Genomic DNA, 55432 nt, shown 5'->3' on the forward strand with positions numbered 1-55432 from the left:
CCGCGACGCTGCGCCCACCAGGTATAGGTCAGCTTGGCGCCGAGATCGGACGCAACGATTTCTGCGATCCTGTTCTCGAAGCCCTGACCTGCCGCGTTGGAGAACGGCAGGTTGTTCGGATCGGCGCAGACCCTCAGCTCACGTGCGTCGGCTGTGGCCGTCAAGAACACGAAGGCAATCGCGGCCATGCCGATCGCCAGCCGTTGACACCCCTTTCGCGCCGGACCTACGGTCAAGTACAATCCATCAAGGCAGCCGGAACACATAAAGCGTGCCTCCCGAGGTTGTCGCGTTCTTCAGATCCTTCATGGCATTGACGAAACCGAGCGCGGCGGTGGCGTCACGCGGGTCAAGATCGCCCGATACAATGGCGCCGGCCCAGCCGCCGACGCCTGAGAGGATGGCGACATATTGGTGCCCGTCGGGACCGCGATAGGTGATGGGCTGGCCGATGATCCCGGACGAGGTCTTGAACTGCCAAAGCAGGTCTCCGGTCTTGGCGCTGACCGCCTTGAACCAGCCTTCCATCGTGCCATAGAAGACAACGTCGCCGGCGGTCACCACCGCGCCGCTCCACACCGGGAAATTCTCCTTGAGGCTCCAGGCGGGTTTCTCCGCGGCGATGTCCCAGGCGGTGAAGGCGCCGCGATTACCGCCGGGCCCTGGTATCATGCGGACGTTCATGCCCACATAGGGCGTGCCGGCAATGTAGTTCACCTCGACGCCTTCTTCATCCATGCACAGATTGTTGTGCGGGATGTAGAGCAGGCCGGTCTTCGGCGAGAACGCGGAAGGCTGCCAGTCCTTGAGGCCCGACGCCGTCGGACAGATATCGCGAACGACCTTGCCGGTGCCGGTCTTCTTGTCCGGGTTTACGATCAGCCGACCGGTTTTCAGATCCACACCTTTGCTGGAGTTGACCGGACCAAACGGTTTTGCCGACAGCACCTCGCCGGTTGTCCGGTCGAGGATGTAGAGATAGCCGTTGCGCTCCGGCCGGATCAGCACCTTGCGCGGCTTGCCCTGCCAGGACATGTCGAGCAGGATCTGCTCGTTGATGCCGTCATAATCGTGGAGGTCATGCGGGCTCCATTGATAAAACCATTTCGCCGCGCCGGTGTCGGGATCGCGCGCGAAAATGCCAGACGTCCACTTGTTGTCGCCCGGCCGCAAATCCGGATTCCATGGTCCGGGATTGCCGGTGCCGTGGAAGATCAGGTTCAGATCGGGATCATAGGAAATCCAGCCCCACATGTTGCCGCCGCCGATCTTCCAGGCTTCCGGCGGCCACGTCGTGACGCCAAGATCCTTGCCTTTGTCCATGTCGTAGTGCGGCTTGAAGTCCGATCCGATCAGCACGTCCTTGTCCGGCCCGGTGCTATAGGCGATCCAGACGACATGACCGTCGCCGGCGTCGAGCGCCTTTACCCAGCCGCGAACGCCCATCTCGCCGCCGGAATTGCCGACCAGCACTTTGCCCTTCACCACAAGCGGCGCCATGGTGATGGTCTCGCCGATGTTGATGTTGCCGACATGAGTGTTCCAGATCGGCTTGCCCGTGTTCGCATCAAGGGCAATCGTGTGGCCGTCCAGCGTATTGAAAAAAATGCGCCCGTCGGCGAATGCCACCCCGCGGTTGACGACGTCGCAGCAGGCCACTCCCTGTGCCGCCGGCTCGGGATTGGGTTCGTACTTCCACTTCATCGGGGCGCCGGGCTTGGAGAGATCGAGCGCATAGACGAAGTTGGGAAAGGGCGTCACGATATACATGGTGTTGCCGACGACCAGCGGCGCTGCTTCCTGGCCCTTGTTCACGCCTGTCGAGAACGTGAACGCGACCTGCAGGTTCTTGACGTTGCCTTCATTGATCTCGGAGAGTTCGCTGAAGCGCGTCGACGCGTAGTTCTTGGCCGGCATCGTCCATTGGCCGTCATCGGGTGGCGAGGCTGCGGCTGGCGGTACGATCGCTGGTGTTTTAGGAGGCTCGGACGCAGCGCCCAGAAGCAGCACGCAGGCGAGCAGCGTCACCAGAAGGATAGCGCCAAAGGAATTCCCGGCTGCCAATTTGCGGGTACGTCGTTCTACGTCAACGCGCGTTAATGCCAACTGCGGCATAGCTTTCATTTATTGATCGAGCCTCCCACGCCGGCGCCGAGTTCGGCCGCGATGTCGGCCTCCGTTCCGGCACAAAGCGGATGGCCCCAGCCCGAAGCGCTTTTGCCGCCGGGGTCCAGATCGTAGACAATGGCATCCTTGCGATTTGGATTGACGCCTGCCGGGACCTTGTCGAAGCCGAGCGCCGCGCGGATACGCCAGGCGACATTGTGATCGGCGCATGAGGAGTCGCCTGAAACGCCGAGGCCGCCGACAATGCTCTTGCCGTCGTAGAGGGCAAGCCCGCCGCCAAACACCACGACGCCTCCGATCGGCTTGCCGACGAGCGGGTCGCCGGCGCTTCCGAACGTTTTGGGATCGCCCGTATAGGCCGCGGCCTGGTTGACGGGATTGGTCTCCTGCAGGCCAAATAGCGGTCCGCCGGGCTGCACCCCCGCATAGAGATTGGCCGTCGAGAGGGCCATCTGAGCCAGGCTGAGACCGTTGGCCGTGTTGGCTTTCTCCGCTGCTATGAGCCGACTTCCCGGCCATTGCGAGTCGGGGGTGGGGCCGCTGAACGCAATCGCGCAGACAGTGCCGTCACGGGCAACGATGGCTGCCCATTCGTTGGTTTCAAAGCCGCCATTGGCTGGTCCGCCGCTTGCCTTCACGTTGGCTTTGAGGGCTGCAAGCAGCTTATCGTGATCGGCCGGACAGGGTTCCTGCGCCATGGCCTCGTGCCCGTGGAACAGGCCACCCATCAGCAACAGCAGGCCAAAAAGAGGTACGAAAAGCTGCGAGCGATACATTGTCCTGGCATTCGTTTACAAAACAAGGACCACCCAGGCAGACCGCAGAATGCGAGGATACGTCCAATGGGTCAGTGCCTAACTCGCGTAATGCTTCTATGTTCCTGCTTTGCATAAAATTCGTGCAGTTGGATTTGGGTGCAGGTGTTCAATCAAAGCATGGGACCTGGATACCCGTGGCCACAGGCCAAGCGGTGAGGCAACGCGGCTGATCCAGGAAAATGCGATCGGGACAGCGCAGACGTACCCGCCCTGACAAACGCTGTTGCATGTCACGGCGTTCGACGATGGATGATCTCTTCAATAAGTTTAGCGTCGGCTTCGTATTCCGCGGCGCGCGCAGCCATTTGACTGGCCAGGCTGTGTCTTTCCCGCGCGGCTTCGCGTTTTGCCGTACGTTTCGCCAACTCAGCCCGCTGCTGGTGCGCTCTTAGAAGGCTCCAAAGAGCCTGTTCCGCATCGTCAGCCTGGGCCTGCATCAAAACGTCTGCCCCGAACGCATGTCCGGTGTGGCAGCGGTAACGGGTAATCGGCCCGTCTTCGATCTCCCATAGGGGGCCATGACATTCGGGGCAGACAAATGTCGAGGGGGCGCCAAGCTGGCCTTCGGTCAATTCCATTGTGCTGTGCTCCTGAGCTGCAATCGCTGCCTCAAGGCGGATGCCGGACGGGATTTCTGGTGTCGGTCCTGCGATTTCGGAAGCAAGCCTGTGCAACAGGCCAGCCATTTCGGACAGAGGGACGCAATGGTCGATTTCCACATTCTGCAAGGCGCTCAGCGGCATGTCGGGTACTGCAGCGTCGCCGGGGTCCTGGACTACGCTGACGCCTCCGCACATCTTGATTGCGTGCAGGCCGGCGGTGCCGTCGGAGAGGCTGCCTGTGAGCACGACGCCGATCACGCTGCCGCCAAAGCTGCAGGCCGCCGATCGAAACAGGGGGTCGATGGCGGGGCGCGCCAGGTTCTCGCGCGGCCCGCGCCGCAGCAGCATATGATCGTGGTGTAACAGAAGGTGAGCTCCCGGCGGTGCAACGAAGATGTGCCCGTTTTTAACCTTCATGCCGTTGGAGGCATTTGCAACGGGCATGTTGGCAGCGCGACCGAGAATGTCGCCGAGGTAACTCGTGGGACCAACGTGCTGTACGACGAGGAGAGCCGCCGGGATGTCCGGCGAAAGATCGCGGACAAGTCTCTTCAGCGCGTCGACGCCGCCGGCCGATGCTCCGATTGTCACGATGCACCGGTTCTCGCAACCGTCGGGACGGACCTTATCCGGCTGGTCCGCACGCTCCGAATCTGGTCGTGGTGCGGCGGTGGCCATGGTTGCTTCACCCACATTCAGCACAGATGTCGATGCGAGCGCTCCGGCCAGTCCGTTGCTGGTCGGATGCCCTGCCTTCGTCGGTGTTAGCTTCCGGCCGCATCGCGGAACATAGATGCCCGCGTCGGCTCTGTGCTAACGCCTACGTGCGCGTTTGACGGCAGCCTCTGCCACGGCCGGGGCCTCCTGAATGCTTGCCGCGCCGCCGAAATCGGCGTTCTTGGTACGGCCAGCTCCCGGGCCTGCTCCTAGATCAGCGCCTGTTGTCGGATCGGAAGCCGGATCGGAAAGCGTACGGTCGGCCATCCTGGCCACCACCTTCATGTCTTTGGCCCCCAGCTTGACAGTTGCCAGGCCGTCTCCGCCGTCGACGGGCATCACCTCTTCAAGGTCATCGATCCGATCCCACTCTTCGCCGGAATTCCATGGGCCAGCGACATCGCCGTCGCCTTGAGAGGTGTTGACATACATGCTGGCGTACTTCTCTACGCCTGGGAGCTTGCCGGAAGGGAAATTGTTTTCGATCGCGTAGAGTGCTTTCTCAAACGACTTCTGGTGCGCGATCTCGCGGGTCATCAGGAAGCCGAGCGCGTCCTTGATTCCCGGGTCGTCGGTGATGTTGATGAGGCGTTCGTAAACGATCTTGGCGCGGGCTTCGGCGGCGATATTCGACCGCAAATCCACCGTAGGTTCACCGCGCGAGTCGACATAGGCCGCGGTCCAGGGAACGCCGGCTGAGTCGCACAGCGCGGGAGCGCCGCCGAACAGAATTGATTCCTTGGCTGTTGTGCCGCTGGCGCCGATCATCAGGTAAAGGTCGGCTTCCTTCATTTGGCCCTCGGCCAGCTGTGCCTTGAGCCCCTTGTTGAGCATGGTGACGATTGATCCCACCACTTCGAGATGGCTGAGTTCTTCGGTCGCAATATCGAGCAACATGTCGCGACGGCCAAGATCGTCCTCGCCAAGCCCTTGCGTGAAATAGCGCATGGCCGCTGCAAGCTCGCCATCGGCGCCGCCGAACTGTTCCATGATCATGCAGGCCAGGCGAGGATTCGGCTCCGAGACGCGAACGGTGTATTGCAGGCGCTTGTTGTGCATGAACATGGACATCTCTCCGGTTAGATCATCCGAACATCCCGGCAAGTTGATTGTTCCATCCGGCCATCGGCCAGCGAGCATTTTTACGGCAGCTTCAGTGTTGAGCATCTCAGGGAGCCAGAGGCGGCATTTATTTCTCCGACCGGTGACCGGCGGCAACGAGATTTCGATCGTGCTGCGCCATCACGGCAATGAGCAAGGCCGCGGATGGGCAAGAGGTAGACAAAATCTGGAGGGATACTGGCTCGGAAAAGTGAAGCCGGGCCATATTAATACGATGTCGGTGTCGACACCTTCGGCCCGTTTCGCTGCACACCTAGCGGCAAACGCCGGGTTCGGTCACACGGCGAGCGTCGCGGGCTGTTGCCCGTTCACTTTCGATCCAGCACCTTCCGGACTTTCTCTGCCAATTCGTCGATCGTGTAGGGCTTGGTCAAAAGTTCGGTTCCGAAATCGAGCGTGCCGTTGTGGACAATCGCATTTCGTGTGTAGCCGGTGGTGTAGAGCACTTTTAACGACGGGTGCATTGTCTTGACCTGATCCACCAGCTCCCGGCCCGACATCTCCGGCATCACCACGTCGGTGAACAGAAGCGACGGCACTTGCCCGCTTTCGACGGCCACCAGCGCGTCGCGTGGGCCTTGCATTTCCAGCACGGAGTAGCCCAGTTCCCGCAGCGCTTCCGCGGCCATCAGCCGGACGCGATCTTCATCCTCGACAACCATGATGATCTCGTCTGCACAGCCGGGGTGCTCGCCTGCCACGACGTCGATTTGGCTGTCGAGCACGCCGTGGTGCGAGCGCGGCAGATATATTTTCAAGGTGGTTCCGATGCCTTGCTCGGAATAGATCTTCACACTGCCGCCGGACTGGCGAACAAACCCATAGACTTGGCTGAGTCCCAGCCCGGTGCCTTTGCCGACCCCCTTGGTGGTGAAGAACGGATCGAAGGCTCTTGCGACAACATCAGCAGTCATGCCCGTTCCTGTATCGGTGACCGCTATCATCACATACTGGCCGGAGGGGATCGCGTTCTCCCTGGCATAGCGCTCGTCGACGTGGGCGTTTGATGTCTCGATCGTCAGCTTGCCGCCAGCAGGCATGGCATCCCTTGCGTTGACGCAAAGGTTGAGCAGCGCGCTTTCCAATTGCCCTGCGTCGGCCTCGACATGCCATAGCCCCGCGGCGAGCACGGTCTCGATCTGGATGGTCTCGCCAAGCGTCCGGTTCAGCAATTCGCTCATACCGGAGACGAGGCGATTTGGATTCAGCCGCTTCGGCGCCAGTGGTTGCTGGCGGGAAAAGGCGAGCAGTCGCCTGGTAAGTTCTGCGGCACGTTGTGCTCCATCGATCGCGCCGGTTACGAATTGGTGGACGTTGGTATCGCCGTTTCTGAGCTTGCGCTGCACAAGGTTCAGGCCGCCGATGATGACGGCCAGCATATTGTTGAAGTCGTGCGCGATGCCACCGGTGAGCTGTCCGACAGCTTCCATCTTCTGGGCTTGGCGCAGGTGCTCTTCTGCTCTGGCGCGTTCCGCAACTTCATCTTTGACACGTTGTTCGAGCGTGCCGTTGAGTGCCTGCAGCGCCTTGAACAGCCGGGAGTTGTCGATGGCCGTCGCGGCATGGCCGGCAAGCCCCAGCAAGGCCGCTTCTTGCTGTTCGGCGAACACGCCGGTCTCTGAATGACCAAGGAAGAGGCCGCCCAGGACCTCGCCCGAACGCGAGACGACCGGCACGGCGAGATAGGAACGCACCGGCAGATGGCCCTCCGGCATTCCCTTGCGGGGCCAGTTCTTTCCGTAACGCGGATCGGTGAGGATATCGTCGGAACGCACCACGCTTGTGCCGCGGAAAGTGGGCTCGAACACCGCGGTGTTGCGCGGCATGGGAAAGTTTTCGAAAGCAGAACGAGGTGCCCCCGAAAGGGCGTAGAGCACATAGCTGTCGCCCTTGTCGTCGATCACATTGTAGAAGAAAGCTCCAAATTGTGCGCCCGACAGCACGACGCCGGCATCGGTTACCGTCTGGACAATTCGCTCCACGTCAAGCTCGGCCGCCACGGCTGCCGCAGTAGCGTTCATCAACTGAAGCTGATGCTCCACCCGCTTTCGCGCGGTGACATCAACCACGGTGCCGATGAAGCGGATCGCACGGCCGGACTGGAAAAGTGCTTCCCCGGTTGCGGCAATCCAGCGCTCCTTGCCATCCCGAAGGCCGATCGTCCGGTATTCGATGTCGTAGCGGGAGGGGGTGCCCGGCGCGAGCGACTGGCGTACGGCCTCGTCGGCCCGTGCGCGATCTTCCGGGTGGAGGCCCGCCAGGAAGGCGCTTTCATATGTCACCTCCGCGTCCGGCGGCAAACCAAAAAGGGCTTTGCACCGGTCGTCCCAACGCAGCACTCCGCTGATGGGATCGTAATCCCAGGTGCCAATAGCGGCCGCGTCGGTGGCAAGCCTCAGCCGCTCCTCGCTCGCCCGTGCCGCCTGTTCCGAGCGAACGCGCTCGATGTGAGCCCAGGACCGCTCCGTCACCTCGGTCAGCAAGGACAATTCGCGTTGCGACCAGACGCGGCGCTGCTTGTCGTGGATGGCCATCAGGGCAGTCAGTCGGCCTTGTTTGACCAAAGGCATACAGATGGTTGCCGTTATCCCGATATCCTGAAAGGTCTTCGCTTCCTCGGGAGCGATTTCCTCAAGGTTGTTGTTGATGATAAGCGGCTTGTTGGCGCTGAGGTTGGTGACAGCCAGGCGACCGAAATCGGCAAGACTGTAATATCCCCTGATGCTGGGCGAGCCAGGTGCGCTCCAATCGCCGCGGATGGTGAAATGGTCTTGGTCCTGCTCCATGTCGGCATAGGCGCAAATCGAGACGCCAAGATGTTCGCCGAGGAGCCGAGTGGTGATCTGCATGACAGCATCGGCGTCGGCCGCGAGGGCTATCTCCCTGCCGAGGCGGTCGAGAAAAGCAAGGCGTTCGGCGTTCTCACGCAGGGCCAGTTCGGCGCGAAGGCGTTCTATCGCCGTACGCGTCCGGTCCGCGACTGCCGAAATGAGGGCTACTTCCTCCGTCGCCCAGCGTCTGGGCGCGGAGTGGTTCAGGTATAACAGCGCCACCAGCCCGCCATGCTCGGTAACGGGCATGTTGATGACGGATTGGGCGCTGATGGCTTTGAGTGCCTCCGCATGGCTGCTGGTTCGCGGATCTGTCTCGGCGTTTTCAAAGACAACGGTTTCGCCTCGCTTCAAATCCTCGATATACGAGCCGTAGTTCCTGAAATTCAGCGTCCCAGCCAGGCTTTTGATGCCTGGCGCGTTCCAGTCCCTGTCAATGGTGATCGTTTCTTTCTCTAGATCGATCGTGCCGTATCCGGCTCGGCTGATGCCAAAATGGTTCCCCAGCAGTTCCGCGGCTGCGTAGGCCAGTTCTGCGGGATCCGTAATCTCGCGAATACGATCGCCCAGCGCTGCCAAAAGCTCGAAGCGCTGCAGTTCAGATCGCGGATTGCTTGAAGTGGCCCCCATTTCGCCCCCGTTTTGCCCGGACTTAAATGCAGTCTGCGGCCAAGAGTTCCCCGCAGGACGGCAGTTTGTTTGGCGGGCCGGTCAGCCGAACACGCCGCACCGCGGTCATAGGTTAATGACAGCTTGGCGCGCTGTGGCGGATAAAGGGGAAACCAGCGGGCACTTGACGAGCTCCCGCTGGCTGGGTGCCCGAACCGCACTTCACTCGTTTGGAGACGTTTTGATGCTTGACCGACCCATTCTTACGAATACGGACGCTCTCTATCCAGACGACCTGAAAACGCTTCGGTCGGTTTTCGACGCGCTGTGTGAGGAATTTGAGATTTCGTCGGACACTACCGCGGCAGAATCCATCGCGAGAGAGCTGGTCAGACTTTTCCAGACCGGGATGACGGAAGCGGCCATGCTGATGATTGCCGTGCGCGCACGTTGGCAGGGTGATTGGAAACTGGGAGGCAGCAGCGCTGCCCAGGCTTAACGGTCCCAACTCCATGGGCCTACTTTCCAAGACGCTTGAGCCGGTTGTACAGCGTGTCTTGTCTGGCGGAACAAGCTTTCGCCCCGAGAGTTGGGTTCGGCAGATGGTTTCCAACAGGCACGGGCATGGCGTTCGACAGAGATGGACCGAAACTCGCGACCGGGTTGCTCGCGGCCTCATTGGCGGCGCTGGCGGCATACAACGCCATCCGCGCCAAACGTGCGATTGCCGGCCGGGCATGCGGACGTGTGATGGAGATCGATGGTCTGCGCCTGCATTTTATCGAAGCCGGAACCGGCATGCCGCTGCTTCTCCTGCATGGCAATGGATCCATGGCGGAGGATTTCAAGTCGAGCGGCATCTTCGATGAGGCGGCAAAGACCTATCGGGTGCTTGCATTTGATCGTCCCGGTTTTGGGCGAAGCTCACGGCCGCGCGGCCGGCGTTGGTCCGCTCGCGACCAAGCCGACCTTATACATGCCGCCGCCTGCGGGCTGGGTATAGAGAAATACCTCGTGCTTGGACATTCCTGGGGAGCTTGGATCGCCCTCGAATTGGCGCGCAGGCATTCTCCATCGGTCGCCGGCATCGTGCTGGTCTCGGGTTACTACTATCCGCCACCGCGGCTGGATCTTGCACTGGCCGCACTCCCTGCACTGCCTGTGATCGGCACCGCGTTTCGTCACACCTTGCTGCCGCCGCTTGTAAGGCTTGCTTGGCATTGGGCAATGGAGAAGATCTTTAAACCCGCCGTCGTCGCCGGCGACTTCGCCGCACTGGCCAAAGATGTCGCCAGCCGCCCTTCCCAACTGCGGGCGGTTTCTCTGGAGACAGCATCGATGCTGGCCGCGTCCCTCTTGGGAAAAGCCAACTATAGGGACATTGCCGTGCCCACCGGCATCATGGCGGGATCCGGGGACCGGTTGTTCGACGCGCAACGCGATGCACGACGCTTGCACGCGGAAGTCGGTGGGTCTCTCCTTGAGGTGGTTCCGGGCGCCGGCCATATGGTTCATCAGAGCGCCCCGCAGGCAGTGGTCGGCATGGTGCACACTATTGCAGGACGGCACGCCTTGTTCCAAGCGGGCCGTCGGCAGCGACCCAAGTCGTGTGCCGACGAGTTCAAGGCAGATCCGGCCTCGCGGGAGCCACCGGCGATAAGCGACGCCGCTTGCACGGAATGATCTCCAAACGGGGCTTTCAAATGAGCGACCAACGTCCAGCCGACATGCAGTCGGTGCTCCACCAGAACATACAGGCCCTGGTCGAGCACAGGCGGCAGCAAGAGGAGCACCAAGGCGTTCAAGCGTGGGTCGCCGGCGCTGTTTCGCGCTTCGCGGGAAGCATGACTTTCGTCTATCTGCACCTTGCAATTCTTGTCGTCTGGGTCCTCGCGAACCTTGGCGCGATACCAGCCGTCCCAGCCTGGGACCCGACTTTCGTGATCCTGGCCATGGTCGCCTCGGTTGAGGCAATCTTCCTGTCTACTTTCGTGCTGATCAATCAGAACAGAATGGCCGCCCACAGCGAGCGCCGAGCCGAACTGGATTTGCAGATCAGCCTTCTAAACGAACATGAAACCACGCGGCTGATCGAGATGGTGGCTGCCTTGACGGCGCGTCTGAATATCTCGACCCCGGCCGACAAAGAGCTGCCGGAACTCGCCGAGAATGTGGATCCCCAAAAGGTGATGACGCAGATCCAGCAAGCTTCTGGAGATCAGGAGAACGCTTGATCAAAGCGACCTCGTCGGCAACGGTTAAGCGTCGGCTACAACCTGTAATTCAGCCTCATTGTCCAAGGCTGTCGAAGCAGCTAAGCCGGTGTCGGCCTTTTCCAGGGTGGCTCCCCGACGTCACAAGTCCGCCGCGCAATCGAGGCAGCGTAGAGCTTCGATAACCAACAGGCTGCTGCGCGTCAGATGGAACCAAGTTGACGCCGAACTCGTATTAGCGGTGGCGGCTTGGGGAGATTCCGGATGAGCGAAGGTGCTGTTCTGATCGTCGAAGATGAGACAATGATCCTGCTCGACCTCGAGTCAGCTTTGGAGGAGGCCGGCTTCCAGGTCGTCGGCACTCGGAGTGCCGCCGAGGCGCTGGCGGCTTTCGACCCCGATCCGACCAAGTTCAAGGCCGTGCTCACGGACATCCGTCTGGGAGCAGGACAGTCGGGGTGGGAGGTCGCTCGGCACTTGCGAAGGTCCAACTCGACCATCCCGGTTGTCTATATCAGTGGCGACAGCGCGGTACTCTGGGGAGCGGAAGGCGTGCCCAACAGCATAATGATCACCAAGCCCTTTTTTCTGCCGCAGATCATAACTGCCGTTTCTCAACTTTTAAACGCGCAGCAAGGTGCAGAAACTCACCTATAGGAATCCGACCGCGGCTCCACGAAACCACCGAACATTCTTTCTTCGGCCAATCGGCGCCGTCCGGCGTAAAGCGTTCGCGTCTGCTTGGGTCAAATGCCGGCGGCCTCAACCAGATGTCGACCTCAGCTCCTTTCCCTCGCCACCGGCTCGCATCCACTCGGAAGCCCTGCCGAAAGCAGGGGCGCTCATTGGTTGAGCTTTCGGTCGAGTTCGTCAAGCAATGACCGATGCTCGCTGGGCATGTCCGCATCTGTCGGCAGATCCAGCAACTGGCGAAGCTGGCGACGATTGGCGTCCGATGAAATCCACTCCCGTATGAGGCGGGCTATGACCTTTTGTTGTGCCTTGCCGATTTCTTCCATGTTAGATTCCGGGCTTGTCCGTTGGACGAACTCGGCGGCTCTTTGATGGTTCCCTGTCCTGTACACAAATCGAGGCACAATCTATGGGTTAATGCATGTCGCTCAAAAGTGGCCTGGTTTTGAGACACGACATGCCAGTGGATGTTTGCAGTCCCAGTCCGCTCGCCTAACGCTGCGCGTAGAGTGCAAATTTATACGTTCGATTTTACCCGAAGCGAGAGGCTCAGCCGCAAAATCTTGGCGCCGTTTTCATCACGCACTTCGATAAACAATTGCTGCCCGTCGACGCTCTTCAGTGACTCTCTCGTGAGGTCGACAAGGCCCTCGAATCCCGCGCGGCGGACCTCTTCGAGGCCAGCGCATTCGACACCTATTTCGTCCTCGAAGATGAGATCGCCATCGCCGCTGTCGAAGAAAAATCGTGCCATCGGAGAGCTTCCGTCACTGCTAATCTGCGGGGTTCCTTTGGTGCAGGTAGGTCGTGTCGAAATCTCCTGCGTGAGTGAGGCCAGCCCAGTCCAGTGCGTGAACTTTTGATCCCGAGGTGGCAATGAGGCCTCTGCGTCGTAGTTCCTGGAGCATCCGGTTGACGTGGACCGTGGACAAACCCAGCGCATCGCCAAGGGCCGCCTGTGTAATGGGGATATCCGCCACGTGATCCTCAATGCGCCCCATGGAGCGCAAGCGAAAAATCAGTTCGCACAGGATGTGAGCCATGCGGGTGTATGCCTCGCGTCTTCCCACATTGATGACCCACTCCCTATAAATCGCGGCATCTATCAACGTCGACCGCCAAAAAGCGGTGGCGATGCGAGGGTGCTGGTCGCAAACGGCACGCAGGGTGTCATGCCGCATGAAACCTATTCGCGCCGGCGTAAGGGTCGAGAAGTTACAATCCATGACCGACAGATGCAGCCCATGCAGATCAGGAATGTCGCCGGCGACGAAGAATGATGTGATTTGTCGCTTTCCTTCGCCCGTATGTTTGGTGGAACCGACCAAGCCATCAAGAACGACAAACGAGTAAACAGGACGGTCGCCCTCACGCACCAGATCGTGGTTGGCCAAATATTCCTTCTCCTGGATCGGAATGCCTTTCAGAACGCCGATGTCGGCCTCTCGAAGATCCGAGATGGTCTGAAGCTTGCGAATGAGTACATCCGAGGATGAGGTGGGGAACAAATTGACTACCTGGCTGATGTTGGTGATCGAACTATTATCCGCGCCAAAAGTTCCGACTGGCATGGGGACATATGCGCGGCGGCAGAAGGCGCCGCCGTGCGGCATGGTCCCATGCCTGGAGCGTTTTGCCAGCGTCGAGCGTGGTTGAAGATCCCGGAATGATCGAAGCACCAGTTTTTTAGGACAGCCATAGGTGAGCAAGGCAGCAATGCATTAACCTATGACATAGGCTCGGTTAGAAATTTTCCCGCTGGGCAGCCAGCCCCAGGAGTTCGCCGATCACGGCGCAGCTTTGACCCTGTCGCTCCGCCCATTCAAGGGCTGCACCCGCAGCCCGTCCTGGAACTCTTTGATGCGCCGCCAGGAACGGGGTGGCTCCGCTGACGTTGTCTCAGTGGCAAGGTGAGATTTCAGTGAACAGGCATATTTCGCGGACGGATGTCGAACAAATCGATCACACGGATGACAGCGGGTTTGCGATAGAGCACGGCGGACCGCCATCCTCAGCAATCGCGGTAGCGCTGGCCCGTGGGCTGGAGACCAGTCGGGATAAGCACATCGTCCATATAGCTCCCTCGGAACGCAGTGCCGAGGAGATCGCCGGCGCCTTGCGTCAGTTCCTGCCTGACGCGGATATCATCTTGCTGCCGTCCTGGGATTGCCTGCCCTACGACAGGGTGTGGCCCACACGTGCCAATATGGGGCGAAGGCTTCGTGCGTTGCGTGAGATCGCAACGAAGCCGGATCGCCCGCGCATCGCTGTAATGTCGCTCGAAGCCATTCTGCAGCGGGTGCCGCCTGCTCCCGTCATCGCTGGCGGTTTCACAATTCTGGAGGTAGGCCAAAAGCTCGACCGTGACGATTTCAGAACCAGGTCCGAAGCCATTGGCTATGTCGTCGACGAGAGGGTCGACGAACCGGGTGAGATAGCCTTTCGGGGCGATCTCATCGATATTTTCCCTGCTGGCGCGGATGGCCCCGTTCGCATCATCGTTGGTCCCGATGCCTGCATCGGCCAGCTCAAGACCTACGACCCGCTCAGTCAGCTCAGCGATCAGGTTCGAGACTCGGTTACTGTCGGACCGGCATCCGAGCTGATCTTTAAAGCTGGTGAGCATCCTGAGCTGACAGCGATGCGCGCGACGTCGATGGAAGAGCGCCTGGTCGCATCGTATGGCGCTATGCCATCCGTCTTCGATGCGGCTTCCAGCGCCTCGATCTCCTTCCTTGAAGGGACCGACGGGCAGCCGCTCGGCAGAATTCTGGATCTGGTCGAGGATGCACGTCGTGCCAGGCAGGAGGCAGCCGGAACGAAAAAACCTTTGCCGGGACGATTTTACCTATCCCGTGAAGAGTGGGACGCTGCTCTGCTTAACCGCTGCTGCGTGAGACTTGCCGTTTCTGCCGTGGGAGTTCCCAAATTCTTCCGCCAGGCCCGACCCGGGCATGATTTCGCGGAATTCGTCACAAGGCAGACGAGCGCCGGAGTCAGAGTAGTGTTCACCGGCGATGCCTCTGAATTGCAGCGAGCAGATCGCCTGCTCGATAGGAGACTAGGCCGGCGGGCAGAGGAAGCGGCCGACTTGCCGCAAATCCTTTCGGCCGCAAGGGGCTCTCTTCTCAAGGCTGAATTCGTCCTCGACGAAGGGTTTGTCGACGCGCAATCCAATATCGCGGTGGTGGCCGCATCCGACCTGTTTGGTCCCGCGTTGAAGGCGAACGGGAGCGCGACCACGGGCATACTCGAACCCGAGTTGCGCATTGGCGATGTCGTCGTCCATGAAGACCATGGCCTGGGCGTGCTCGCCGCGGTCGAACAGGTCGAGTTGGCTGGCCAGCAACAGGATGTCGTCAGACTGGAATATCACGGCGGGGCTTCCTTGCTGGTTCCGGTCGACGACTTTGGACGAATATGGCGCTACGGCTCGGAACCGGAGGCAGTGTCGCTTGATCGCCTCAACGGCGAGGGCTGGCCGAAGCGACGCGAAGCTGCGTTGCGCGAGATCGACAGGCTGGCCAAGCGCCTCTTGAGCCTTGCCAAAATCAGGTCCAGCGAGCCTGCCAAGATCTTGAAGCCCTCCCGCACGGACTTGGCTCGTTTTGCGGCGAAATTTCCCTATACGGAGACGCCCGACCAAGCGGCCGCCATCCGCGCTGTGCTCGATGACCTTTCGTCCGGAAGAACAATGAACCGGCTCGTCTGCGGCGATGTCGGCTTCGGCAAGACAGAGGTCGCCCTGCGTGCTTGCGCCGCCGCCGCTCTCTGCGGGAAACAGGTTGCTATCATAGCACCGACAACGGTGTTGGCACGACAGCACTATGAGACGCTCAGCCGCCGCTTCGCAGGAAACGGCCTGCAGGTCGCCCACCTTTCTAGGATGGTCGGGGCAGCGGAGGCGAGAGCGGCAAAAGAGGGTCTGCGGAGCGGCCAGGTTGCGGTCGTTGTGGGTACTCAGGCCTTGGCGTCCAAGAGCGTCACCTTCGCCAATCTTGGACTGCTGGTGATCGACGAGGAGCACCGGTTCGGGGTCAAGTTGAAGCGGGCCCTGCGGACCATGACGCCTCGCCTCCATACGCTGAGCATGAGCGCCACACCGATACCCCGGACGCTGCAATCGACGTTGTCGGGCATCCAGGACGTCAGCGTTCTAAACTCTCCGCCCGCCAAAAGACGTCCCGTTCGCACGATCTTGGCAGCGTTCGATCCAGCATCGGTGCGCGCGGCCCTTCTGCGTGAATTTCACCGGGGTGGACAGAGCTTCTTCGTGGTCCCGCGGATCGAGGATATTGCCCCGGCCTGTGACCAACTGAACAGACTGGTGCCGGAACTCCGGGTCAAGACGGCGCATGGTGAAATGAAGGGGAGACAGCTGGACGAAGTCATGGTCGGATTCGCCGACGGTGATGGCGACATTTTGTTGAGCACCGACATCATCGAGAGCGGCCTCGATGTGCCGCGGGCCAACACCATCATCGTTTGGCGCCCCGACCGGTTCGGTCTGGCGCAGTTGCACCAGCTGCGGGGCCGGGTCGGAAGGGGGGCGGTGCAGGCTGTTGCGTTTCTTCTGACCCAGCCTGGCGTTGAACTGGCCGACAGCACCAGGGCCCGGCTTTCGACGATGCTTGCGCTCGATCGGCTCGGCTCCGGCCTGGCAATCAGTCAAAGGGACCTCGGCCTGCGTGGCGCCGGAGATCTTTTCGGAGAAGACCAGGCCGGGCATATGAAGCTGATCGGAGTGGGCTTGTACGAGCACTTGCTGGAGCGGGCGGTCTCGGCGGCTGGCGGAGGGGCCGACTTCAGCAAGCAACTTGCCGAGATCAACGGTTCGGGAAAGGGCGCTTTTCCCAAGAGCTATGTCGAAGAGCCTACGGTGCGTGTTGGCCTCTATGCGCGGCTCTCCCGCATCCGTTCGGAGCCGGACCTCGATACATTCAGCGAAGAGCTCGAGGACCGCTTTGGAGACATGCCTGGCGAAGTAGCCCTTTTGCTGGAATTTACCAGGTTGCGAATAGCAGCGTCGGAACTGGGCATCGGCAAAGTCGATTTGGGTCCCGAGGCCATCGCGATCACCCTTCGGAACAAGCCGTCGGCGTCCCAATGGCGGAACAGCAAGGCGTTGGGCCTGGAGTACCGGAACGGCCGCCTGATTTTCAGGCCGATCCCGCCCGGCGTCTCTGGCGTCGACGCCGTTCGCTTAGCGCTTGATGCCATACGTGCAGCTCAGCCAAAGCACGAGATCTGACTAGCCTTTTCTCTCCTGGGGCCTCGGTGCGAATGGTGCACTGTGGGCGACCGTGCGTTCGCAGGGCAGCGTTCAAGGCATGGTTCCGGCTTGATGGGGTGTCATGGCAGCCATGTTTTCATTCAGATGGGCCATGATCCAGATAGAGCCCAGAACCACCAGCGCGACGATCAGCACGCCGAAGGCTAGGGCCAGGATGTTGTTGGTGTTGTCCGGCCCGGTGGTCAGGTGCAGAAAGAAGACAAGATGCACGCCCATCTGCGCAACGGCGAGCACCACCAGGGCCGAGATGACCGCGGGCTGGTAAATCAGGTCGGTTCGCGCCGCCAGGAATGACGCGATCGTGAGCAGGATGGCCAGGCCGAAGCCGAGCACATAGCCCGAGAGGCCCCCAACCGTTTCGTGCTCGCTTATGTGTTCCTCGCCCGGCGCTGAATCGCGGCGGTCCTGCAACTCGCCGGTCTTGCTCTCGAACTCGGTCATGACGATGCTCCCAGCAGATAGACCAGGGTGAAGATGGCAACCCAGATGATGTCGAGGGCGTGCCAGAAGAGCCCGAAGCAGTGGAGCCGCCGCAAGATGTCGGGCCGAAAGCCCTTGACCCACAGCTGCGCCATCATCGTTCCCAGCCAGAGCAGGCCGAGACCGACGTGGGCACCGTGGCAGCCAACGAGCGCAAAGAAGGCAGAAAGAAATGCGCTGCGCGAGGGGCCTGCCTGCTCGCCGATCATTGCCGCGAACTCCTGTAGTTCCAGGAACAGGAACGCTGCCCCGAGCAACCCCGTGACGAGAAGCCAGAACTGCGTGGCAGCCATTGATCTGCGACGGGTGGCGAGTGTTGCCACGCCGCCGGTGAAGCTCGAAGTGAGCAGAAGGCCCGTCTGGACCGCAACCCGTGTCGGTTCGAACAGATCCTTGCCTGTCGGTCCGCCGGCGGTTGCCTTGGCGAGCACGGCGTAGGCGGCGAAAAATGCCGAGAACATGATGATGTCGGACAGGAGAAAGATCCAGAAGCCGTAGGTCACCGTGACGAACTTTGAGGCCGGGCCGCCTTCTCCGTGGCCCGTCGCAGAGCGCACCGCATGCCGAATGGTGTGATTAAGCCGATACGGGTCCCGTGCCTGGGTGCCGGCGCTGATGTCGCCGGAGAATGCGTGATCGCTCATGCCGGGCGCTCCCACCCGCGCAGCCGGGCAAACTGGGCTGCCTTGTTGTCATGGTCAATGCGGGCGACCTCGTCGACAGGGATCTCGTAGTCTCCATGATCGCGCCAGGCGAATACGACGAAGGTTGCGTATGCGCCGATGAAACCGACGATCGCCAGCCACCATATATGCCAGATCAGCGCGAAGCCGATCAGTGTGCTGAAGAAGGCGGTGACGAAGCCAGTCGGGCTGTTGCGAGGCATCTCGATCGGCTCATATGCCTTTTCCTCGTCCGCGCTCTGTTCGATCCCTCGTTGCTTGATGCTCCAGTAGGGTTCTTCGTCTTCCACGTGAGGCAGCCGTGCATAATTGAAGACAGGAGGAGGGGAAGATGTCGACCACTCCAGCGAACGCCCCTCCCACGGGTCGCCGGTTTCGTCGCGAAACTTGTCGCGATGCCGGATCGAAACGAAAAGCTGTGTGATCTGCAGCGCCGCGCCGGCGATCATCACCACCACGCCGAAAGCGGCCACCACCAGCCACGGTGCCCAAAGGTCCATATCGATATGTTGCAGGCGCCGCGTCATGCCGAGCAGACCGACAATATAGAGCGGTACGAAGACCAGCATGTAGCCGGCCAAGGTGACCCAAAATGCCGCTTTTCCCCAGCCTTCGTGCAAACGGAAGCCGAACGCCTTGGGGAACCAGTAGGTGAAGCCGGCGAATGCTCCAAACAACACGCCCGAGATGATGACGTTATGGAAATGCGCGACGAGGAAAAGGGAATTGTGTAGCACGAAGTCGGCCGGCGGGACGGCAAGCAGGACGCCAGTCATGCCGCCGACGGTGAAGGTGGTCACGAAAGCCAGTGCCCAAAGCATCGGCGTGTCGAAACGAACGCGCCCGCCATACATGGTGAAGAGCCAGTTGTAGATTTTCACACCGGTTCCCACGGCAATGACCGACGTGGCGATGCCGAAGGCGGCATTAACGTCCGCTCCGGCACCCATGGTGAAGAAGTGATGCAGCCAGACCATGAACGAGACGATGCAGATGAACATCGTGGCCGCGACCATCGAACGGTATCCGAACAGCGGCTTCGATGAAAAAGTCGAGAAAATCTCGGAAAAGATTCCGAAGGCGGGAAGCACCAGGATGTATACTTCGGGATGGCCCCACGCCCAGATCAGGTTGACGAACATCATCTGATTTCCACCGGCTTCGTTGGTGAAGAAGTGGAAGCCGAGGTACCGGTCCAGCGTCAGCATTGCGAGCGTGGCAGTAAGGATCGGGAAGGCTGCGACAATGAGCAGGTTGGACGCGAGCGAGGTCCAGCAGAACATCGGCATTCGCAGATAGCCCATTCCCGGCGCCCGCATCTTGAGGATAGTCGTCACCAGGTTGACACCGGTGAGCAGCGTGCCGACGCCGGAGATCTGGATCGCCCACAGATAATAATCGACACCGACGCCCGGCGAGTAGGTGGTTTCCGACAAAGGGGCATAGGGCAGCCAGCCGGTGCGCGCGAACTCGCCGACCACAAGCGAGATGTTGACCAGCAGGGCTCCGGAAGCCGTCAGCCAGAAGCTGACGGAATTGAGCGTCGGAAAAGCGACATCGCGTACGCCAAGCTGCAGCGGCACGACGAAATTCATCAGGCCGATCATGAACGGCATCGCGGCGAAGAAGATCATGATCGTGCCGTGCGCGGAAAAGATCTGGTCGTAATGCTCCGGCGGGAGGTAGCCCGGCCCGTGAATCGCCAGCACCTGTTGTGTGCGCATCATGATAGCATCGATAAAACCACGAAGAAGCATGAGCATCGCCAGCACAATGTACATCACGCCGATGCGCTTGTGGTCGACCGAGCTTATCCACTCGCTCCACAGATATGGCCAGTAGCCCTTCACCGTTATCCAGCCAAGCACGGCGGCTGCTGCCAGAAAGACGCCAAGGGCTGCGCCGAGGGGGATGGGTTGATCGAAAGGAACGGCCGACCAGTCGAGCTTGCCCAGCATCGTCATTCTGCCCCTTGTGGATGATGGGTCATCGTTGCCGCCGCCGCGGGGAATGCCCTTGGGCTCACCTGTGGCTCGCCGCTGGCTGCGCTCTCAGCAGGCCCCGGACCTGGTGGGAGCGTCTGCTGAACGACCGCTTCGAACAGCCCAGGCTGGACATGACCGAAGGAAGCCGGCGCCACATTTGTACTTTGCCGGGCGAGTTCGCGATAGGCATTGGCATTCAGCACGCCGCCCCCGCCACGCAGCGATGACGCCCAGCGGGTGAAGGCATCGGCTGAAACCGCGCTCACACTGAAATTCATATCCGAGAAGCCGTCGCCGCTGAAGTGCGCCGACTGGCCGAAAAAGCTGCCCTCGCGGTCGGCCTGCAGATGCAATTCGGTCTGCATGCCGTTCATGACGTAGACCATGCTGCCAAGCTGGGGCACGAAGAACGTGTTCATCACGCTGGCCGAGGTCAATTTGAAACGCACTGGAACACCGGCGGGGATAACCAGTTGATTGACAGCACCCACGCCCTGCTCGGGATAGAGGAACAGCCATTTCCAGTCGAGCGCCACCACCTGAATGTCGAGCGGCGGCTGGCTAGAAGGGATCGGTTTGCGCGGATCGAGCTGATACGATCCGTAGTAGATCAGCCCGCCAATGAACAGGATGGTGAGCGTCGGGATCGACCAGACGATCAACTCCACGCGTCCCGAATAGGTGAACTCCGGGTTATAGCGGGCGTTGCTGTTCGAGGCGCGGAACTTCCAGGCGAATGCCAGAAGTGCAACAAGCGTGGGAACAACGATCACCAGCATCACCGCCAGCGAGTTCAAAAGGATCGTGCGATTGCCGACGCCAATTGGTCCTTGGGGATCGAGCACTCCCCTCGCGCAACCGTGCAAGAATGCGCCTCCGAGGATCCAGAGCAGTTGGCGTGTCAACTTAGGGCTGGATGGCAACAACACCGGTTCTGCAATCTCTCTTTGCGGGAACGCGCGTTAGAGGCATGCGTTCATCGGGTTTCCATCTGAGCCTCCCCATGGCGCGGAACCTCACGGCACTTCGCGGGGTGTCGCCCCCTGAGCGAGTGCCCCAACTGTCGCCGGCCGGGTTTGTTCCGCTGGACCGAGTTACTCTGTCCGATGGTCCCGCGTTGGCCAATCCGACCATAATTTCAGAACGATGGCGGCTCGATTGGCCTAGCTATCGGCGACGCTGGCTCGCGCACGAATTTCAATTTCGGCGGGACGGCGAATACCCTGAATCGCTCAGCCAGGTTATCGAGAGCCTGCCGCATGCCCACTCCCGCAGCAGCCGCACCGTGTCCACTGATGACCATCTGGGGGCCCAAGGCAGCCAGATGCTTCACGGACCTTTCCGCTGCATCCCAGTCTGGCGTGAAATAGCGCGGCGGACCGTGCATCTCGAGATCCTGAATGGCGACTTCATAGACCGACTCCTGACCGGTGGTGATGAAAGCGTCTCCTACGATGAGCGAGCGGTCTTGCTCGCGCCAGAGCGAGATATGCCCAGGGGCATGTCCGGGTGTGTGCAGCCATTGCCATCCGGGCATTCCGGGGATCGATCCGTCGGCGGGCAAGGGTTCCAAACGGGTGCCAAGATCGATTGGCCCGCGTGGGAAGAGCGGTGACAGCAGCGCCATCAGTCCACCCCCAACCCAGGGATCCGGTGGCGGATAGGATGCGGTTCCGTCCAAATAGGGGTGCTCGAGCGGATGGGCGAAGACAGGCACGTCCCAGCCATTCGCGAGTTCTAGAACGGTTCCCACATGGTCGAAATGGCCATGGGTCAGGATGATTGCAGCCGGCCGTGCGTTGTCGCCGAACCGCTTTTCCGCGACCGCAAGAATGCTGCTGCGGGACGTCGGCAACCCGGTATCGATCAGCACCCAGTTCCGATCTCCGCTGCCCGGTGCGCCGAAGAACACGACATTGACGATTGCTAGCCGCAAGTAACCCAGGTCCGGTGCGATGCTCCAAGCGCCGTCGCCACGATCCTCGCGCCTGGCGTGGTCGATCTCGGAAAGTCGAATCTGAACGGTCATGTGATCCCATGCCTCTGTTGTTGCCGAGCAGCCGCTCGAGTGGATGACGGCGGCTGTACATCGCCCCGAACTTGGGACGGGCCTCCTTGTTCCTCATTTGCACGCGGCGCCCGGACAGTTCACCACCGGAACAAAGGCTCTACCAATGGGTTCGGCACTACCCGGCCACGCAAGGACGAGCTGGACTGAGCAACGAACATGGGGCGCGCCCGACTGAATTCGGTATTTCGCCAACGCGGTTCCCGGTCCGGACAAGGCGGCCGAGTTCGAAGCCGATTGCCCAAAGGAGACTTCGAAAAATGAGCGAAGTGGGACGCCAGACGGAGGCCTCGGTTCCGGAAGCTTCGCGCTTCGCCAGTTTTTTCATGGCAGGCTTTGAATGCTCCTCGCACCGGCGCAAGGACGGCGTTCGCCTCGATCTTATTCGTGCGACCTCGCATAATTTGCATGCCCTGGGCGACTACCGCGGCTGCGCCGAACTCGGCCTTCGCACCATCCGCGACGGCCTGCGTTGGCATTTGATCGAAATCGCTCCCGGAACCTATGACTGGTCAAGTTGGGCGCCAATGGTCGAGGCAGCCCGATCGGCAGGTGTTCAGGTAATCTGGGACATCTTTCACTACGGATCTCCGGACCATGTCGATCAGGGCTCGCTGCATTTCATCGACGCCTATGCCTCGTTCGCGGCAGAAGCCGTCAAGGTACACCGTTCGATCACCGGAACATCGCCTCTGTTGTGTCCCATCAACGAAATCTCTTTTTTCGCATGGGCTGTCGAGGTCGGCTATTTCCCGCGCGTGGGGCCGAACAAACGTGGATGGTTCAAGCGGCACCTCGTGAAGGCCGCCATCGCGGGTGTTCGTGCAATGCGGGAGATCGACCCCGCCTGCAGATTTGTCTGGGCCGAGCCGCTTATCCATATCGCCCCTCGCGACCGGACCCGCAGCGAACGGCGCCGGGCCGAAAACGCCCGACAGGGGCAGTTCGAAGCTTACGACATGTTGCTGGGCCGCGTCGAACCTGAGTTGGGCGGGAGCGAAGATGTTGTCGATGTCGTGGGCTTGAATTTTTACCCGCACAATCAATGGTACGTAAACGGGCCGACGATTCCGATGGGACACCACGAGTACCGCGCCCTGTCGGAAATGTTGCTAGAAGTTGCTCATCGATACGGCAAGCCGATGTTCATTGCGGAGACCGGCTCCGAGGGATCCGGCGGGCCGGCTTGGCTCCATTATGTCTGCGACGAGGTGCGTTCCGCAATCAGTCTCGGAGCGCCGATCGAGGGTATTTGCCTGTACCCGATAACGGCCTACCCGGGCTGGGACAATTCGCGACATGCCGAGGTCGGTTTGTTTTCCGTCATCCAGGCTGACGGCAGGCGACACCTGCGCAAACCCACAGCAGATGAACTGGCCCGTCAGCAAGGTCTTCTCGTGGCGGACACGACACCTTGAAGAGGCCTAAAACGAGGGAGGGGCGGGCGAGCGTCTGTTTCGAAACGCCGCCCGCGCCGGTGCGGTCCATCAGCTTTTTGCAGTCGCCCCAGCCTCGCGCAGCCTGGCATATCGCATGGTAACGTCGCTCAGATTTTCCTTGAGCCAGTTGGCCATGGCTTCCTCTTCGTTCAGGTTCTGCTTGAGGGCCCTTTCAGCATCCTGGAAGCCCCCGGCGTCGGCCAGTACCAGCAGCGAATTGTAGGCAGCGATCTCGTAGTTCTCGAATGCGAAATTCGCCAGGCTGTTCTTGATGATCTCGTCGCCGGCCATCGAATGTCCAATGGCGGCCACGCTGCCAACCATCGACAAGGCAGTGTCCTTGAGGGTGGAGTGCTCCTCACCAAGGCCCTCCAGGACGGACTCGAGTCTCGTGATCTGGCCTTCGGTTTCCTGAATGTGCCGGCGCAAGCGATCGGCCACCTCCGGATAGTTCTCTATACGCTCGACCTGAGGCTTCATGATCGACAGCGCTTGATTTTCCATGGCGTGCGCGTTGCGCAAGCCGACGATAAATATCTCACGGCTTTCCGAGTTGAAGTTTGTATCCATCGAGTTTCTCCTTCTGATACCCGCCCGATCTTCCGTCTTGGAAGAAACTATCTTCTCGGCTCGGCCAACAACGGCTCCTCCGTGCGTGCCCAGACCGGGAGGCTTTTTTGGATGCGCGCGAAAGTGGCCAGAGCCTGTCCGACTACCTGGTCCATGTTGTAATAGCGGTAAGTTGCAAGCCGACCGACAAACCACACGTCTGGGCAGCTTGCCGCGAGCGCTTCATAGCGCTTATAGAGCACTTCGTTTTCGGGCCGGGGCACGGGATAGTACGGGTCCCCGATGTCCGTGGGGTATTCGTAGGTCAGGCTGGTCCGCGAACTCTGCTGGCCGGTCAGATGTTTGTACTCGGTAATGCGCGTGTAATCTTCCGTCTGGGGATAATTGACCACGGCAACCGGCTGAAATTGCTCGCAATCCAGTGTAACGTGCTCGAAACGAAGCGAACGGTACGGAAGGTGCCCGAGCTGCCAGCCGAAATATTCATCGATCGGGCCGGTATAAACCATGCGCCTGAACGGTATCTTCTCACGAATTTCACGGAAGTCGGTCTGCAGCATGATCTTGATGTTCGGATGATCGAGCATGCGTTCGAACATCCGCGTGTAGCCGCCGGCCGGCATTTTCTGGAAGCTGTCGCTGAAATAGCGGTCGTCACGGTTGGTCCTGGTCGGCACTCGTGCCGTGACGGATTTGCTCAGCTGACTGGGATCGACGCCCCATTGCTTTCTTGTGTAGCCGCGGAAGAATTTTTCATAGAGCTCGCGCCCCACGGTGCTGACGACGACGTCCTCAGCCGTTCGGACATCCTCCACCGTTTCGCGTCGCGACGCGAAGAAATCCTCCAGCTGTGCCGAGGTCAGGTCTAGCCCGTAAAGCCGGTTGATGGTGTCGAGATTGATCGGGATGGGAACCAGTTGCCCGTCCACGGCCGCCAACACCCTGTGCTCGTACGGCCGCCATTGCGTGAACTGCGAAAGGTGGTCCACGATCGTTTGGCTGTTGGTGTGGAAGATGTGCGGGCCGTAGCGATGGATGAGGATGCCGGCTTCATTGTAGCAGTCGTAGGCGTTGCCTCCCACATGGCTGCGGCGGTCGATCAGCAAAACGCTTTCTTGACGCTGCGACGCTATCCTTTCGGCAAGCACACTGCCGGCGAAACCCGCGCCGACGATTAGCCAATCGAACATGGCTATGCACTCCTGCGAAGGGGCACGACCTTCTTGCGTTGGTAGGCGCGCTCAATGTGAGCTGCCATGGCATTCCATGTCCGTTCCCAGGACATGTCCGCAAGGTAGGCATCGACTTGCTGCAGGAGCATCTGACGCGGTCGCGAAAGAACGGAGCGCAGCTTGATTTCCAGATCGTCACAGTCGGCGATTTCCACCAGCCCGGCAGCACCGTAACTGCGCACCACGTCGACGATTGCCGTCGAGATCACCGGCAGACCCGCCGCGAGAAATTCCGGCGTCTTGGTCGGGCTGATGAAACGCGTCGCCTCGTTGAGGGCAAACGGCATCCATCCGGCGTCCCAATGGCGCAGATAGTCAGGCAGATCGCAGTAGGCTTTCGGGCCAAGCCAATGCAGGTTTTCGGCTTGCGGCAGGCTTGCAGGGTCGATCTTGACGACCGGACCGAGCATGACGAAATGCACGTCCGGCATTGTCTTTGCCGCTAGCGCCACGAGATCGACGTCAAGCCGCTCGTCGATGACGCCGAAATATCCAACCCTCGGGGAAGGAATGCCCGCCTGGTCGGCTGGGTCCCTTCCTGGCCGTCTTGCGGTGTGAAAGTGCCTCACATCGATGCTGCTCGGAAATGGAAAGATGGCGGGATGGAGGTGACGCTTGGTCTCGAACAAGCTTAGACCACCGGTGAAAACCAGATCCGCGCGGCGCAGAAGCGCCTTTTCCATCTGGCCCAGCTCGGGGGGCGCATTCCTGAACGCAGAGAGTTCGTCCATGCAGTCATAGACGCATATGTCTGGGTCGAGGAATTCCGTAAAGCGGAGAGCCATTGGGGTGTAGTACCAGGCGATCAGCCGGCTATGCGGCATAGAAGCGATGGTCTGCTGCACAAATCTCCGCTGGACGGCATCTGCTTTCGCGGCCGACGTGCCAAGCGGCAGCACTGGTGTGACAATCAGAATGTTTTCCGATGCCACGCTCGTCCGCATCAGCGGCTGCGGCAATTCTTCGAAAACGGGTTCTTCAAAATAGACCACTCGCTGCTGAGCGGATGCGAGAGTGAGGAGATGCTGCGGACGCTGGTGAACAAAATTCCATCGTAAGTGGGAGAAGCAAACCAGTATATTTTCGCGACGAACATATTGACTGCCGGTTACCCCGCCAAAGGCCGCTTCCATTGACATACTCCCTCTGTGACACTATTTATGTTACGATTAACATTTGTTAATCGCGAATGGAGAGAACTACTTAGTTCCAGCTCCTAACTTTCGATCAGGTGAGTTGTTCCAACTGAAATGAAGAAGGCCCGGTCGCCCGCTTGGTCCACGCACGAAGCGGGATCTGGTTGCGGAGGCGAGGGCGGCTGTCGGAACCCGGCCGCCACTGAAAGCGTGGTTGAACGACGAATGCTGGTGGACAGCGGCATTGCCGTATTTGCGTTGAACTCGTTGGCTATAGAATGTGCCTAACATCAATGATTCGCCTGTATCTCTGCGCGTCTCCGACTGCCGAGGCGAATTCCGGGGCTGACATGAACATCAACTTTGAAACCAACGTTTTTCCACTGTTTCATCCGCAAAGCGTGGATGATCTCAAGGACCCGTGTCCTGTCTTCGATGGCCGTGTCTGGCACGTCTTCGGGTCAAGCGGCACGGTCACCACCGAGACGTGGAGAATCTTGCATGCCACGGCGCCCGATCTTTATGGGCCGTGGGCCGAGCATGAGCCGATCGAACTTCCAATCAACGGCACTGGTGTTGCGGCTCCCGGTGTGACCCACGAGTGCGGCGTCTTCCACATGTTCATCCAGACGGAATTCATGAAGTCGGGTGGCCGTTGCGAGCATGCGGTTTCCAACGACGGGTTCCATTGGGTAGTCCTCAGTCCGGCCATTCTGGCCATCCCGGACACGGAAGAGGACGGCATTTACGATCCGCATCCAGCAGTCATTGGAGGTGGGCGCTACCTGGTTTATTCGGCTATGCCAAAATTCACGAGGGTGCCTCAGCCCGACATCTATCTGGCACGTAGCCAGTCCGACTCGTGGTTCGGTCCGTGGAAGCGGATCGGCAAAATCCTCGACCACAACGATGTTCCCCACCATAACACCAGAGATGATCCCGACTACGAATGGGGCATTGAGGGCGCGCAACTGATCGAGCTGCCGGATGGCCGGGTGCTTCTCAACGCCACTTGCTTTCTTCCGAATGGCCTTCGGGGAAACCGGCAACGGGTGTTTTTTGCCATCGCCGACGAGGTCAGCGGGCCTTATGTTTCGATCGGCCCGGTGTTGGAGCCAGGTCAACCGGGCGAGAACGGCCACTCGACGGTGATGATCGATGGCAGTCAGCTTTCACTGTTCTACCAGAGCCGGGTTGCCACAACCGATCACCGATGGCGCTATGGTTTAGCCAGATGCGACGTCGCTCTCTTTTCAAAGGTCGCGTGATTTCCAGGCTGCCATTAGCGCCTTGAGGCCGATGCGCGTCATGCAACTCCGGAGGGTTGAAGGTGATCCGCGTCGGTGACGGTAGCAAAGTGTCATCCGACGCAGTAGGAGACACGACATGGCCGATGCGGATCGACGATTGCCGCGATCGCACTGGCGGGAGGCAAGTCGGGAAGGCCGGCCTTAACTCTGTCGCTTTTAGCGCAATGACTTGAGCCGTTCGTCAATTTTCTCAGTGGCATTGATGACACCGCCAGATGCCCTGCCAATGAGCTCATAGCTATTTCTTCGGTCCCTTGACAGGGAATGTCGCGTCGCCGTCTTTTTTGCCGGAGATCACCCGCGGATCGGCGCTGGCGACGCCATCGCTCCCCCCGCCCTTGTGGTCCTTTTCCGACTGACCCTTAGCGTCCTGCTCGGGTGTTCGTTTTGATGTTCGAAGCGTCTTGTCCGCCATCATGGCCTCGCGTTTGCCATCCAAACTTCCGGCAATTTCGAAAGTTCCACCGCTTTAGCAAGCCGAAGGACCCAGTGAGTTGGAACGTCGTGGCGGGACGTGAGTTGTAAGCGAGGATATTCACCCGCAGGAGGACGCTTATGGCTAACCGCCGGGAGCAGCAGACGGACCTCACGCCCGCCGAGGCAACAGACCGCATCTGGGAACTCGCCGAGGACATCGACGTCTGCATGTTTGTGACCTGGGACGGCGAGTACAATCGAGCCCGTCCGCTATCTGCGCGTGTGGTCCGTGAGGAAAACGCCATATACTTCCTCGTCAATGACGACAGCGCCAAGAGCAAGCAGCTGTCGACCTATCCAAAGGTCACATTGGCCTGGAGTGACAACAGCCACTACAAATACGTCACGATGTCAGGCCCGGCCACAGTGACAAATGACAGGGAAAAGATCGCCGAGCTCTGGGAGAAAACTGACTCAGCCTGGTGGGATAATGCCGATGATCCCGAGATTCGTCTGATAACGGTCAAACCCGATGAAGGCGAATTGTGGGACAGCCCGGGGCTAATGGTGGCTACCGCAACGATGGTGTTTGCGGCCGTTACCGGCGCCAAGCCGAATGTGGGCGACAACGCAAAGGTCGAGCTCTGAGCGAGCGGCTAAACTAACCTCTGCTTTAGAGGCAGCGTCGATGAGCATTTTGGAAACCAGCAAGAAAGTGATCGAGAACGTCACCGGTTTCGCAAGACCGCGCAAGCAAGCTGTCGCCGGATTTGTGAGGCAGCGAAAGTCGAATGAGTTCTGGTTCAAGGATGATGGACTTGTACCCAATCATCCAGCATGGCCGCTCGTCGTTTATCGAGGCGCCGTCGAATTGCCCGAAGGACTTGATCCAGCAGCCGTCATGGAGGTGCTTTTCGATGCAAACGGATGGGGCGATAGCTGGCGAAACGGCATCTATGATTACGTTCACTATCATTCGCAAATACACGAGGTTCTGGGCATTGCCCGCGGAAATGCTGAAGTCCGGTTTGGGGGCAAGAAAGGACGAACGCTGTCGCTGAAGGCTGGCGACGTCGCGGTCCTCCCGGCAGGCACCGGGCACCAATGTCTCTCGGCATCCGATGACTTTTTGGTTGTCGGCGCGTATCCTCCATTTGGGACTTATGACGAATGTAGGAGCAAGGATCAGCATAGCGATGCGCTCGCAACCATCCCCAAGGTGGGGCGTCCGCGCAAGGATCCTGCATATGGTAGCCAAGGTCCGCTTCTGAAAAGTTGGAAGCGTTAATTTAGTCGTCGGGGTCGAAAGCCTTGGCAACTGCATCTTTCTCAGCCTGCGGCAGGACTGTCATTGTGAGAATGAACGCTGACAGCAGGAGACAAACGCCATTCGTGATTATGATCGGCCACTCTGCCTTCATGATGCCGAAGGCCAGCCACAAGGCGAACCCCAACACAGTGATGGCATACGTCGGTGCGGAGATACCGCTTGTCTCTCGTGTCCTGATGATTTTCCAGGCTTGCGGCGTGAAACTGCTCATCGAGCAGACGGTCGCGAGATAGCCGATGAGCGTGACTGTCTGCATGGAAGCGGCCTGCCCTACGTCGCAGATACGCGCTTGAGATCAGATACGCGGACCACGCCGTGCTGGCTGACAAAGGTCAGGGTGGAGTCCGTGCTCTGGCTCTGCGAAACACCGGATATGCGATGGTCGCCTGTGTCATAAATCTCCATCTTTCCATGATCGTCGATGACCAGGCGGCTTCGCTCAGGAAACGCTGCGTAGCGCATATTGTTTTGAGAACCAGCGGCAGACGGGCTCCCAAACTCCTCAGGCCACCATGAGCCGGCGTGGGCCATGGCGGGATGATCGAGCAGGTGGGACGAGAGCTCCGCCGCGATAGCGTTGAGCTTCGCCTTGAGGCTGTCATTGAACATGTCGCCGGCCATCGTCATGCCGGAGGACCATTGTGACATTCCTCCGAAGTCGACGTGGCTGAACTGGGCCATGGTTCCACCACCACGCCGCAACGCCTCAAGGACAGCCATGACAGCGCCATCAGTGACGCCATGCTGGCGTGCAAGGCGCGCAGTCAGTTCAGCTTCCTTTTGAGTGTTTTTCATCATTGCGTCCTTTGAATCGCTTGGCGCCGGCAGTCCTCATTGTTGGGCGATAGACATGCGGCCAAATCTAATCACGAAGGAGCGCCACCAGGTCTTCAGGCTCCTTGCCGAGGAAGCTCAATCAAGTTCTATCCAGGCTGGCGCATGATCGCTCGGCTTGTCCCATGCACGCGTTTCGGCATCTACTCCGGCATTCTTCAGGCGATCCAATAGGGATGAACTCAGCAAGAGATGGTCCATCCGGAGCCCGGAACTCCGATCGTACCCGCCGCGGTAGGAGAAGTTCCAATAGGTGTAAATTCCCTTTTCTGGATGAATGCGACGGACGGCATCGATCCAGCCCTGAGCAAGCATTTCGGCGTACGCGCTCCGGCTCTCCGGGAAGTAAACGGCATCGCCAACCCAGCGCCCCGGCATCGCCGCGTCGATCGAGCCTGGAACGACGTTATAGTCGCCGCACAGGATGGTCGGTGAGCTATCGCCGAGCAGCACCTGGCCATAGGTGATCAAACGTTGGAACCAGCGAAGTTTGTAGTCGAACTTCGGCCCCGGCGCTGGATTGCCATTAGGCAAATACAGGCAGCCGACAACAAGCCCATTCACATCTGCCTCGATGTAGCGGCTGTGCGAATCGTCGGGATCGCCCGGCAGACCTCGACGACGTTCCAGCGGCTCAATCCCGCGAGCGAGGATTGCCACGCCATTGTAGGACTTCTGTCCGTGCCAGATTGCGCCATAGCCGGCGTTTCTAATCGGATCGACGGGAAATTTTTCGTCAGAGGTCTTCAGTTCTTGAAGGCAGACGATGTCATAGCCGGTTTCGCCAAGCCACTTGAGAAGCACTGGCAGTCGGCCGTTGACGCCATTGACGTTGAAGGTTGCGATGCGGGTCATCTCGACGATTTAACGTCTTTGCGCCGCTTCGATGCGACATAGGGTCGGTAGCCAAATCTTGCCTTTTGTCATCGTCCATCTGCATTTTTGCTCGAAGCACTTTGACCGGAAGCAGCGGATGTCTTTGCATCTTTGGAATGCGCGGCAATCGCCGGACCCGCGCCGGTAGCTTTACGCATATCGCCGCTCCCCTTGCCGTCAGTCGATTTCTTGCTCAACAGTCCTGAGAAATATTTTCCAAAGAAGCCCATCCGACTCTCCATCTTGGCGCTCATTCGGCGACTTTGCGGGCCCTGAACTCATCTCTGCGCTGTTCTCGCAACTGCCGAGGATCGCTGCGCGAACCACCAAGGGCGCGGCGCCTGACCAGCGCGGCCGAACACTCAAGCAGGAAACATTCCAGTCCTTTGCAGATATGCGTGACCATGTCCTTCATCTCCCGCGACCGCCTCGGCACATGGGTCGCCGAGGCGGTTGGGTAGGCGATCAATCAAGCCGCTTTCCGTTCTGCCGCTCGTTCGTTGACGCCGGCTTCACCGAGGGCAGTCAGCGCCTCGTCGGTGGCCTTCTCCTCCTCAAGTGTCGCATTGAGGAGCGCAACCACGTCATCCTTGCCGAGCGTCGTAGCCCAGGCAATCAGGGTTCCATACCTGGCAATCTCATAGTGCTCCACGGCTTGCGCGGCACCGACGAGCCCTGCATCGAGCGAAGTCGAACCCTTGTACTCCTGAAGGATTTCAGATCCTTCCTCCAGGATGCCGTCGATCGCCGGGCAGGTTTTGCCGCGCGCGGCCGCGCCGAGAATCTCGAAGACCTCCTCCAGACGTTCGACCTGCCCCTCGGTTTCAGCGAGGTGCTTCTCGAATGCCGCCGCAACTTGCTGTTCGGATGCGCCTTTGGCCATCTTCGGCAAGGCTTTCAGAATTTTCTTCTCGGCATAGTAGATGTCTTTGAGGCCATCGAGGAAAAGGTCCTCCAGGTCCTTGTTGTTGCCATTGGCTTTCTTGGCAGTGGGCATTGTGCCGTCTCCTCTGTTGAAAATTGCCCGTCGCGAGCATTTTCTTAACTCGGAAACCCGAACCCGGTTCCGGGATAATGGAGATATCTAAATTTAAAGGGTCCTGCGCTTCACTGAGAACAACGACCACGTCATTCTCGTCGAAGAGCCGCGGCGGGGCGCACGCCATCGGGCTCCCGCCAACGGTCGTGCGGTCTGAGGGCCTGGGACTGCAGGAGACGCAAGTACCGCAGCGGCAGCAGAGCAGTCGGGGCAACGCCTCTCAAGCCTCCTGACCGCTCTGCAGCCGCTTGATTGCTGGCCCTGCTTGCATCCAGGAATTGGGTGATTGGACGCTGCGTATGCAACCAGAATACCTCAGAATGGTTCTAGCTATGATTTGAGCGGGATGGCAGCGAGCGCCGTCCAAAGGTGGCAATTTTTATGGACGTATCACTTTCGCGAACCGCAGACGACAACATCAAAACCGGCAAGAGCGGCTTGCTGCTTGTCTCGGACAATTATGACGCTTTCGCTCTGCGCGTGCTGGCCGCAAGGAGCGCTGAGCGCAGCCTCGACCTGATGTACTACCTTTGGCATGATGATCACACCGGCCGCTTGCTGCTTCGCGAGGTTTTTCGAGCTGCTGAGCGCGGTGTTCGGGTGCGCATGCTCCTTGACGACGTCAATCCGCGTAAAAATGATGCGGCATATCTGGCGCTGAACAACCATCCAAACATCGAATTGAAGTTGTTCAATCCGAGCGGTATCAGGCGCGGCCGGATCATGCGTGGTGTGGAAGTGCTGTTGCGGCTCTTTGCATTGACGCGACGGATGCACAACAAGGCTTGGATCGTCGACGACAAATTTGCCATTGTCGGCGGTCGGAATGTTGGCGATGCCTATTTCGATGCGGCAGAAACCAATTTCCGGGACCTCGATCTGCTGCTCCTGGGGCCTGCGGTACGGCAAACCGCGGCGATATTCGATGCCTTCTGGGCTTGCAATGAAGCCAAGCCAATCAAAACCCTGGGATCAGTGGCTGAGCATGAGCATGCCAAATGGCTTGAAGGAAGCGATACCGGCCCCGATCCCAAATTCCTGAACGGCATCGGCAACCGGGGCTCGATCACAGAGTTTATTGCGGCCAGCAACGACGTTCATTGGGTGGATGGCGTGCGGGTCATTTCCGATCCGCCGGAGAAGGTTCGTGGTTGGAGACGTCGCAGCTGGCTTATGAAAGAGCTGCGTCCGATCATCCAATCCACGCGCGGGTGTCTGGAAATTGTGTCGCCCTATTTCATCCCCGGCAAAAGGGGCACAGCGATCTTGCTGGACCTTGTCGGCGCCGGTGTTGACGTTTCGGTTCTGACCAACTCCCTGGCCGCTACCGACGTGGCCGCAGTCCATGGCGCTTACGCAAGCTATCGCAAGCGGCTGCTGAGGAATGGCGTCAAAATTTTCGAGCTTCAGCCGTTCAACCGGCGCTCGGCAATCTCGGTGTTTGGCTCGAAGGGCGCCAGTCTGCATACGAAAGCTTTCACCGTCGACGACAATATCGGCTTTGTTGGTTCCTTCAATTTCGATCCACGGTCAGTGTCCTTGAATTCGGAAATGGGCGTTCTGTTTGAGGATCCGAAAATGGTCGCCGAGCTGCGGCATCGATTCCAATCGGAAATATCTCCGGAAACAAGCTATCGGCTCGAACTGAAACACAATGTCCTGCATTGGCATGGATGCGGCGAAGGCAAGATTCAGGACTATACGCATGAACCAGAAGCCGGATTTTTTCGCCGTATCCTGGCGGTCTTCGTCCGTCACCTCCCGATCGAATCTCAGCTCTAGCATCTGATGATGGCCGAGGACCTCGCGATCTCAGCGAATTGCCCTGCCGGGGATCGCGTGAGCGAAACGTGAAACCCTGATCTACCACGGGTCAGCCAGACCGCATCACACCCGGTTCTTCGACAACCGCGTCGCCAATCCCATGCTGTCCGGCGTCCGGATCACTCGGCAACACGTCGGAAAAATTGACTGTGGCGACCAGGTATCCGGCTTCATCGTAGACCTTGATAGTCGATCCCGATTGCTTGGTTCCTGACCCAGGATCCGCCGCCACCGCTACGCGCGCCATCTCTATTGCTCTCGGACTGGCCATCTCCGCACTCGCTAGCTCTTCCTCGAGAGCGGTAGTCTGGCCGGATACTGTCGTCTCAAAGCGGAATTTTGGCATGGGCAACCTCCTGTTCCTATGCAATTCCGGTGTCCGGGTTGCGTTCCAAAGAAACAGAATTGGTGGGAAGCAGCTAAGATCGCCGCGATGGCCAGACCCGTGTCGCCACGAAGGTCAGCAAACCCGTGATCACAATCCAGGCCTGCACCTCGCGTTGGATAGTTGGCCCAGGGTTCGATGTCTGTCGCGACGGGCTCTCTGCCTCCACTATCGGTTGAAGGTCGGACCGACTGCCGAGACGGACGGAATAGGCCCGCGTGAACTCGGCGCCGAGCAGGAATATCTCAGACGAATAGTAAACCCAAAGCAGCACGACCAGCAGTGCACCCGCCGCGCCATAGGAGGATGCGATCGCGCTGGTTCCGATATACCAGCCAATCAGCGACTTGCCGATGGTGAAGAGCAAAGCGGTCACTGCCGCGCCAATTGCGACATCGCGCCAAGCGAGCGACCGGTCCGGCAGGATCTTGAAGATCGCGGCAAACAGAGCGGAAATCAGCACGAATGATACAATGCCGTTTATCGACGCGAGAATGATGGTGCCGAACGGCAGATGGGCGTTGATGACAGCGCCAAGCGCGGAAATGGCGGCACTCGCCGCCAACGACACAAGCAGTAGAAATCCCAACGCTGCAACCAGACCCAGGCTGGCCGCCCGCGCCCGCACCAATCGCGACACAGACATGGGTGGTGGGTCAATCTTCCAGATTGTGTTGAGCGAAAGCTGCATTTCGCCAAACACCCCGGAGGCTGTCACGAAGAGGGTGACGATGCCCACCAAGGTGGCAAGAGTGCCGGCGGTTCTGTGAGAAGCGCTTTCGATGGTGCTGCGCAGAAGGTCGCCGGTTTGCGATCCCATCACGCCTGCGATTTCGGCCGACAGAGCGAGTTGAGCTGCTTCATGCCCAAAGACAAGTCCAGCAATCGCAACAACGATCAACAAGATCGGGGCCAGGGACGTAACGGCATAGAACGCCATCGCCGCACCGTGGCTGAGGGCATTGTCGTTGATGAATCCGAGGATGCTCTCCTTGCCAAGAACCCAGGCTTCGCGTGCCACCCGCATGGGGAATTCCTTTTACCTCAACGAGCAACCTAGTGCTGTCGGCAACGAAAGCGAGACCTGCCGCCAGTGCGCGAGGCGCGATTGCCGAGACACGCCCGCTTGTCTCTGCACCAACGGCCAGAAATGTTCCATGCGGCGCCGGAACTCGCCGGGCTCGTAATGGTTATCGGTCATCCGATTGGAGTGATCAAAAAATGCCTGATAATGAAAACCATCGCGAGACCGGCGCAACGAAGTACCCGGCTAGAACAGGTCCTGATCCTTCGGATGCGTTCTCTCAGGATGCGGCCGGCAACAAGAAACCCAAGAGTGGGGTCGGTCTGACGCGGCCAGTCAATGAGGTGGATGACAAGACGCACCAATCCGATGGCCAGAACGCCCCGGCGAGGCCGGGCGGCGGAAACACGGTCAAGCCATGAACGTTGCCAATCTTCAGCTTGAAGGGTTGATGATGGCGGTCGCGTCAATCAACAATCTGCTCGTTCACAAAGGTCTGCTGTCAATTGACGAGATCGATACCGCCCTGCGAAAGGCAGAGGCGTCCATGACAAGTGACGAGCGGACCTACGAAGATATGTCACCGGCCAACCGTGACGCGATCTGCTTCCCGATCCGGCTTCTGCAGATCGCAAACAACGCGCAAGGCGAACTGGACATCCAACCATTTTCAGAGCTTGCAAAAATGGTTGGGCAAACCAAGGAACCTTAACGTCAGCGGTGACGACACCTGTAGTCTCCGTGAAGGCCTCATTTGACGCCGATGCCACTCTGAAGCGGAAAAGCAGCATCGGCGTCGTCTCGGCTATGAACCGAACCAAATCTCACCCACTGCGTTGAGTCCCGGCGTTGCGTCATTAGTCGGGGCACTTCCATGAAAACGGGCGAGCTTTCAACCTACCGGGCCAAAAGGGATTTCGCGAAGACGAAAGAGCCCAGCGGCGAAAGCTCGATTGCGGGTTCGAACCGACTCCGGTTCGTCATCCAAAAACACGCGGCCACGCGGCTGCACTATGATCTTCGCCTCGAGCTTGGCGGGGTCTTCAAATCATGGGCTGTGACCAAAGGTCCATCACTGGATCCTCACGACAAACGACTTGCCGTGGAGGTTGAGGATCACCCGCTGGAGTACGGCGACTTCGAAGGCACGATTCCCAAAGGACAATATGGTGGCGGCACGGTGCAGTTGTGGGATCGCGGATATTGGGAACCGGAAGGCGCCATGTCTCCCGAAAAGGCGTTGGAAAAAGGCGACCTGAAATTCACGCTGCAGGGCAAGCGCCTGCATGGAAGTTTCGTCCTAGTGCGCATGAAGCATGACCGCAATGGCGGGAAGCGGACCAACTGGCTGCTGATCAAACACCGCGACAAATACGCGACAGAGGGCAATGGCGATGCCGTGCTGGCTCAGGATCGATCCGTCGCCTCGGGTCGGAGCATGGAGAGGATTGCAGCGGGGAAGGGGGCAGGTCCGAAGCCGTTCATGATGAAAGGTTCATCGTTGGCCGATGCGGATGCCGTTTGGGACAGCAAGCGCGGCCATGCCGACAAGCGCGCCGCCAGGTCGGCAAAGCCTGCTCCGCGGCCGAAGCGAGCCGCTGGTGCCTCAGCGGCGAAGATGCCCGACTTCATCCCACCACAGCTTTGCGCAACGCTTTCCCGGCCGCCGGCCGGGACGAACTGGGTTCACGAAATCAAGTTTGACGGTTATCGCGTCCAGTTGCGCGTGGAAGACAAGGACATCGCCCTTAAGACCCGCAAGGGTCTTGACTGGACGGAGAAATTTGGCGCCATCGCAAAGGAGGCCGCCAGCCTCCCCAACGTCATCATCGACGGCGAAATCGTAGCGCTTGACGAGAACGGCGCGCCCGATTTTGCCGCACTGCAGGCGGCGCTGTCGGAGCGCCGGACGAAGGACCTGATCTACTTTGCTTTTGACCTGCTCTTCGCAAATGGCGTCGATCTGCGAAAGATGCCTCTCTCACAACGGAAGGAACGTCTGAGCGAGATGCTCGGCGAAGTCGATCGCGGCGCGCAAAATCTCATCCGCTATGTCGAGCACTTCAGCAATGGCGGCGACGCGGTGCTGCGTTCTGCCTGTCGCCTGTCGCTTGAGGGGATTGTCTCCAAAAAGGCCGATGCGACCTATGTTTCGGGGAGGACCGACACCTGGGCAAAATCGAAATGCCGCGCCGGGCATGAGGTGGTCATCGGCGGCTGGTCGACGACCAACGGCAAATTCCGGTCATTCGTCGGCGTCAATCGCGGTGAACATTTCGCCTATATCGGCCGTGTGGGGACCGGATTCAGCGAGGCAAAGGTCAAGCAGCTGATGCCCAGGCTGCAGGAGATGAAAGCCGCGACGTCGCCGTTTACCGGCGATGGCGCACCGAAAAGGAATTCAACCGTCTTCTGGACGAAGCCGGAATTGGTCGCGGAAATCGAGTTCGCCGGCTGGACCGGGGGTGGCAATATCCGGCAGGCCGCCTTCAAAGGCCTGCGTGAAGACAAGCCCGCAAAAGACGTCGAGGCCGAGCGTCCAGCTGATCCTCAAGAGACGCCGATTGCCGACCCTGCCAAGGTGACTGGCAAGACAGGAAGAAGCCCGGTTGTCATGGGCGTCATCATTTCCAAGCCGGACAAGCCGCTTTGGCCGAATGCCGGCGACGGTCAGCCCGTCGACAAGCTCGATCTTGCAGAATATTTCGAGACCGTTGGCCCCTGGATGATCAGACATATCAAAGGTCGTCCCTGTTCACTCGTGCGCGCGCCGGATGGCTACGCCGGCGAGCAGTTTTTCCAGCGCCACGCAATGCCAGGCACATCCAATCTGCTGGAACTGGTAAAAGTCTTCGGCGATCACAAACCGTATCTGCAAATCGACCGCGTCGAGGGTCTGGCCGCGATCGCCCAGATAGGCGGCCTTGAGCTTCACCCCTGGAATTGCCAGCCGGGTCATCCCGAAATACCTGGCCGACTTGTCTTCGACCTTGACCCCGGTCCGGAAGTCCCTTTTGCGAAGGTGGTCGCGGCAGCCAAGGAAATGCGCGATCGTCTCGAAGATCTGGGCTTGGTGAGCTTCTGCAAAACGACGGGCGGCAAAGGCTTGCATGTCGTGACGCCATTGACGGCCCAACGCAGCAAGACGACATGGGCCGAGGCCAAGGCCTTCGCAAAGGCCGTCTGCATGCAGATGGCGGCAGACAGCCCCGATCTCTACCTCGTCAACATGGCCAAGAAGCTGCGGACATCCCGGATTTTTCTCGACTATCTCAGGAATGATCGCATGGCGACAGCCGTCGCCCCTCTCTCCCCTCGCGCCAGGGAAGGCGCGACTGTATCCATGCCGCTGACATGGGGTCAGGTGAAGGCGGATCTCGATCCGACAAAATACACCGTTCGCACGGTCCCGGGCCACCTGGAAAAGACCGTCGCCTGGGCCGACTACGACGATGGCGAACGGTCGATCAGCAGTGCCATCAAACGGATTGGTTCAGCAAAGCTCGCCGCATGACGACTTCGGTTCGCGCAAGAACGCCATGACGGCTGCGGCTACCGCGTCGGCTGCTTCTTCGACCATATGATGTCCGCAATCGATCGGTTGGCCCTTTAGTTCGGTGGTCCAGGGTCGCCAAACATCGAGCACGTTGCCGTAGAGTGCCCCAAGATCATCGCGGGCGGACCAGAGCGCCAAGGTCGGGCACGCGACCCGGCGACCAGCTTTCCTGTCGTCGGCATCGTGCAATTGGTCGATGGCCAGACCTGCCCGATAGTCTTCAAGCATGCCGTGAACAACATTCGGATCGTGGATTGCGTCCTTGTAGTCGATATAGGCCTCAGCCCCCATGGACTCGGCTGAGCCGCCATACCATGCGTCAGGATCGGCCATGATTGCGCGTTCGGGCTTGTCCGGCTGTGCGAAAAGAACCAATGCCACCAGAGCTTCGCAAAGCGGGCGTCGCAGCGTTCGAGGGCTTCCAGGATAGGGACGCTGTCCATGACGATCAGATGGCTGATCGCCGACGGGTGATCCATGGCTGTTCGGAACGCTGTGTAGCTGCCGCGGTCATGGCCTGCGATGGCAAACCGGCGAAAGCCGAGATGTCCCATGAGAGCAATGCAGTCCCTGGCCTTGGCACGCTTGGAGGATCCAGCATGGTCCACGGCGTCCGCCGGTACCGAGGACTGGCCAAAGCCCCTCAGATCGGGGCAGACAACTGTGTGGTCGGCGGCGAGAAGTGGGGCTACCCGGTGCCAGGTAACGTGCGTCCGAGGATGGCCATGCAGCAAAAGAAGCGGCGGGCCTGAACCTCCATACCTGACTCGCAGTGAGGACTCGGGCAGATCCACGGTCTCTAGCTTGAATCCTTCAAACATCCGCTTCTTTGTCGTCAGACTGTGAAAACAAGTCCCGCATGTCCATCTTCAACCCACGCCGGTGAAATTGGTTTCGGGCATTTGTCCGTTTGGAGATCTCTCTCATTCCAATGGTTCGGCCGCCGTTCCGCCAGCCCTGGCGCTGGCTTGCAGGTACGAGGCCCGAGATCCAGCCTCCTGCCTCACCGGTCTCTGGGATTGCCCAGGGCGGGGTCGCGCGCCCGGGTGTAGCCCTCGACGCGAGGCAAACCGTCATCCATCCTGATAAACGGCAGCCGCATTTCCCAATAGGCCTGGGCTTGGGGATGGAACTTCTCGGGCGCGTCCATGAATCCGATCGAGATGTAGAACTCATTTGGCAAGCCTTCATCGGTGTACCCAATCGAGGTGCCACATTGCGAACAGAAGGAGCGCACGACGCCCCTGGTTTTCGAAAATGTTTTTGGTTTGGAGCCGAGCCAATCGACCTGATCTGGACGATAGCCAATCCAGATCGTCAGTGGGCTGCCGATCGCTCGTCGGCAGTCATCGTCGTGGTCGAAACAAATCCAAAAGGGATCGCCACTGAATTCAGCTGTGATGGCTCCGCAAAAGCAATGCCCTCGATCAATCCGGGCCGGTTTTCTGATCGTCGTTCGGGGTTTGTCGTCCATGGTAATCTTCCGGCCAGCGTGGTGGCGTAACGCCGCGGACGGCAAGCAGTTCCTTTGGACGTCACAGAGCCGCAGATGCGCGCAACCGGCGGGCTGCTGGTCAATATATTTGAGGCAGATCAGGCCTTAATTTGTTGGGAACATTTTTTCAGGTCCGCACTTTGTTCGCCGTCTGACCAAAGGAGGCGACCTTGAAAACACGACGCGTCGACAGGGAAAAGATCGAGAGGGCGGATCGAGAAGCCAAGTTGCTGTTGGAAGCGGAGCGGCATGCCAGGGAAGCCAAGACGGCGCGGCTTAGAGAACAGCGACAGTTGTTGGAGGCATCGATAGCGCAGACCCCGCCCGCGCCCGTAGCCGCAAAGCAGCCGCCCCGCCAACGAAAGCCGACGCGCAAGGTAATCGAGGTGGACTGACGGTTTGGTCAGTTGGGGCTTTTGCCAAGGTGGGGAGTTGATATGACAGGGCAGGGGATCCGGCAGCATGAATACCAAAGCGGTAAGTCCGGCCGTCGCCAAAGCGGCTGCTCGGCGTGCTGGATCGGAGTCTCATCACCGGTGCGTCCGACGACGATCCTGCGAGAGCCGCTGAAAAAGGCGCCGAGCGGGCCGAGAATGCGATCCAGCGAGTCCGGCTGGACACTTACGTCGGGAACAATCGCACGCGCGGACCGTTCCCCAAGCGATCTTCACGCTCAGGATTTGCTCTTGTTGCAGCGACCGGATGAAATTTTCAACGAGGCCTCGCAAACGGTTGGTGATCCCCTTGAGCGCGACGCCTTAGGTGGGGAGGCTGAGCTAACTGGCGATCGCGCCATCCCGCGTCGTCTGGTTGTCGTCTCGAACAGGCTGGGGAACATTCGCGATCTGTTGCAAGCCGGCGGACTTGCTGTAGGCATCGGGGATGCGTTGGCCGAGCGTGGAGGCCTGTGGCTAGGAGCAAGCGCTGAGTATCAGGACTACGCCGCGAGCGACGAACCGCTGATCCGCTTGGAACGCGTGGGAAAGATCGAGACGGCTGCGCTTACCCTGCCCTATGAGGAGTATTCGCTCTATTACAATGGCTATGCCAACAGCACGCTGTGGCCGCTTTTTCATTACCGACTCGACCTGGTGAACCACCGGGCAGAGTTTCTACACGCCTACCGGCAGATCAATGCGCGGTTCGCGAAGGCGCTCGCAGGACTGCTGTCGGGCAACGACGACCTGGTGTGGGTTCACGACTACCACCTTATCCCCTTGGCCGCCCAGTTGCGGCGGCTGGGAGTCCGGAATCGGATCGGTTTCTTTCTTCACATACCGTTCCCGCCGCCCGACCTGTTTGTAGCCACGCCCGACCATGAAGAACTCATCGATGACCTGCTTCAATATGACGTCGTGGGGTTCCAGACCGAAACGGACGTGGGGAATTTCCGGCGCTCAGTGCAGGCGGCCAACTCCATTACTTTTGATATCAATGGTTCGGCTGAGATGAACGGCCGCACGGTGTTGTCGAGGTGTTTTCCGATCGGCATCGACGTCGATTCAATCGCACGCATGGCCAATGAGGCGGCGGAGGATGTGCAGATCGATTCCATGCGCCGCCAGATTCTGGGTCTCAAGCAAATCATCGGCGTCGATCGGCTGGACTACTCCAAGGGTCTTCCCGGCCGCATGGAGGCTTTCGCGCGTCTTTTGGAAAGGCATCCGGAACACGAGCGGGCGGCAACCTATTTGCAGATTGCGTCGCCGACGCGCGAGGAGGTCAGCGCCTATGCCGACATCCGGGCCCAGCTTGAAGCAACCGCCGGCGCGGTCAACGGAAGATACGCGGATTTGGCTTGGACCCCGATCCGCTACATCCACCGTGCCGTATCACGCTCTCGGCTTGCTGGCCTGTTGCGCGCTAGCCAGGTCGGATTGGTCACGCCCCTGCGTGACGGAATGAACCTCGTCGCCAAGGAATACATAGCCGCGCAGGACGAAGCCGACCCCGGAGTGCTGATTTTGTCGCGTTTTGCAGGTGCGGCTGAAGAACTTGCCGAATCCTTGATCGTGAACCCGTATGCGGTCGACGAGGTTGCCGATGCGATCGCAAAAGCGCTCGCGATGCCGCTTGAGGAAAGAATTGCAAGGCATAGTGCACTGCTCAAGCGCATCAGGCGCAATGACGCAGCAGAATGGCGGCGGTCATTTCTCGCCACGCTCGCGGGCGAGAACTAGCGCCTGGCATCGATGCCTGAATCCGTCCGTGTGTCACGCGTCCCACACGGTCATAGCCCGGCAATAACCCGGCTGGCCTAGCAGTTCGAAAGGCCTTGAAGCTGATCATGTACCTTGTCAGCCCGCATCAGAAACTTTTCGCTCGTTGCCGGAAGCGCGATAGCCCGCCTCAATCGGTGGACTATCGAAGGTTCCACGGAACACACCGCCGGTCCGGTCGTTTGGGCTCTGATAGGAGATCTGCGATGACAAGGAACCCCACGCGAAAGGACAGTGATCTCTCTGAAAAAGAGGCAATCAAGTTGGCCGAAGTCACCGACGTGTCACCCGGGCAGGCCAAAGAGCTTGCAGCCGAGCACGGCAAAGACGGCGCCAAGAAGGAAGCAAGAAATTACAAGGCGGAGGGCTGACTATGGCGGCCAGTGGATCCGCAAACGACAGAGACGCACGAGCCACCCTCTACGCACAAGGAGTAATGGAAGCCGAGCGTAAAGCGCGGGAAGAGAAAACGGCGCGATTGCGCAAAGCCCGTTTGGCGCATGAGGCGGTCAATCCGCCTGCACCCGAGCAGAAACCGGCAGTGCCGGAAACGCCAAAGCGGGTCGCCAAACCAGGCAGCCGAAAAGCTGGAGAAGATTAACTTCAGCTTTCTTCAGCTGTGCCGGTGGCCGGCGCCGGGGAAGAGCAGACCGTGCGGTCGATCTGCACGATAAATTTGTACTTCATCGAATGACACAAAGGAGTCCAGTGATGACGGAGCATGTGTCCCGGAAGGAAGAACAGCGTGGCACCCGAAATGTACTCGGGTGGGGCGTCGTCATTGCGGCTGTGATCTTCGTCGCACTGCTAGCCTTCTTTGTGTTCATACCCCTTTCAGGCGGATCGTGGCAGACATCGCCAGTAAAGCGCACCCCGGAACAGAACCAAGGCGGCAATGCCCCCGCCGAGACATCACCCGCGCCCGGCGTTAAAAAGAACCCGCAAGAAAATACCGAGATGCCAGGGCAGCAGTGATCGACCTTGGGCTGCGACCCAAGTTGGCCCTGATCTTCCTGGTCGTCTCATCGGCGTCACTCGAGGCAAATCAAGATGCCTAGCTGCAGGCCGTTCAGTTGGGATTTTTCAGCTGCTTTGACAACAGCAGTTGCTGCTGCAGCTCAAGGGCGAGCTTCAACAGCCGTTCAGGTGTTTCCTCTTCCGCGATTTCGTCGAGCAGCGCTGCGAGTGCGTCGCCCTCAACAGGATCGCGGAATGAGTCAGGTTTGGTTTGCGGAGGTTTGGCCACGAGGATTTCTAGCAGGAATGCGGCCGTATTTGCAAGACGAAGCGAAGCGCTCTTGGGGAGGGGTACCGTAGCGGGGGCGGTCGACAGGGCGGCCTGCGGCAAACTATCGGACAATCTTAATTCATGATGCCAGACCTGTCGTTGCGGAGCACCTCCTCCATGAGTGTATTGAGCCATTCGCTCAAGGGAAGGTCATGCCGCGTCGACAACCGCTCCTCCAGCGCCGCCTTCAATGTCCGTTCGACGAGGCGATCGGCCGCCTGTGGGTCGCCCAGCAGCAGCCGCGCGGACAGCCTCAGTTTTGGAAGAGCGCGGAAAACATTGTCTTCACCAAGCGCTGTTGATTGCGCGGCGAGGATCCCGGCAACCGTCCTGAACCCGGCCGGCTTGGAGAGGTTTTGGGTGTACCGGAACCGCTCCGGCAGGGTGATCTGATCGTTTCCGGAGAAGAATACGAACGGGATGCCTCTGTCCGTCAGCTCATCGGCGAGGGGAAAAACAGTCTCACCGTTAAGGTCGATGTCCAGCACCGCCCCGTCCGCTGAATCGATATATCGTCGAGCCCGGCTGACTGACGACACCGGCCCCAAAACGGTCGCCCCACAATCGCTGAAATAAGAGGCAAGTTCGCTTGCCAGCAAGAATTCGTCCTCGACGAGCAGAATTCGCATGCCTAATAACATAGCAGCCCTCCGGGCTTTAAACGGCGGTCGCGTCCATCGGTTCCGTTGCGATCGGCGGTGCGGGATGGGAATTCGACCAGGAACGGTTTACACATTGGATCGAAATCAGCGCTGCCGCGTTGCATTTCACTGAAGCAGGACAATTGATGCAAAAGCTGCCGAGGTTCCCCATAGTCGGTATTGGCGCCTCTGCGGGCGGCATTGCCGCCATGGAGGGATTTTTTCGCGGGATGCCGTCTTCGAGCGGGATGGCGTTCGTGATCGTCACGCATCTCAGCCCCGAACGGGAAAGTCTGCTGCACGAAGTGATTGCGCTTTACACCGGAATTCCGGTTCGTGTCGCTGAAGATGGAATGGGTATCCATCCTGACACCGTCTACGTGATGCCGCACAACGCGATCCTCACCATCGAAAATTCCAGCCTAAAGCTGCGCCAACCGAATTCCGTGTCCAGGGAGCGCAAGCCCATCGATATCTTTTTCAGCGCGCTGGCCGAGGATCAGGGCGAATACGCCGTCGGCGTCGTCCTGTCGGGCGGCGATTCCGACGGTACGTTGGGCATCAAGGCAATCAAGGAGAATGGCGGCCTGACGCTGGCGCAACTCTCCGACGAGTCGGGTCCGAGCAATCCCGACATGCCGCGCAGCGCGATCAGTTCCGGTCTGATCGATATCGCCATCCCAGCCGATGAGATGGGTGCGAAACTCATGGAATTTGCCCACAGCTTTGAACTGCTCGACGAGCTTGAAGCTGACGATGGCAAGGCCAGTGCTTTGAAACTCCGCAAGGGCCAGGAGGAAATCTACGCGATCCTGCGCAGCCATTCGGGACATGATTTCTCGGGCTACAAGGCCAAGACGTTCTTGCGTCGCGTCAGGCGACGCATGCAAATAACGCAGAACACCGCGATCGATGCCTATATAGAGTTGCTTCGTTCAAATGCGGAGGAAGTGCGGTCGCTGTTTCGCGACCTGCTGATCAACGTGACAAATTTCTTCCGCGACACGGACGCTTTCAAGACCCTGGAAGAAACCGTCATCCCCAAACTTTTCGAAGGCAAGGACGCCAACGATACGATCCGCGTCTGGGTGCCCGGCTGCGCAACCGGCGAGGAAGTCTTCTCGATCGGAATGCTGATGCGCGAGCATATGGATACACTTTCGGCTGTGCCGCGCATCCAGATTTTCGCCACGGACATCGATGACGCGGCGCTGGGCATCGCACGTTCGGCGCGCTATCCGGAGTCATTGCTTGCGGGCGTTTCGCCTGGACGTCGCGAACGCTTCTTCAGCAATGACGGCACAAGTTTCATCTTGAGCAAGAGCGTACGTGATCTCTGCATCTTCTCGGCGCACAGCGTCATCCGCGATCCACCCTTCTCGCGCATGGACATGGTGTCGTGCCGGAACCTCCTGATCTATTTCGGCCCCGATGTGCAAAAGCAGGTTATTCCGACCTTCCACTATTCGCTGAAGCCCGGTGGCTATCTGTTCCTTGGCACCTCCGAAAGCATAAGCCAGCATGCCGACCTGTTTGCACCGGTCGACAAGAAACAACGGATCTTCAAGGCACGAGAACATTCGGCGCCGCCGCGGCTGCCGATCTTGTTGAATGCTGCGCCTGCAACCAACTTTTCCAGCGCCAATGACACACATGCCCGCCGCGGCTTGTCTTATTCCCTAAGGCAAACCGTTGAAGCGCAGGTTCTCGAACGCTTCGCTCCGGCTCACGTCGTCGTCAATGGTGATGGAGATGTCGTCTATTACTCGGTCCGAACCGGCAAATATCTCGAGCCGCCGCAAGGGGTGCCGAGCAGACAATTGCTCACAATGGCACGCAGCGGCCTGCGTCTGGAATTGCGCGGCGCTTTGCGGGAAGCCGCCGAGGGCCGGCGCACGGTTGTGCGCGAAGCGATAGCCATTGAAGAAGATGAAGATCGTGTCCAATTCGTCACATTGACGATCGAGCCCTTGACTGATCGCGGCAGCGGCGAGCCGCTGTTTCTCGTCCTGTTCGAGCCGGTGGGCCAGCCGCAGCCGCGGCTGGAGGCTCTAAAGGTTCGACAGCCGGTGGCATCTGGGATTGCTGATTTCGAACGCGAGCTCCGCGATACGCGCGAGCGCCTGCAATCGACGATCGAAGAATATGAGACCGCGTTGGAGGAGTTGAAATCTTCCAATGAGGAACTCGTCTCGGTCAACGAAGAAGCCCAGTCCTCCAATGAGGAGCTCGAGGCCTCCAAGGAAGAAATGCAGTCCCTCAATGAGGAATTGAACACCATCAATGCCGAACTGGTTTCCAAGATCGAGGATCTCGATCGTGCCAACAGCGATCTGAAGAACCTGTTCGAGAGCACACAGATCGCGACTGTTTTTCTCGATACCAAGCTGGTTATCCGCAGCTTCACGCCGGCGGCGTCTTCGTTCTTCAACTTGCTGCCGACCGACATCGGAAGACCGCTGACCGATCTTGCCAGCCGGCTCGATTATCCGCACCTGCGCGACCATATTGCCCAGGTTTTCAGGGCCGGCGAGATGATCGAGCACCAGCTGCCGCGCGATAGCAACGGCATCCACTATCTCGTGCGGCTGATCCCCTACCGCGACAGCGCGCGGAAAATCCAGGGCGTGGTGGTGACCTTTGTCGATGTGACGACCATGGCTGAAGCCGAAGCCCACCAGCGGGTATTGATCTCGGAACTCAACCATCGGGTCAAGAACATGCTGGCTGTTACGGTCAGCATTGCCAGTCAGACCCTGAAAAATGCTCCCTCTTCGGAGGCTTTCGCCGAAGCGCTCATCGGTCGCCTGCGCGCCATGGCGCGGGCCTACGGAGTGCTCTCGCGCGAAAGCTGGAAAGAGGTCTCGGTCGAGGAAATCGTGCGGCAGGAAGTCGAGCCGTTCGGGCTGGAACGCATCAACACCACAGGCGAGGACATTCGGCTCAAGCCTCAGCAGGGCCTGTCGCTTGGCATGGTGATCCATGAACTTGCCACCAATGCTGGAAAATATGGCGCCTTGTCCGTGCCAAACGGCGTGGTGTCCGTGACTTGGTCGGCGTCGGATCACGGTTTTCAGCTCGAATGGTTAGAAAGCGGCGGTCCCGCTGTCAGTCCGCCTGAGAAGACGGGATTTGGTCTTTCGCTGGTGAAAGGCGAAATTGAGTATCGGCTTGGCGGAAATTTTGAAACATCTTTCGGTTCCGATGGTTTGAGCTTGCGGATTGAGTTTCCGTTCGATCATCGGGAGAGCGAAACGTGACTGCATCTCGTATCCTTGTCGTCGAAGATGAATGGCTGGTCGCGGAGGAGCACCGCGCAATTCTGGAAGAGGCCGGCTTCGCCATCGCCGGGCCAGTGCCGTCCGTTGCTCGCGCGAAAAAGCTGATCGAGAGTGAAGTCATATCTGCCGCGGTCCTGGACATTGGTCTCGGCGGCGAGACCAGCGCTGCCCTTGTCCCTCTTCTAGCGCAACGCGGAATTCCGTTTGTTTTCGTCAGTGGGTACACGGCATCCGACATCCCGCAGGATTTGCGTCATCACAAGATGCTGTCAAAACCCGTGTGGGCTGCTGCGCTGGTCGAGGCCGTGCGAAATATGCTCGGTGTTCAACCGACAGCTTTGGCAAGACACCAGGACAGCGGAACGGTGCCAACCCAACGAGAAGCCCGGTAACGCACTTCTCGTGGGACAAAGACACTGGTTTTTCACCAGATATGCGACGACATTCGGGTCCATGCCCGAGAGGGCGTCGCCGACAAGTGCCTGCGATCCGGCCGGCACGATTGACATGCTCCCGGTCTGGCGTATTCCAGCGCTGGGCGAAACTTGGCGACCGCGCGACGATTGGTCAGGCGATGAGCCTATCAAACAACGGGCAGTTCGCCCTCGGTTTGCCTCGCGTCGAATAGGACGCCAAGGCCGTAAGTGACGGCGCCAGCGGCAATCATCTCTGCCAACGCTGCGCTCGACACCGGGCAATGCGGCATGACTGCCTTGATCGCGAGTTCGGCATTCGCGATCGACACGAAATCGTGCCGTCGCTTACGGGTCTCCAGATATTGTTCGATCAACATCTGCAGTCGCCTTCTTTCTATTTCATCGCCAGCCATTGGTTCCTCCTGTAGACAGTCTGAAAGCCACCACGCCTAAGGAGCGGTGGCCTTGGCGGCCCTTTTTGAGGACCGTGGACTCTAGTGAGGCGGGCAGCGTTGCTGACCAGGATGTCGAGACCGCCGAGGGGCGTTGCTGCTTCATCGGCCAGCTTTCTGCAAAAGGCCTCATTGCGGATATCGCCGGCAAGCCTTTTGACCTGCCGCTTTTATTAGGTCCACCAGTTCGTCGGCGTCTTCCTGTTCTTCGGGGAGGTAGCCGAAAGCAACGTCCGCACGCTCGCGCGCGAATGCAATCGCCGCCGCACGACCAATACCGGAATCGCCGCCGGTTATCAGCGCTTTGCGGCCGGCAAGCCTGCCTGATCCTTTGTAGGTCGTTTCGCCGTGGTCCGGGCGCGGCACCATCTTGCTGGCCAAACCCGGCCACTTCTGTTCCTGTGGCTTGAAAGACGGCTGGTGATATTGCGTCACCGGATTCTGTTTGAGCATCGGGCTCGCAGGGCCCGCTTTAGCAGGCACTGTTCCCGTATCGGCTGACGCCGTGGAAGCATAAGCGGCGAGAATTCCTCCCGCCATGCTTCCGACGACAAGTCTACGCGCTGCGTCTGGTACATTGTCATGCTGGTCATGGTTCATCATGGGCTCGCTTTGACGGCAGGTGACCATTACGGAAGTGGCACCTAACCGGCCGTCGACGCGAATGTTCCCTTGTGATTGCAGTGAGGTGTGGGTCGCCTTGCCCGTCTCGGCCGTGAGGCCGCATCACCACTTTGACACAACCTCCTGATTGTCGCGAAACGTCTTGTAGAGATCCGGCCCTGCTTTCAGATCGGTCCGGTGGGTAATCACAAGGAGCGGTCGATTGCGCCGTTCTGGACCATGGCCAATAAAGGTTCCAGGTAGCGTTGCGTATGCGTCTGGCCCATCCGGAAAGCCGGTCCCTTATTCATTGCCGCCAAACGGGATGTGATCGACCAGACCAACATAGACGCCGGGAACCGAGATGGTGCCGCCCCTGCGGCAGCGATAGATTGCCTCGCGCAGCACATGCGGCCTTGGGAATGCCAGCCCTTTTGATGACGCGAATATTGGCTCAGTCGCTGGACGCCGACCCCGGCTCGGCCATCCTACGGTGCTGTTCGGCCAAGGTGCCTGCCGGCGTGACATGCGCGGCGGCGACCTGCAGCTTGTTTTTCCAACCGCTGACGACCTGTTCATCACCGGCCATCATCGCCTCGTAACCCGTCTTGGCGACATCGGCCGGATTGTCCTTTTCATCGGAGCCGACCTTGGTATCCATCATTTCAGCGCGCTCGAAGAATCGCGTCTGCGTGGGGCCGGGCATCAGCACGGTGACCGTCACGCCGCTATCTTTCAGCTCATGGCGGAGCGCGATCGAGAAGGAATCGATGAACGCCTTCGTGCCGTTGTAGACGGCCTGGAATGTGCCGGGCATGAAGCCGGCGATCGATCCGGTGAACAGGATGCGCCCGCGGCCTCGCCGGGCCATCTTGGCGCCGAGTTCATGCGCCAGATAGACCGTTCCGGTGACATTGGTGTCGATGATCCGGCGGACTTTTCGCCAGTCCTGGTCGACGAAGCCGTTGCCGAGCCCGCGTCCCGCATTGAGAAACAACAGGTCGATATCGCGATCGCCGATCTGGGAGATCAACCGATCGGCGCCCTCGACGGTCGCCAGATCGGCCTCAATGGCTTCGACCGTTACATTGCGGGTCTCAAGTGCCTCTGCCGCCTGCCGGATAGCCGGCTCGTCGGCGGCGATGATCAGGTCGTAACCGTCTTTAGCGCACAGCTTTGCGAGTTCCCTTCCGATGCCACTCGAGGCGCCGGTCACCACAGCGAGTTTGGCGTCCGTCATCATATCCTCCATCTTCGTGCCATCGGAACCACGAGTGGGCACAATTGTTCCGCGGCGTTTGGGCTGGATTGGTCGTGCGCTGTCATGACGGTCAGGCGACGGTCGTCATCGCGGTCGTTGCGCGCATTCATGGATGGGCCGTTGCGACAAAAACCGTTCTACGCCATGAGAACTCGCCATGGCCTACCTTCAAAAAGGCCCCCAAACGCATGGATTGAGTACTCAGAACGGATCAGTTGAAGTTGGAACAAGTGGCCCGGTTGGAAGTTCGAACCGTGCAGCGTTGTTGCCCTCCCATGTTGATGCTGCGCGATCGGGTCATCCCCTCAGCCCGATCTGCCCGCGCTTCTCCGCGCCAAAGAGAAGCGCGGGCCCCCCTCTTTTAACGGCTGTCCGGGATGGAGCGTTTTGTTACGTTGGACTAGCCGACCTCACAGGCTCGTCGTCGGTTTCGTTTGACGAGCTCTCCGAGCGCTCTAGATCATTGATGCCGGACGCAGTTGGTTCGGGCCGGGGAGGAAATCCGCGTGGCGCATCCAACGCGCGCTGTACCCCATAACGACCGTCATTTTCCGGTTGGCTGGCTGTGCTTGCTTCTGATGCTAGCCGGGTTGGCCGGATGCTCGTCTTCCAATCAGGTGGCGCAGCAATCACGAACAGCGGCCTCCGCGGCACAGACCGTATCGATGGTGCTGGATGCCTGGGTGGAGGGAGCGGCACCGTCCGCCTATGCCACGGCCGCACTGCACTCGGTCGGAAAAACGCTGGCCGAGGTCGAGGCGCAAATTCGATCGGCCGAGACCGCTGAACCAGCCGGGCGAGCAGGACTGACGGCAGCAGTCAACAGTTTGTCGGTGGCGGTGGCGCATGCCGAGGCGGGATTGCGGGTGAACAATCGCACTGAGGTGAAAAGCGCACAACAGGATCTTCGGGCGGCCATGCGCTCGCTCGCCGCCGCTTACACCAGCGCTTTCGGACCAAAACCGTGAAGAAGCTTCTGGAAATATCGCTTGGCGTCGTCACCAGTGTCGGAGGTTTCCTCGAAGTCGGGTCGATGGCTACGGCGGCGCAGGCGGGTGCCGCCTTCGGATTCCAGCTGATCTGGGCCATAGTTCTCGGCACCATATGCATCATCTTTTTGGTTGAAATGGCCGGTCGGTTCGCCGCGATGAGCCATCACACGATCTCAGAGGGCATTCGTGAAAGATTTGGGTTCAACGTCTTCCTATGGCCGTTGCTCGTCGTCCTTCTCGTCAATTTCATGGTGCTGTCCGCTGAGATCGGCGGTGTGGCCATCGCACTCGAACTTGCCACCGGCATAGGCTTCCAGTGGTGGGCACTGCCGGTGGCGTTGCTGGCATGGCTGCTGCTGTGGAAAGGCACGTTTGGCTTTATCGAGAAAGGCGTTTCGGTCCTCGGCCTCGTGACGCTGTGCTTCGTGGTTGGTGCGGTGATGTTAAAGCCCGACTGGACAGCGGTCGCTGGCAGCGCCGTGCCTTCGCTGCCGGCTCACGATGCCATCAATTACTGGTTCATGGCGGCCAGCATTCTCGGCGCGTCGATATCGCCTTATCTTTTCATGTTCTATTCCTCGGGAGCTATCGAGGACAAATGGGATGAAAGCCACCTTGGGGCCAATCGTGCCATCGCCGGGCTGGGCATGACCTTCGGTGGGACCATTTCGATCGGCGTGTTGATCGTCGCTGCTCTCGTTCTCGCGACGCGCGGCATCGACCAGGTGGACGACTATCACCAACTGCCGTTGATGCTGATCCCTATATTCGGCTTCTGGGGGTTCGTTCTATTCGTTGCCTCGCTCGCCATTGCCTGTTTCGGCGCCGCACTCGAAGTCGGGTTGCAACAGGCATATCTGGTGGCACAGGGCTTTGGCTGGACCTGGGGCGAGGATCGCAAGCCGCGCGATGATCCGGGCTTCAGTGCCGTCTATACGGCATCATTGTTTTTGGCCGCCATTCCGATCATGCTTGGCCTCGACCCACTGAGGCTGACCATCTTTTCCATGGCGTTAACGGCGGCGAGCCTTCCGCTGACGGTAGTTCCATTTCTCTTCCTGCTGAATGACGAACGCTATGTCGGCGAACATCGCAACGGCATCATTTCGAATGCCGCCGTTGTCTTCATTATCGCGCTTGCCTTCGTGCTCGCCGTGGTGACGATTCCGCTGCAGATATTCGGAGGCACATGATGGAATTGATGCGTGATCTCCTGGACAAGCAGGTGTTCGACCGCCGGCGGGTCAAGATCGGCAAGGTCGACGGAGTGGTGGCCGAGTTGCGGCGGGGCAAACCACCAAGGATTGTCGCGATAGAACTCGGCTCCATCACTTTGGCGCGCCGCCTTGGCGCGCGGCCCGGGGAATGGATGGCGCAACTGGCGACGAGGGTGGGTGGCAAACGCCACGCCGAGCCACACAGGATTGCGTGGAAAAAGGTGCAGGACAACGGGCTCGACATCGAATGTGACATCGAGGTGGGCGAGACGTCGATTTTCGCCTGGCAGGACTGGTTGCGCGATCATGTCATCGGGCGCATCCCAGGAGCGTGATGATGAGGACAGTCAACCTCGAACATCTTGCCGGGCGACGCGTGCTCTCGCAGCGTGGAAAGAGCATCGGTCACATCGAAGAGATTCTCGCCGAACAGCGTGGCGACGAGCTCGTCGTTACTGAATTCCACGTTGGCATCTACGCCGCGTTCGAGCGTCTGTCGGCCTCGACCATCGGCATCGCGATGCTCGACCTGTTTCGGCTGCGCCGCCGCGACGGCCTGTACCGCATTCCCTGGGATAAACTCGATATCTCCGATCCGGCGCGACCGCGGCTACTATGCCCGATGACCGAGCTTCCTGGATGGAAAGGGCAAAAGGACCTTCGGGAGTAGATGGCTACGGCTGGGAGGGCTAAGGCGCCGGCGTTTTGCCGGCGAACAGCCGTTCGTGCAGATGGCGCCTCCGCAAAGATTACTGCAGGTTCTTGCGAAGGAAGATGCGGGCGTGTCCTGGAATAACGAATTCGACCTTGCCGAATTCCTCAAACCCATGATGCCGGTAAAATTGAGGCGCCTGGAAACTGCTCGTCTCGACGACGGCTCTCTTGCATCCACGCCTAACGGCTTCCTCCTCGATCGCCATAAGAAGCTGTGATCCATAGGATCGGCCACGCAATTTTTCAGGCAAGAAGAACATGTCGAGAAACAGGAGCCCCAGTTCCGTTCTGCCCCAAATTCCACCCCAGATCTTTCCGGAGGGGTCGGTAAGCTCCGCGCCGATCACTGCCCGGTCATCGATTCCGGTTTGTTCGATGTTGTGTCGATAGAGCGCAGCGGCCGCCTGCGTTCGTGCATCCCCGTTGTGAGCCAGAGCGATTGTAAATCCTTCGGATCGAGCCGGCATGCGTTCTGCTCCTGCGTCGGAATGGTCTTGAGATTCAACCGTCAGATTAACATCAAGGCGGCCGGTTCGCTCGCAGCTCTGATCGCCGCTTCTGTTGTAACCCGTCTTGCCCACATTCCGCATCGCGATCCGCGTCGGATGCATGCAGCCGCGCCCAACATATCGCTTTGGTGTTGAACAAAGCCCATCCTGCCCTTGTCAGGTCTTATCACAATTCGTGCGCCGTCAAGAGTGTCCACCTCGACGAAGGCTGCTGCGGATCACAATCCATTACGCCGGGAACAATGAGAAAAACCTGTCGTTGGGAAAGCGATCGCAATTCGGCGATTCAAACACGGAGACTCCAATGTTGAAGAAAATTCTAGCCGCGTCGGTGATAACTATTGCCTTGGCCGGTTCCGCCTTGGCGCAGACAAATGGAACGGGTGCTGGCGGCACGGCTGGCACGGGTAATGGAACTGGTACTGGAACTGTTGGCAGCGGCGGCGCCGCTGGCAATGGCACTGGCAGCGGGAATGCGGCCGTGCCAACCGATCCGAATTCCACAAACTCGACTACAAAATCGAACGGCATGACCGACCGTTGCAAGGACGCCGCAGGCAATGACATCGATAACAACACTGCAAGTGGCGCAACGACCTCGACCGTGCAAAATTGCAACAAGTAGCCGATGGACCTAGCGGCTTCGGCCGCCCGAAGGCCCGCCATCAAGACAATGGCGGGCCTTCGAGTACGTGCCTCGCATGGCTGGATACATAGGAGCACATGTGTCCAAAGAGACCCGGCGGGCCAAACTCGATCGCTTAGCAGCCTCGATTCCGAAGCACGAATTCGAATTCCTAATGAAGATTGCAAAGCTAAGCCGTCATGACCTACTTGGCCTGATCGCTAAACACGATGGCGGCAGGGACAAGGTCTATAGGGACCTTGCGGCCCAGTTGGCAGCAACTGAGGCCGCCCCGGAGCCCGTACATGAGGCGGCAGCTGACGACGGCCAAACAGCTGGAGCATCTCCAGCCACGAACTCGCCCGCCGGCAAGTAGCGGCGAAGATCATTTCGGTGCCAGCCCTGACGCTCAACGGAAGCGACGACCGTGTCGTCCTTCCAAAGTCTTCGAATGGGCTGGACGAGCATTTCACCGCGCCTTACCAACGAGAACTGCTGGATACGGC

At 59.5% G+C, this 55432-nt stretch carries 56 protein-coding genes and 2 pseudogenes (1 of these 58 cut by a window edge); 23 read left to right on the forward strand and 35 right to left on the reverse strand.

Annotated features, from left to right (window positions below; translation table 11 throughout):
• The 6 genes from NLY42_RS15940 to NLY42_RS15965 form a co-directional block, all read right to left on the reverse strand.
• Nucleotides 1–266, reverse strand: partial view of a substrate-binding domain-containing protein gene (locus tag NLY42_RS15940; protein WP_023754469.1) — the 5' portion only. The gene continues 604 nt to the left of window position 1, outside the view; the window shows 266 of its 870 coding nt (coding positions 1–266); it begins with the start codon at nucleotides 264–266; the stop codon falls past the left edge of the window.
• Nucleotides 247–2124: a methanol/ethanol family PQQ-dependent dehydrogenase gene (locus NLY42_RS15945; RefSeq protein ID WP_023754468.1), complete on the reverse strand. Its 1878-nt coding sequence runs from the start codon at nucleotides 2122–2124 to the stop codon at nucleotides 247–249. Before NLY42_RS15945 ends, NLY42_RS15940 begins: the two co-directional genes overlap by 20 nt.
• Complete coding sequence (locus NLY42_RS15950; protein ID WP_023712209.1) at nucleotides 2121–2903, reverse strand: heme-binding protein; 783 nt, start codon at nucleotides 2901–2903, stop codon at nucleotides 2121–2123. The genes NLY42_RS15945 and NLY42_RS15950 overlap by 4 nt, the downstream gene beginning before the upstream one ends.
• Nucleotides 2904–3175: 272 nt before the next feature.
• Complete coding sequence (locus tag NLY42_RS15955) at nucleotides 3176–4225, reverse strand: chemotaxis protein CheB (RefSeq protein ID WP_023687813.1); 1050 nt, start codon at nucleotides 4223–4225, stop codon at nucleotides 3176–3178.
• A gap of 135 nt (nucleotides 4226–4360) precedes the next feature.
• Nucleotides 4361–5329, reverse strand: a complete 969-nt coding sequence (locus NLY42_RS15960) for a manganese catalase family protein (protein ID WP_023681124.1) — start codon at nucleotides 5327–5329, stop codon at nucleotides 4361–4363.
• A gap of 365 nt (nucleotides 5330–5694) precedes the next feature.
• Nucleotides 5695–8847, reverse strand: coding sequence for a GAF domain-containing hybrid sensor histidine kinase/response regulator (locus NLY42_RS15965; protein WP_023696348.1), 3153 nt, complete (start codon nucleotides 8845–8847; stop codon nucleotides 5695–5697).
• Between the two features lie 223 nt (nucleotides 8848–9070).
• On the opposite strand from NLY42_RS15965, the gene NLY42_RS15970 reads away from it, so the two are divergent.
• The 4 genes from NLY42_RS15970 (at nucleotide 9071) to NLY42_RS15985 (ending at nucleotide 11696) form a co-directional block, all read left to right on the forward strand.
• Nucleotides 9071–9325 (forward strand): hypothetical protein, encoded by a 255-nt coding sequence (locus NLY42_RS15970; protein ID WP_023696347.1) that lies wholly within the window; start codon nucleotides 9071–9073, stop codon nucleotides 9323–9325.
• 125 nt (nucleotides 9326–9450) lie between these two features.
• Nucleotides 9451–10509 (forward strand): alpha/beta fold hydrolase, encoded by a 1059-nt coding sequence (locus NLY42_RS15975; RefSeq protein ID WP_023754467.1) that lies wholly within the window; start codon nucleotides 9451–9453, stop codon nucleotides 10507–10509.
• Nucleotides 10510–10529: 20 nt separating this feature from the next.
• Entirely contained in the window at nucleotides 10530–11060 is a 531-nt protein-coding gene (locus NLY42_RS15980) for a DUF1003 domain-containing protein (RefSeq protein WP_023681128.1), read from the forward strand.
• A 243-nt stretch (nucleotides 11061–11303) separates the two neighbouring features.
• Nucleotides 11304–11696: a response regulator gene (locus NLY42_RS15985; protein WP_023754466.1), complete on the forward strand. Its 393-nt coding sequence runs from the start codon at nucleotides 11304–11306 to the stop codon at nucleotides 11694–11696.
• A gap of 185 nt (nucleotides 11697–11881) precedes the next feature.
• Here NLY42_RS15985 and NLY42_RS15990 read toward each other — a convergent pair whose 3' ends face one another.
• From NLY42_RS15990 to NLY42_RS16000, 3 genes are all read right to left on the reverse strand, one after another.
• Nucleotides 11882–12058 (reverse strand): hypothetical protein, encoded by a 177-nt coding sequence (locus NLY42_RS15990; protein WP_023687819.1) that lies wholly within the window; start codon nucleotides 12056–12058, stop codon nucleotides 11882–11884.
• A gap of 191 nt (nucleotides 12059–12249) precedes the next feature.
• A complete protein-coding gene (locus NLY42_RS15995; RefSeq protein WP_023668023.1) occupies nucleotides 12250–12486 on the reverse strand; it encodes a DUF6894 family protein in 237 nt (78 codons plus the stop codon).
• A 19-nt stretch (nucleotides 12487–12505) separates the two neighbouring features.
• Nucleotides 12506–13345 carry a Crp/Fnr family transcriptional regulator gene (locus tag NLY42_RS16000; RefSeq protein ID WP_023714650.1) on the reverse strand — a complete coding sequence of 280 codons (840 nt, stop codon included), beginning with the start codon at nucleotides 13343–13345 and terminating at the stop codon, nucleotides 12506–12508.
• A gap of 308 nt (nucleotides 13346–13653) precedes the next feature.
• Here NLY42_RS16000 and NLY42_RS16005 point away from each other — a divergent pair, with 308 nt between their 5' ends.
• Complete coding sequence (locus NLY42_RS16005) at nucleotides 13654–16983, forward strand: DEAD/DEAH box helicase (protein ID WP_023754465.1); 3330 nt, start codon at nucleotides 13654–13656, stop codon at nucleotides 16981–16983.
• Between the two features lie 72 nt (nucleotides 16984–17055).
• Here NLY42_RS16005 and cyoD read toward each other — a convergent pair whose 3' ends face one another.
• The 5 genes from cyoD to NLY42_RS16030 form a co-directional block, all read right to left on the reverse strand.
• Nucleotides 17056–17466 carry a cytochrome o ubiquinol oxidase subunit IV gene (gene cyoD / locus NLY42_RS16010; RefSeq protein WP_023754464.1) on the reverse strand — a complete coding sequence of 137 codons (411 nt, stop codon included), beginning with the start codon at nucleotides 17464–17466 and terminating at the stop codon, nucleotides 17056–17058.
• Nucleotides 17463–18149: a cytochrome (ubi)quinol oxidase subunit III gene (locus NLY42_RS16015; protein WP_023754463.1), complete on the reverse strand. Its 687-nt coding sequence runs from the start codon at nucleotides 18147–18149 to the stop codon at nucleotides 17463–17465. The genes cyoD and NLY42_RS16015 overlap by 4 nt, the downstream gene beginning before the upstream one ends.
• A complete protein-coding gene (cyoB, locus tag NLY42_RS16020; protein WP_023754462.1) occupies nucleotides 18146–20146 on the reverse strand; it encodes a cytochrome o ubiquinol oxidase subunit I in 2001 nt (666 codons plus the stop codon). Before cyoB ends, NLY42_RS16015 begins: the two co-directional genes overlap by 4 nt.
• A 2-nt stretch (nucleotides 20147–20148) precedes the next feature.
• Entirely contained in the window at nucleotides 20149–21114 is a 966-nt protein-coding gene (gene cyoA / locus NLY42_RS16025) for a ubiquinol oxidase subunit II (protein ID WP_050591102.1), read from the reverse strand.
• Between the two features lie 197 nt (nucleotides 21115–21311).
• Nucleotides 21312–22202: an MBL fold metallo-hydrolase gene (locus NLY42_RS16030; protein WP_023754461.1), complete on the reverse strand. Its 891-nt coding sequence runs from the start codon at nucleotides 22200–22202 to the stop codon at nucleotides 21312–21314.
• A gap of 299 nt (nucleotides 22203–22501) precedes the next feature.
• Here NLY42_RS16030 and NLY42_RS16035 point away from each other — a divergent pair, with 299 nt between their 5' ends.
• Complete coding sequence (locus tag NLY42_RS16035) at nucleotides 22502–23659, forward strand: hypothetical protein (RefSeq protein WP_023754460.1); 1158 nt, start codon at nucleotides 22502–22504, stop codon at nucleotides 23657–23659.
• Between the two features lie 69 nt (nucleotides 23660–23728).
• Here the strand turns inward: NLY42_RS16035 and NLY42_RS16040 are convergent, their stop codons facing one another.
• The 3 genes from NLY42_RS16040 to NLY42_RS16050 are packed head-to-tail and all read right to left on the reverse strand — an operon-like array spanning nucleotide 23729 to nucleotide 26615.
• Nucleotides 23729–24250: a ferritin-like domain-containing protein gene (locus NLY42_RS16040; RefSeq protein WP_023687824.1), complete on the reverse strand. Its 522-nt coding sequence runs from the start codon at nucleotides 24248–24250 to the stop codon at nucleotides 23729–23731.
• 47 nt (nucleotides 24251–24297) lie between these two features.
• Entirely contained in the window at nucleotides 24298–25440 is a 1143-nt protein-coding gene (gene glf, locus NLY42_RS16045; protein WP_023754459.1) for a UDP-galactopyranose mutase, read from the reverse strand.
• A 2-nt stretch (nucleotides 25441–25442) separates the two neighbouring features.
• On the reverse strand, nucleotides 25443–26615 hold the full coding sequence (locus NLY42_RS16050) for a glycosyltransferase family protein (RefSeq protein WP_023704621.1): 1173 nt from the start codon (nucleotides 26613–26615) through the stop codon (nucleotides 25443–25445).
• A 353-nt stretch (nucleotides 26616–26968) separates the two neighbouring features.
• Here NLY42_RS16050 and NLY42_RS16055 point away from each other — a divergent pair, with 353 nt between their 5' ends.
• Complete coding sequence (locus NLY42_RS16055) at nucleotides 26969–27886, forward strand: glycoside hydrolase family protein (protein WP_023700021.1); 918 nt, start codon at nucleotides 26969–26971, stop codon at nucleotides 27884–27886.
• Nucleotides 27887–28166: 280 nt separating this feature from the next.
• On the opposite strand, the gene NLY42_RS16060 is transcribed toward NLY42_RS16055, so the two are convergent.
• Complete coding sequence (locus NLY42_RS16060) at nucleotides 28167–28346, reverse strand: hypothetical protein (RefSeq protein WP_023748063.1); 180 nt, start codon at nucleotides 28344–28346, stop codon at nucleotides 28167–28169.
• A gap of 137 nt (nucleotides 28347–28483) precedes the next feature.
• Between NLY42_RS16060 and NLY42_RS16065 the strand changes: the two genes are divergently transcribed.
• Nucleotides 28484–28993, forward strand: a complete 510-nt coding sequence (locus NLY42_RS16065) for a pyridoxamine 5'-phosphate oxidase family protein (protein WP_023754458.1) — start codon at nucleotides 28484–28486, stop codon at nucleotides 28991–28993.
• A 40-nt stretch (nucleotides 28994–29033) separates the two neighbouring features.
• Nucleotides 29034–29633, forward strand: a complete 600-nt coding sequence (locus NLY42_RS16070) for a cupin (RefSeq protein WP_023668038.1) — start codon at nucleotides 29034–29036, stop codon at nucleotides 29631–29633.
• 1 nt (nucleotide 29634) lies between these two features.
• Here NLY42_RS16070 and NLY42_RS16075 read toward each other — a convergent pair whose 3' ends face one another.
• The 6 genes from NLY42_RS16075 to NLY42_RS16100 form a co-directional block, all read right to left on the reverse strand.
• Nucleotides 29635–29931: a SemiSWEET family sugar transporter gene (locus NLY42_RS16075; RefSeq protein WP_023681146.1), complete on the reverse strand. Its 297-nt coding sequence runs from the start codon at nucleotides 29929–29931 to the stop codon at nucleotides 29635–29637.
• A 14-nt stretch (nucleotides 29932–29945) separates the two neighbouring features.
• The gene (locus tag NLY42_RS16080) at nucleotides 29946–30470 is read right to left on the reverse strand and encodes a hypothetical protein (protein ID WP_032895872.1); all 525 of its coding nucleotides are present in this window, start codon (nucleotides 30468–30470) and stop codon (nucleotides 29946–29948) included.
• A 117-nt stretch (nucleotides 30471–30587) separates the two neighbouring features.
• On the reverse strand, nucleotides 30588–31364 hold the full coding sequence (gene xth / locus NLY42_RS16085) for an exodeoxyribonuclease III (RefSeq protein WP_023754455.1): 777 nt from the start codon (nucleotides 31362–31364) through the stop codon (nucleotides 30588–30590).
• A gap of 68 nt (nucleotides 31365–31432) precedes the next feature.
• Nucleotides 31433–31639 carry a hypothetical protein gene (locus NLY42_RS16090; RefSeq protein ID WP_245263533.1) on the reverse strand — a complete coding sequence of 69 codons (207 nt, stop codon included), beginning with the start codon at nucleotides 31637–31639 and terminating at the stop codon, nucleotides 31433–31435.
• On the reverse strand, nucleotides 31636–31791 hold the full coding sequence (locus NLY42_RS16095; protein WP_156933723.1) for a hypothetical protein: 156 nt from the start codon (nucleotides 31789–31791) through the stop codon (nucleotides 31636–31638). Before NLY42_RS16095 ends, NLY42_RS16090 begins: the two co-directional genes overlap by 4 nt.
• Nucleotides 31792–31854: 63 nt before the next feature.
• Nucleotides 31855–32382: a YciE/YciF ferroxidase family protein gene (locus tag NLY42_RS16100; protein WP_023704627.1), complete on the reverse strand. Its 528-nt coding sequence runs from the start codon at nucleotides 32380–32382 to the stop codon at nucleotides 31855–31857.
• A 423-nt stretch (nucleotides 32383–32805) separates the two neighbouring features.
• On the opposite strand from NLY42_RS16100, the gene NLY42_RS16105 reads away from it, so the two are divergent.
• A complete protein-coding gene (locus tag NLY42_RS16105) occupies nucleotides 32806–34206 on the forward strand; it encodes a phospholipase D family protein (protein ID WP_023754454.1) in 1401 nt (466 codons plus the stop codon).
• 91 nt (nucleotides 34207–34297) lie between these two features.
• On the opposite strand, the gene NLY42_RS16110 is transcribed toward NLY42_RS16105, so the two are convergent.
• Together NLY42_RS16110 and NLY42_RS16115 are read right to left on the reverse strand one after the other, a co-directional pair.
• On the reverse strand, nucleotides 34298–34594 hold the full coding sequence (locus tag NLY42_RS16110; protein ID WP_023668045.1) for a hypothetical protein: 297 nt from the start codon (nucleotides 34592–34594) through the stop codon (nucleotides 34298–34300).
• Between the two features lie 73 nt (nucleotides 34595–34667).
• A complete protein-coding gene (locus tag NLY42_RS16115; protein ID WP_023681152.1) occupies nucleotides 34668–35660 on the reverse strand; it encodes a YihY/virulence factor BrkB family protein in 993 nt (330 codons plus the stop codon).
• A 194-nt stretch (nucleotides 35661–35854) separates the two neighbouring features.
• Between NLY42_RS16115 and NLY42_RS16120 the strand changes: the two genes are divergently transcribed.
• From NLY42_RS16120 to ligD, 3 genes are all read left to right on the forward strand, one after another.
• Entirely contained in the window at nucleotides 35855–36079 is a 225-nt protein-coding gene (locus tag NLY42_RS16120; RefSeq protein ID WP_156933724.1) for a hypothetical protein, read from the forward strand.
• The gene (locus NLY42_RS16125) at nucleotides 36076–36369 is read left to right on the forward strand and encodes a hypothetical protein (RefSeq protein WP_023754453.1); all 294 of its coding nucleotides are present in this window, start codon (nucleotides 36076–36078) and stop codon (nucleotides 36367–36369) included. Before NLY42_RS16120 ends, NLY42_RS16125 begins: the two co-directional genes overlap by 4 nt.
• A gap of 162 nt (nucleotides 36370–36531) precedes the next feature.
• Complete coding sequence (gene ligD, locus NLY42_RS16130) at nucleotides 36532–39171, forward strand: DNA ligase D (RefSeq protein ID WP_023754452.1); 2640 nt, start codon at nucleotides 36532–36534, stop codon at nucleotides 39169–39171.
• A gap of 95 nt (nucleotides 39172–39266) precedes the next feature.
• Here ligD and NLY42_RS16135 read toward each other — a convergent pair whose 3' ends face one another.
• Together NLY42_RS16135 and NLY42_RS16140 are read right to left on the reverse strand one after the other, a co-directional pair.
• Nucleotides 39267–40034: an alpha/beta fold hydrolase gene (locus tag NLY42_RS16135; protein WP_352462665.1), complete on the reverse strand. Its 768-nt coding sequence runs from the start codon at nucleotides 40032–40034 to the stop codon at nucleotides 39267–39269.
• Between the two features lie 182 nt (nucleotides 40035–40216).
• On the reverse strand, nucleotides 40217–40687 hold the full coding sequence (locus NLY42_RS16140; protein ID WP_023754451.1) for a GFA family protein: 471 nt from the start codon (nucleotides 40685–40687) through the stop codon (nucleotides 40217–40219).
• 191 nt (nucleotides 40688–40878) lie between these two features.
• Between NLY42_RS16140 and NLY42_RS16145 the strand changes: the two genes are divergently transcribed.
• The 3 genes from NLY42_RS16145 (at nucleotide 40879) to NLY42_RS16155 (ending at nucleotide 43902) form a co-directional block, all read left to right on the forward strand.
• Nucleotides 40879–41103, forward strand: a complete 225-nt coding sequence (locus tag NLY42_RS16145) for a hypothetical protein (RefSeq protein ID WP_023681156.1) — start codon at nucleotides 40879–40881, stop codon at nucleotides 41101–41103.
• Between the two features lie 291 nt (nucleotides 41104–41394).
• Entirely contained in the window at nucleotides 41395–42888 is a 1494-nt protein-coding gene (locus NLY42_RS16150) for an alpha,alpha-trehalose-phosphate synthase (UDP-forming) (protein ID WP_023754450.1), read from the forward strand.
• A gap of 750 nt (nucleotides 42889–43638) precedes the next feature.
• On the forward strand, nucleotides 43639–43902 hold the full coding sequence (locus tag NLY42_RS16155; protein WP_023681159.1) for a hypothetical protein: 264 nt from the start codon (nucleotides 43639–43641) through the stop codon (nucleotides 43900–43902).
• Between the two features lie 94 nt (nucleotides 43903–43996).
• Here the strand turns inward: NLY42_RS16155 and NLY42_RS16160 are convergent, their stop codons facing one another.
• Together NLY42_RS16160 and NLY42_RS16165 are read right to left on the reverse strand one after the other, a co-directional pair.
• A complete protein-coding gene (locus tag NLY42_RS16160) occupies nucleotides 43997–44287 on the reverse strand; it encodes a hypothetical protein (protein ID WP_031197822.1) in 291 nt (96 codons plus the stop codon).
• 2 nt (nucleotides 44288–44289) lie between these two features.
• Nucleotides 44290–44856 (reverse strand): response regulator, encoded by a 567-nt coding sequence (locus NLY42_RS16165; protein ID WP_023668059.1) that lies wholly within the window; start codon nucleotides 44854–44856, stop codon nucleotides 44290–44292.
• 146 nt (nucleotides 44857–45002) lie between these two features.
• Here NLY42_RS16165 and NLY42_RS16170 point away from each other — a divergent pair, with 146 nt between their 5' ends.
• The gene (locus NLY42_RS16170; protein ID WP_023729494.1) at nucleotides 45003–48116 is read left to right on the forward strand and encodes a CheR family methyltransferase; all 3114 of its coding nucleotides are present in this window, start codon (nucleotides 45003–45005) and stop codon (nucleotides 48114–48116) included.
• Entirely contained in the window at nucleotides 48113–48529 is a 417-nt protein-coding gene (locus NLY42_RS16175) for a response regulator (RefSeq protein ID WP_023700039.1), read from the forward strand. Before NLY42_RS16170 ends, NLY42_RS16175 begins: the two co-directional genes overlap by 4 nt.
• Nucleotides 48530–48720: 191 nt before the next feature.
• On the opposite strand, the gene NLY42_RS16180 is transcribed toward NLY42_RS16175, so the two are convergent.
• The 4 genes and pseudogenes from NLY42_RS16180 to NLY42_RS16195 form a co-directional block, all read right to left on the reverse strand.
• A complete protein-coding gene (locus NLY42_RS16180) occupies nucleotides 48721–48966 on the reverse strand; it encodes a hypothetical protein (protein ID WP_023687844.1) in 246 nt (81 codons plus the stop codon).
• An 89-nt stretch (nucleotides 48967–49055) separates the two neighbouring features.
• A pseudogene (locus NLY42_RS16185) lies at nucleotides 49056–49458 on the reverse strand (SDR family NAD(P)-dependent oxidoreductase); the annotation flags it as partial.
• Nucleotides 49459–49723: 265 nt separating this feature from the next.
• Nucleotides 49724–50025, reverse strand: a pseudogene (locus NLY42_RS16190) (glutathione-dependent formaldehyde dehydrogenase); the annotation flags it as partial.
• Nucleotides 50026–50062: 37 nt separating this feature from the next.
• On the reverse strand, nucleotides 50063–50848 hold the full coding sequence (locus NLY42_RS16195) for an SDR family NAD(P)-dependent oxidoreductase (RefSeq protein ID WP_027048652.1): 786 nt from the start codon (nucleotides 50846–50848) through the stop codon (nucleotides 50063–50065).
• 527 nt (nucleotides 50849–51375) lie between these two features.
• Between NLY42_RS16195 and NLY42_RS16200 the strand changes: the two genes are divergently transcribed.
• From NLY42_RS16200 to NLY42_RS16215, 4 genes are read left to right on the forward strand one after another with little or no spacing between them, the layout of a single operon-like run.
• Nucleotides 51376–51837 carry a hypothetical protein gene (locus NLY42_RS16200; RefSeq protein WP_245263532.1) on the forward strand — a complete coding sequence of 154 codons (462 nt, stop codon included), beginning with the start codon at nucleotides 51376–51378 and terminating at the stop codon, nucleotides 51835–51837.
• Nucleotides 51834–53054: an NRAMP family divalent metal transporter gene (locus tag NLY42_RS16205; protein WP_023754447.1), complete on the forward strand. Its 1221-nt coding sequence runs from the start codon at nucleotides 51834–51836 to the stop codon at nucleotides 53052–53054. Before NLY42_RS16200 ends, NLY42_RS16205 begins: the two co-directional genes overlap by 4 nt.
• A complete protein-coding gene (locus tag NLY42_RS16210) occupies nucleotides 53051–53413 on the forward strand; it encodes a hypothetical protein (protein WP_245260251.1) in 363 nt (120 codons plus the stop codon). The genes NLY42_RS16205 and NLY42_RS16210 overlap by 4 nt, the downstream gene beginning before the upstream one ends.
• 2 nt (nucleotides 53414–53415) lie before the next feature.
• Complete coding sequence (locus NLY42_RS16215) at nucleotides 53416–53748, forward strand: hypothetical protein (protein WP_023681169.1); 333 nt, start codon at nucleotides 53416–53418, stop codon at nucleotides 53746–53748.
• A gap of 79 nt (nucleotides 53749–53827) precedes the next feature.
• Here the strand turns inward: NLY42_RS16215 and NLY42_RS16220 are convergent, their stop codons facing one another.
• A complete protein-coding gene (locus tag NLY42_RS16220; RefSeq protein WP_023681170.1) occupies nucleotides 53828–54403 on the reverse strand; it encodes a GNAT family N-acetyltransferase in 576 nt (191 codons plus the stop codon).
• Between the two features lie 202 nt (nucleotides 54404–54605).
• Between NLY42_RS16220 and NLY42_RS16225 the strand changes: the two genes are divergently transcribed.
• Entirely contained in the window at nucleotides 54606–54926 is a 321-nt protein-coding gene (locus tag NLY42_RS16225; protein ID WP_023807304.1) for a hypothetical protein, read from the forward strand.
• The last annotated feature ends 506 nt before the right edge of the window (nucleotides 54927–55432 follow it).

Origin of the sequence: Mesorhizobium sp. C372A (assembly GCF_030323245.1) — a bacterium.
Lineage (GTDB): Bacteria > Pseudomonadota > Alphaproteobacteria > Rhizobiales > Rhizobiaceae > Mesorhizobium.

Excerpts from the sequence above, each read along its gene's own strand:
- NLY42_RS15945 (WP_023754468.1), bottom strand. The coding sequence starts at position 2,124 with ATGAAAGCTATGCCGCAGTTGGCATTAACGCGCGTTGACGTAGAACGA.
- NLY42_RS15950 (WP_023712209.1), bottom strand. The coding sequence starts at position 2,903 with ATGTATCGCTCGCAGCTTTTCGTACCTCTTTTTGGCCTGCTGTTGCTG.
- NLY42_RS15955 (WP_023687813.1), bottom strand. The coding sequence starts at position 4,225 with ATGGCCACCGCCGCACCACGACCAGATTCGGAGCGTGCGGACCAGCCG.
- NLY42_RS15960 (WP_023681124.1), bottom strand. The coding sequence starts at position 5,329 with ATGTTCATGCACAACAAGCGCCTGCAATACACCGTTCGCGTCTCGGAG.
- NLY42_RS15965 (WP_023696348.1), bottom strand. The coding sequence starts at position 8,847 with ATGGGGGCCACTTCAAGCAATCCGCGATCTGAACTGCAGCGCTTCGAG.
- NLY42_RS15970 (WP_023696347.1), top strand. The coding sequence starts at position 9,071 with ATGCTTGACCGACCCATTCTTACGAATACGGACGCTCTCTATCCAGAC.
- NLY42_RS15975 (WP_023754467.1), top strand. The coding sequence starts at position 9,451 with ATGGCGTTCGACAGAGATGGACCGAAACTCGCGACCGGGTTGCTCGCG.
- NLY42_RS15980 (WP_023681128.1), top strand. The coding sequence starts at position 10,530 with ATGAGCGACCAACGTCCAGCCGACATGCAGTCGGTGCTCCACCAGAAC.
- NLY42_RS15985 (WP_023754466.1), top strand. The coding sequence starts at position 11,304 with ATGAGCGAAGGTGCTGTTCTGATCGTCGAAGATGAGACAATGATCCTG.
- NLY42_RS15990 (WP_023687819.1), bottom strand. The coding sequence starts at position 12,058 with ATGGAAGAAATCGGCAAGGCACAACAAAAGGTCATAGCCCGCCTCATA.
- NLY42_RS15995 (WP_023668023.1), bottom strand. The coding sequence starts at position 12,486 with ATGGCACGATTTTTCTTCGACAGCGGCGATGGCGATCTCATCTTCGAG.
- NLY42_RS16000 (WP_023714650.1), bottom strand. The coding sequence starts at position 13,345 with ATGCCGCACGGCGGCGCCTTCTGCCGCCGCGCATATGTCCCCATGCCA.
- cyoD (WP_023754464.1), bottom strand. The coding sequence starts at position 17,466 with ATGACCGAGTTCGAGAGCAAGACCGGCGAGTTGCAGGACCGCCGCGAT.
- NLY42_RS16015 (WP_023754463.1), bottom strand. The coding sequence starts at position 18,149 with ATGAGCGATCACGCATTCTCCGGCGACATCAGCGCCGGCACCCAGGCA.
- cyoB (WP_023754462.1), bottom strand. The coding sequence starts at position 20,146 with ATGCTGGGCAAGCTCGACTGGTCGGCCGTTCCTTTCGATCAACCCATC.
- NLY42_RS16030 (WP_023754461.1), bottom strand. The coding sequence starts at position 22,202 with ATGACCGTTCAGATTCGACTTTCCGAGATCGACCACGCCAGGCGCGAG.
- NLY42_RS16035 (WP_023754460.1), top strand. The coding sequence starts at position 22,502 with ATGAGCGAAGTGGGACGCCAGACGGAGGCCTCGGTTCCGGAAGCTTCG.
- NLY42_RS16040 (WP_023687824.1), bottom strand. The coding sequence starts at position 24,250 with ATGGATACAAACTTCAACTCGGAAAGCCGTGAGATATTTATCGTCGGC.
- glf (WP_023754459.1), bottom strand. The coding sequence starts at position 25,440 with ATGTTCGATTGGCTAATCGTCGGCGCGGGTTTCGCCGGCAGTGTGCTT.
- NLY42_RS16050 (WP_023704621.1), bottom strand. The coding sequence starts at position 26,615 with ATGGAAGCGGCCTTTGGCGGGGTAACCGGCAGTCAATATGTTCGTCGC.
- NLY42_RS16055 (WP_023700021.1), top strand. The coding sequence starts at position 26,969 with ATGAACATCAACTTTGAAACCAACGTTTTTCCACTGTTTCATCCGCAA.
- NLY42_RS16060 (WP_023748063.1), bottom strand. The coding sequence starts at position 28,346 with ATGATGGCGGACAAGACGCTTCGAACATCAAAACGAACACCCGAGCAG.
- NLY42_RS16065 (WP_023754458.1), top strand. The coding sequence starts at position 28,484 with ATGGCTAACCGCCGGGAGCAGCAGACGGACCTCACGCCCGCCGAGGCA.
- NLY42_RS16070 (WP_023668038.1), top strand. The coding sequence starts at position 29,034 with ATGAGCATTTTGGAAACCAGCAAGAAAGTGATCGAGAACGTCACCGGT.
- NLY42_RS16075 (WP_023681146.1), bottom strand. The coding sequence starts at position 29,931 with ATGCAGACAGTCACGCTCATCGGCTATCTCGCGACCGTCTGCTCGATG.
- NLY42_RS16080 (WP_032895872.1), bottom strand. The coding sequence starts at position 30,470 with ATGAAAAACACTCAAAAGGAAGCTGAACTGACTGCGCGCCTTGCACGC.
- xth (WP_023754455.1), bottom strand. The coding sequence starts at position 31,364 with ATGACCCGCATCGCAACCTTCAACGTCAATGGCGTCAACGGCCGACTG.
- NLY42_RS16090 (WP_245263533.1), bottom strand. The coding sequence starts at position 31,639 with ATGAGCGCCAAGATGGAGAGTCGGATGGGCTTCTTTGGAAAATATTTC.
- NLY42_RS16095 (WP_156933723.1), bottom strand. The coding sequence starts at position 31,791 with ATGGTCACGCATATCTGCAAAGGACTGGAATGTTTCCTGCTTGAGTGT.
- NLY42_RS16100 (WP_023704627.1), bottom strand. The coding sequence starts at position 32,382 with ATGCCCACTGCCAAGAAAGCCAATGGCAACAACAAGGACCTGGAGGAC.
- NLY42_RS16105 (WP_023754454.1), top strand. The coding sequence starts at position 32,806 with ATGGACGTATCACTTTCGCGAACCGCAGACGACAACATCAAAACCGGC.
- NLY42_RS16110 (WP_023668045.1), bottom strand. The coding sequence starts at position 34,594 with ATGCCAAAATTCCGCTTTGAGACGACAGTATCCGGCCAGACTACCGCT.
- NLY42_RS16115 (WP_023681152.1), bottom strand. The coding sequence starts at position 35,660 with ATGCGGGTGGCACGCGAAGCCTGGGTTCTTGGCAAGGAGAGCATCCTC.
- NLY42_RS16120 (WP_156933724.1), top strand. The coding sequence starts at position 35,855 with ATGCCTGATAATGAAAACCATCGCGAGACCGGCGCAACGAAGTACCCG.
- NLY42_RS16125 (WP_023754453.1), top strand. The coding sequence starts at position 36,076 with ATGAACGTTGCCAATCTTCAGCTTGAAGGGTTGATGATGGCGGTCGCG.
- ligD (WP_023754452.1), top strand. The coding sequence starts at position 36,532 with ATGAAAACGGGCGAGCTTTCAACCTACCGGGCCAAAAGGGATTTCGCG.
- NLY42_RS16135 (WP_352462665.1), bottom strand. The coding sequence starts at position 40,034 with ATGTTTGAAGGATTCAAGCTAGAGACCGTGGATCTGCCCGAGTCCTCA.
- NLY42_RS16140 (WP_023754451.1), bottom strand. The coding sequence starts at position 40,687 with ATGGACGACAAACCCCGAACGACGATCAGAAAACCGGCCCGGATTGAT.
- NLY42_RS16155 (WP_023681159.1), top strand. The coding sequence starts at position 43,639 with ATGACGGAGCATGTGTCCCGGAAGGAAGAACAGCGTGGCACCCGAAAT.
- NLY42_RS16165 (WP_023668059.1), bottom strand. The coding sequence starts at position 44,856 with ATGTTATTAGGCATGCGAATTCTGCTCGTCGAGGACGAATTCTTGCTG.
- NLY42_RS16170 (WP_023729494.1), top strand. The coding sequence starts at position 45,003 with ATGCAAAAGCTGCCGAGGTTCCCCATAGTCGGTATTGGCGCCTCTGCG.
- NLY42_RS16180 (WP_023687844.1), bottom strand. The coding sequence starts at position 48,966 with ATGGCTGGCGATGAAATAGAAAGAAGGCGACTGCAGATGTTGATCGAA.
- NLY42_RS16195 (WP_027048652.1), bottom strand. The coding sequence starts at position 50,848 with ATGACGGACGCCAAACTCGCTGTGGTGACCGGCGCCTCGAGTGGCATC.
- NLY42_RS16210 (WP_245260251.1), top strand. The coding sequence starts at position 53,051 with ATGATGGAATTGATGCGTGATCTCCTGGACAAGCAGGTGTTCGACCGC.
- NLY42_RS16215 (WP_023681169.1), top strand. The coding sequence starts at position 53,416 with ATGAGGACAGTCAACCTCGAACATCTTGCCGGGCGACGCGTGCTCTCG.
- NLY42_RS16220 (WP_023681170.1), bottom strand. The coding sequence starts at position 54,403 with ATGCATCCGACGCGGATCGCGATGCGGAATGTGGGCAAGACGGGTTAC.
- NLY42_RS16225 (WP_023807304.1), top strand. The coding sequence starts at position 54,606 with ATGTTGAAGAAAATTCTAGCCGCGTCGGTGATAACTATTGCCTTGGCC.